A 57,671-nucleotide genomic window follows, 5' to 3' on the forward strand; every position below is an offset into this window, starting at 1 on the left:
GAGCCCGACGGTAACAAAGACATTCAAATCCCGGTCGACGTAGCCTTAGAAGATGGCACCCTTTACGATAAACAGGGTTACCTGACCTTTTCTGACACTCACGTCAGTGACTCAACAGGCAGTGTGACACTGCGTGCGCTAGTGCCTAACGACAATAAATTTTTACTCCCGGGTATGTTTGTACGCGCCACCATTTCTATGCCAAACGAAAAAGAATACTTAGTGGTTCCTCAGTCTGCTGTTGTACGCAGTCAATCTGGTGAACCCTCGGTGTTTATTGTTAATGATGACAACGTAACAGAAAAAAAATCGGTCGTTCTTGGCGCAGAAGTCGACACTGGCTGGGTCGTTGAACAGGGACTTAATTTCGGTGATAACGTGGTTATTACTAACTTAAACCAAATGAAAAATGACCTAAACGTTATTATCGATTCAAAGACCGATAATAACGGTGACGTTGCCTACAGCGTGCAACCAACCACTCACAATTAGGGGTTAACTGATGTCTCGTTTTTTTATTGATAGACCCATTTTTGCCTGGGTAATCGCTATCGTTATCATGCTTGCAGGCATAACGTCTATTATGACCTTGCCGGTTGCTCAATACCCAACCATTGCACCGCCATCAATCCAGATTAGCGCTTCTTATCCGGGGGCTTCGGCTAAAACCATTGAAGACAGTGTGACTCAAGTAATCGAGCAAAGCATGACTGGGCTTGATAACTTGCTTTATATGTCGTCAACCAGTGACTCCTCTGGCAGCGCATCCATTACCCTAACCTTCAGTGCTGATACCGATCCAGACATTGCTCAGGTTCAGGTTCAAAACAATTTGCAACAGGCCACCAGCCGACTTCCGGCTGCGGTTCAGAGCCAAGGTACAACGGTTAAGAAAAGCAGCTCAGGCTTTATGTCGGTGACGAACTTTTATTCACCTGACGGTACTATGGGTGCTGCCGATATTCACGATTACGTTAATTCGAATATCAAAGATATTATCAGCCGAGTTACAGGTGTCGGCGAAGCGACAGTATTTGGACCATCTTATGCAATGCGTATTTGGCTCGATCCAGTAAAGCTTAGCGGCTACTCACTGACGCCTTCCGATATTTCAGCAGCGCTTGAGGAACAAAATAGCCAAGTCACGGTTGGTCAATTAGGCGGTACGCCAGCAACCGATACGCAACTCATTAATGCGCCGATAACCGCCCAGAGCCTTTTAACCACCACAACAGAATTCGAAAATATTCTTATTAAAGTGGATGAAAGCGGCTCTCAAATTCGCCTCAAAGATATCGCACGAGTCGAATTAGGCAGTGAAGACTCCAGCCTTATTCCAGCCTACAACGGTTACGAAGCCTCTGGTATTGCCGTCACCCTTGCTTCTGGTGCGAACTCGCTGGATACACAAACGGCGGTCGATGAAAAACTCGCCGAGTTGTCTAAAAGCTTCCCCGAAGGCTTGGTCATGGCCAAAGCTACCGATACCAATAACTTTATTCGACTGTCTATTCATGAAGTAGTGAAGACATTATTCGAAGCCATTGTGTTGGTATTTTTTGTCATGCTGCTCTTTTTACAAAACTTTAGAGCAACGCTGATTCCAACCATTGCGGTTCCGGTTGTTTTGTTAGGTACCTTTGCGATTATGGCCGCGCTTGGTTTTACCATTAATACGCTGACCATGTTCGGCATGGTATTAGCCATCGGCTTACTAGTTGATGATGCTATTGTGGTGGTCGAAAACGTTGAACGTATCATGCGTGAAGAGCAGCTCTCTGCGTTAGAGGCGACAAAAAAATCGATGAGCCAAATAAGCAGCGCCTTAATCGGCATTGCCATGGTGCTTTCTGTTGTGTTTATCCCGATGGCCTTTATGTCTGGCTCAACTGGTGCTATTTATCGCCAATTTTCACTCACTATTGTCTCCGCCATGCTGCTCTCTGTATTGGTGGCCTTAGTCCTTACGCCGGTACTGTGTGCAACACTGTTAAAGCCTATCGATCACGATGCAAACTCGGGTATTTTTGGGCTGTTTAACCGCTTATTTAATCGCTCATTAACCGGCTATCGCTCATCCATTAAGCACGTACTAAAACGCCCACTACGCTTTGGTTTAATTTACATCGCGCTACTCGGCGGCTGTGCTTATATCTACTCTTCATTGCCTAGTTCCTTTTTACCTAATGAGGATCAGGGCGACTTTTTAGTTATGGCTACATTGCCAAATGGCTCCACGCTACGAGAAACCGCCGATGTCATGAAGGACGTTAGCGCCTATTTCCAAGAGTATGAAGCCGACAACGTCAGCGCTGCATTTACCGCTTCTGGGTTCAGCTTTTCTGGCAAAGGGCAAAATGCGGCCATGGGTTTTATCGGCCTAAAAGATTGGTCTGAACGAACCGGCGAAGGTCAGGACGTTGACTCCATTATTCAACGTACCATGATTCATTTTTCAAGCTATAAAAAAGCCTCCGTGTTCGCCTTTAACAGCCCTCCAATACGAGAGCTTGGAACCTCAACAGGCTTCGATTTTTATTTAGAAGACGTTGGCAACTTAAGCCACGATGAACTGATCGCACTGCGTAATCAGCTTATTGGCCAGATGTCCCAAAGCCCGGTATTGCAAAAGGTTCGACCTAACGGCCTAGAAGACAGCGCTCAGCTGTATTTGGATATCGATTACGAAAAAGCCAAAGTACTCGGCATAGAAATTAGCGATATCAATAACACCCTTTCAATTGCCTGGGGCTCATCCTATGTAAATGATTTCATTGATCGTGGCCGTTCTAAAAAGGTGTACTTACAAGCAGACGCCGAATACCGAATGACGCCAGAAGATATCGACCTATGGTATGTGCGCAACAATCAGGGCGAAATGGTGCCCTTCTCAGCATTTACCACCTCTTACTGGGCACAGGGTTCGCCGCAGTTGATCCGCTTTAATGGTAATTCTGCCGTTGAGATTGTTGGTGAAGCTGCCGACGGTTACAGCACCGGTGACGCCATGAATGAAATTACTCGTATCGCGGCCGAGCTTTCTAATGATATACAGGTCAGTTGGACAGGCATGTCTTATCAGGAGCTGCAATCGCAAGGCCAAGCGCCGATTCTTTACAGCGTTTCCCTGCTGATGGTGTTTTTATGCTTAGCAGCCTTATATGAAAGCTGGAGCATTCCAATATCGATTATCTTAGTGGTACCGCTCGGCGTATTAGGAGCACTTGCCGCCATTCTGCTCAGAGGCATGGAAAACGACATCTACTTCCAAGTCGGCCTGTTAACTACCATTGGTCTGTCTGCTAAAAATGCGATCTTGATTGTTGAGTTCGCCAAAGAGCTGTACGACAAGGGTATCGATCTTGTTGATGCCACCATACAGGCCTGTGAAATGCGACTTCGCCCCATTATCATGACCTCGTTCGCCTTTATTCTTGGTGTCACACCTATGGTTATTAGTACCGGCGCAGGCGCCAACGCACGTAACGCCTTAGGCACCTCGGTTATGGGCGGGATGATCGCAGCAACGATCTTAGTGGTTTATTTTGCGCCGCTGTTTTTTGTCATGATCGTCAAGCTAGCTCGCCGCGGCAACAATAAAGAAAGCGCTAACGCGAACTAGTTTTAGCCTAGCTTTATTAAAACTGCCCTCTACCCGACTGGCGCTCCAAAAATGGAGCGCCAATGTGTTCAGGGGTAACAACAGGGTTAAATCACCTTAAAGTAAATAGCTTAATAACTTAGTAACTTAATAATTTAGCGCCTATAACCGCTGACGCTATTTGAATTGCAATTGCTTAGTAGATAAGTTCGACTTCAACCTAAAGAATATAAATCCAAAAAAATAAACCTAAAAGCTAGTAAGTCATATAAAAAAAGCCAAGCTCGTTGCTTGGCTTTTTTAGCAGTTATAACTCAGCATGGAAAAATTAACTGCCTGCTGAGGCGACTAGCTTTCTATTAAACTCTTTCACTTTATCCGAAAAAATAGAAGGCTGATAAAGCACTGTGTCTGGCTCGCCTTCTGCCTGAATAGTAATTTTAAAAACAAAGTTGGTACTACCCTGCTCATAAAGCCAAGGCGTTTCATCTTCATTAATTGCAACACCGCTGGTATTAGCGCGCCATATACCATTATTCAAAGACGCTGCGTTATCTTCTACCATCACTTTGCTTACATCACCCGGTGCAACCTGCTCGACTAACACGCGCGTTAACGTCACCGGCTGTTTAGCAGCAAAAGCAAAGCCCCAAATTAATTCAGACTCTTTCGATGCCGTAACCGAAAAACCCGCAGCGCGAACCTTGTAGGTTTCGTTCTCGGCAGGAATCGGCCCATTCACTGTTACCGGTAAAGCAATCTCTTGCCCTTCGGCAAGGTTGAATGTTTTATTGGTCACAAGTTGGCCAGCATAAAAACTTGGCGTGGTACAACTCACAGCCATAACAACAAGCATCAACAATACAATTCGATGAATCATCATATTTTCCTTTTGGTGTCGAACCTATTTTAAAAATGGATAGCCTTCCTACACCAGATGCTACTTGTTATATGCGGTTTAAAGCAACCGCTTAGAGAGGTGTATTTATAAATGGTCGCATTTATAAATGCCCAAATAGCCAAGACCTCAAGCGGGTTTTAATTGGTTAAAAACCATAGCGCCCGCTGCAAAATTATACTGGCTGGTCAGCTAGGCTCTGCAAGCAACGGCTTCGATTTCAATCAACAGCTCTGGAGCGGCCAATGAGCTAACGCCGACGCCGGTTAATGCAGGCTTTGAGCTTTCTAAGTATTCTTTGAGTACTGGCCCTAGCTCGGCCATATATTCGCTGACCTCACCGCGCACGTATATGCGCACTTGCAAAAGATGATTCAAGCTTGACCCTGCTGCTTCTAATGCAAGCTTAAGGTTCTCAAATGCGGCTCGAGCTTGGCCTGCTATGCTGTTTGCGGAAATTTCATGCTCGACACTCCAATCGACCTGACCAGATACAAAAACCAACCCATGCTCGGTTGAAATCGTTGCCTGAGACATACCATTGGGTGTTGCATCATAAAGGGTTTTTGGGTTTACAGTGATTATTGTCATGTACGTTAAGCTCTAAAAAAATGGAGCAATTACTTTAGAGTTTACCCGCCAGCAGGACTACCAACTGTAGGTTGTAGCTGCTACAACCTACTGAGCCACTTCATCATTCACAATATCTATGATGGTGTTTCTGATGTGCGCAAACACAGGGTCTTCGGCCTGACTTGGGTGATAGGCTAATACAGATTGGAAGCCCGGCGGTGAGCTTTCTAATTGCAATTCAATAAGGCCGCTCTCCGGCAATAGCCTAGAGGGTAAAAATGCCAAATAATTGGTCTGCTTAACGATTTCTTTGGTCATCGAAAAGCTCGACGATGATACCGCGACCTCGCGCTCATAGCCTTTTCGGCGCAACCAATCATCCGCAGAACCTTTAAAGGCTGGCACGCTCGGGTTGGTTACCACAAAGGCATGTTGGGTTAAATCTACCAAGCTAACAGGCGATGTCTGAAACAGCTTTTCATTTGATGTAACACATCGATACTGCTCAACAAACAAATCGTCTGTTAGCAGGCCATCAGGAACATAACCTTGTGAGGTTAAGGCTAAATCTATTTCCCCGGCACTGAACTTACGCACCAGCTCGGACGATTCGATATTAATTAAGATCAACTTAATGCCCGGCGCACTGACCGATAACTTGGCAATCAACTTGGTTACAACCACCTGTTGTAGAAAATCGGTAGCGGATATGGTGATAACCTTTTCAACCAATTGAGGGTCGGCATCTACCGGCAAAGGTATTTGGACAATGCTATCAAGCGCCGCCTCTACAAATGGAAATATCTTTTTAGCGTAGGGAGTTGGCACAACGCCATGCCCAGACTTTACAAATAGCTGATCGCAAAATTCTAGCCGCATTTTTTTCAGCTTTACGCTGAGTGCTTGCTGCGATGTATTTAACTTTTCACTTGCGGCGGTAATATTTTTTAACTTGTAGATTTGTCTAAAGGCTTTTAAATGGTGAAGTTCAATATTGTCTAGCATAAATACTTCCGTAATTTTTTATTTATCTATTTAATACCGAACCTCAATAGCGTTTTTAGTTTTTCTAGATACAACCTAGCACTCAAGAATAAAATTTATTTTTTCTGAATTAGCTAGATTGCTTTGTTAAAGTGAGCGTATTGGTCAGCTTTGTAAAGCTGATCTATCAATTACCTTAAATATCGTCAACCATTTCATCATGCTCTTCAATGATTTTATTTACGGGGGCCGCTGCAGTAATTATATCTAAAAGTAAATCATCTCGTTCGGCCTTTATGCAGCACCTAGCGACACATTCAGCAAAAAGGCCAACAACTAATGCAGACAAATATATTGCAAACGAAGCTTTTTCATCAAAGTAGGCAGATATGCTTTCTGTTTTTTCTTCAGATGGTAAAGACTCTCTATATAAAAGTTGATATATATCCTCAGATAGCGAGTGAGTAGAGTTTGATGCTGGGGCAAATATATGATGATAAGCACTTTCTAAGCCAATAGACCTAAACTTTTCCTGAGTACTAGGCCAACGAGGTATCGAGCCAGAAAATATCGATGGCATAGACTCTCTTATTATATCGACTATTTTAATTTTTAATTTCGCTGCAAAGACCTCTTCTTTTAATTTATTTTCCTCAGCATACTCAAGCCATTTTTTTACATTGTTCTTTGAGTTCCTATGATAATCTTTGAGTAATGACTTGGCGTTATCATTATCTTTACCAGAAATCACATACATTAAATTGGCTGAAAATTCACATGAGGATCTAGACAATATCTCTGCTGTTGAATACGATTTAGTCCTTAAGCAATAAATAATATTCGTGTTTATTTCGTTGATATTATAAAGAATATAATCCATGTTCAGCTTCATAATAGTATATTTTATTTTCTCGTTTTCACCGGGTTTAAGCTTTTTAGAAATGCCATATATCTGCTTCTGACAAGCATCAATAGGATCAATGTGATTTAAGTGCTTTTTCCAATTCTCTATATAAACCTTTAAACTCATACGAACTCTAAAATCATAGTGGTATTCCTTACAAAAATCAGACACCTTACTCATGCGGAAATTGTCGCGTCATCTTAAAATTCAACAACGCCCAGCACATAGCTTTCGAAATGCCTTCTCTTGCTATTATAAAGACGTCAATATAACCAAATAGACTAAATCTAATTTCATCAACCGACTAGTAGTTTTTTTTGCGTAGATCAACCCTACCTTAAATCGAGCAGAGAAGGATTCCATAACAGCATCACCCCGACAATTTCCCTTACCTGTCATGCCCCTAATTATATCCGAAGCTCGACTTTAATTTTAAAACTTTAAACGTTTAAAACACTTACATAGATCGCTGTTGGGTGATCTGACCTTGTATAAACCTTCAAGCTATCCTTTATCCGAGCTAACTCTTTAATCTGCTCTTCATAGGAATTATCAAAATCGAAACGGCCATCAATGGACCAATGGCCAAAACCTTGATCAAAAATCACTTCAGCTTTATCGCCTGATTCAAATTCGATGATCATGGTTCGAAAATGTGGGAGTTCATGAGTGTTGTAGTGAAGATGAAAATCGACTTGCCCTTTTGATTCTAATTTAATCCATATTTGAGCTACCTTTTTAAAATCTTCCTCCCATCGCCAATTATTTCTAAGCCGTGTTGGAGACCATTTAGAGTCTTTATCTAAAAAGTGTGTAGATACGTTAATGTTAGTTCCTGAATTTATCGCCAACTCACCAACGAACTCAGCGAGCATTAACACAACTTCTGGACTTTTAAGATATCGGTCTGAATAAGAAATAGATTTAACAGTTTGATTATCTAGTAACGCTTTAAAAGCAGGAGACTTTTGGCATAAGCTGTCGACCAGCCTCGCCCCAAAACCTGTTAATCTTCCATTTAGCTCCTTATGAGGCTTTATCTTTACAGTTTTTTCTAATTCTATAACTGGCTCAAAAGAGATAACCTTTCCAACAATTTCATCTTCATAATTCGAAATAACGACAGGCTCTCTGGTCTCCAACCATTCAGAACCTAAAATCCTTGGTTCATCAGACTGCACTGCTGCCGATCTCCACCCCTTTTTTGTCTTGGCTTGGAATACTACATGGCCTTTATATTGCGAGGAGATATGTTTAACTCCAATTCGCTCCAATTGATATAAATACTCTCTTACCTCATCGCCAAATTCTGTTTCTGGTAACAAGAATGAAACGTCAACGTCACGCTCTAAAAATGCATAGAGCCAAGGTTTCACAATAGAAAGTGACAAATCCCAAGAATCTACGTTCTCCGATAGAATAAATTTAACTTCAGAGACTCCTTGGTTTAGCCACTCCGTCATTTGAGACCTAAGTGGTCGGGGGCAATATTCCGCACCATGAACAAGCCCAATGAGGTTTTCGTCTAATTTGATATATTGCGTAAAGTTTTCGCCTAGCCAATCAAGTGCAGCATGTCGATCGAGCTTGTCTACGTCATGTCTACTATCAACCTCTAACAAACACTTAGAACATGCGTCGTTACAGTTTGAGATACAGTGGAGTTCATTTACCATACCCTTTAATACTGCTTCAATGTGAGACGGTGCCGAAGTAGCAAAGCCTGCTCCACCACTAACAGCATCAAAAAGCTGCAGCACCAAAACCTCTTTACTTCCCTCAACGATCGCAGGCCGAATACTATAATTGATCTCGTTTTTTGATATACCGAGTTGTTTTGTGAGCGCCGCTCTCAAAGCTACAACGAGAGTCGTTGCAATAATCCGACCTGCTTCATCATCTGATATGTGCTCACCGGTAGCGGGGTTCATTAGCGCCAGCTCAAATACATCAGTTGCAGTGTGTGCACCCAAATGTATTCCAGGCATTAATTTAGCACTTCCCGAACATTCTAAGAGTTTATTGTCCTCGCCTTTATCAAACTTAGTTGGCCTCGGTGGAGTGTGAATACCATCTGGTGTAAGTGCTTTTGGAAACTCACCTATTGATGTCATTGATTCAGCTTTTCCACAAGCTAAACATATAGCGTAACCGTTACCATTGTGGCCAGAACTATGATAGAAAACTGAACCGTTGCTATCAACCTTCATAGTTCCCATTCCACGGTAAGGTAAAGTAATCGCAGACGTGCTTGCACTCACCCATGCTGGCTGAACAGGTACGAATGACTGATTCTGAAAGTTATTAGTAGGCTCTTCATAGAAATCAACTGCAAACCCTGCTGGCCGTAGCACCTTCTTTTGACAAACAATATCGCCTGAAGATAAATGAATACTAGATGGGATCTTCTTACCACAGTGCTCATTAGTACAGAAAAGGTCAACTTGATCCTTCTTGTTAGCACTATCTTCATAACCAGTTTGTCCGCAATGGGGGCAACGCCAAGCAAGGTCGAATTTTTGATTGTCTTTTAACCCGCTCATGACACCAGTTAACGAAATACCAGCGACTCTGTGAACTCGACCATCGAGGGCAACTTCACTTCCAGGTGCATACTCTCTTATCGCCATCGCTAGATTGCGAGAAGGCATCTCTCGACTTCGAGATACATTGTCTTCACGTGTATTGGTATTCTTCTTTTTCTCTTGTCGCCTGATAAAGTCTGCAACATTATCGATGTCTAGGTTTACAACATCCGTGGGGAAACCGTATCCAGGTAGAAACCCTCTTGTTGCAAGGTCTTTAAGTAGGTATTCACTGCACAAACGATGTTTTTCACTCTCTAGCTTAAAAGCATAAGGAGATTCAACTTCCGCAATCTTTAGTTGCTCTTCTAAATACTCGTAATCCTCTATCCATCGTGTTTGTATTTCGTTCAATTTTTTAATTGCACTCTCAATCAACGAGTTTGAAGATGCTCCCGTTAATGCAGTACCAGTAACAATTGTCTTGATTCCATTTCGATATTTTGGCTTTAAAAACTTTACCCAGTTCTTAAACTCATTCGCAAACGAGTCACGACTACCCTCAGGCAAGAAAAACCATATAAGCTGCAAGTTAATTCGTTCACTTTTGGTAGCCTCTATTTGCGTTGTAAGAAAAGTTCCCAAGAGATAAGAGTTTACGTGCCTTTGTACAAGCTTCGCGGAGCTAAACTCAACATGAGGCGCTGGGATACTTGTTACGAATGGCCAAGTGGGTTGGTTAAATACACCCAAATCATGAGGGTTCGATTTACAAATTGTATAACTTAGTGCTCTAGCTTCCTTAGATCGGCCAGCTCGACCGGCGCGCTGGAGAAAATTCGCTGGATGCGGAGGAACATTGTTCATCACTACCGCTGATATCCCACCAATATCAACTCCCATCTCCATGGTTGTGGAGCAATTCAATACATTCTTTCGACCTAGCTTGAACTGTTTCTCATAAAGTTTAAGAGTACTAGCTCCTTGCTGGGCTGAATGTTCTGCCGTTGTATAATAGAAGCCTCCTTCGACGGCTCTATCATTGATGTCAGTCCACAGGTTTCTTTCACGAAGACCCTGAACAACTGTATTTTCAATAGTTAACTTCCTCTTAATAGAAACTTCAGTTAGGGGATCTTCACCGTCTGCTTTGATATTCCATACATCGGGTAGAACTATCTTCTCGCACTCTAAATCTTGGTTTGATTTATTCCGCGCTAAGTAAGGTGTAAAACCTCTGAATGCCCTATTCAGTATCTTGTTAGTTATCGGGCACACATAACCTGATGTGAGTAATGAAAAACTGACATTATTAAGGTTTAAACTGTATTGACTTGTTTCTGAAGACGCTGTTAAAAGTTTATTCTTTGAATCAACGAGTACTTTCCATGCATTACGAAGCCAGCTATTTATTAAGTCCTCGCCGGATGGGTTTTCTGGATTTATCGCAGTAGCCCGAATCAATATTTCTACAATTCTTCTCTGAACTCCCTTGCCTTTCTTATACATAGGCCATTTCTTTACTCTTACTTCTTCATCATCTTTTGAATCTGGAGATATCAGTGTTTTCGAGCTAAAAAGCATTCCTATCCACTTTTTCCAGTCTCGATTTATATCGACGAAAGTGTTTTCTCTTATAAAAAAGTCCATGCAAAAGTATAAGTAGTCCTTCCAATCATTCAGGTCTAGCCCATATTCGAGCCAATGTTCTGGAACGCTCTCTAGTTGGTCGATTCCTGGATAAACTATTTGAATTAAGCCCTGGGTCTCTAAGTTGTTTTGCCGTTTTGGTCGTCTTGCGAACTCACGAGTCAATAACATTGCAGCAAGGTCATTTTTCCCTGTATTTTTACCAAATACTTCAGGCGCAAGTCGTTTGTTTTCATTGAGCATGGACTCAGATAAGTCTCTACTTTTTACCAAACTATCAATTAATTCATCCCATGTAATCACAGATGGCGAAATGACAGTGCTACCGCTTTTCTTAACTTCAATATATTCTTGCAAGTACTTAGCCTGCTTAGGTGAGGCACTCTCAATAGCAGGCATCAAGGGTTCTAAAACATTTAAAGGCATAGAGGAATAATCTTTCACTTTTTCAAATAATTCATCTGAAACAGCCTCATTCTCTTCAATCATGCTTTGCAAACGCTCAAAAACCAATCCTCGCAATTTAGAACGCTCTGCTTCTTGCTGCATTTTTATTGACATCTTTGCAGTGCCTTGTCGACTATCAGTAAAAGTTATTAGTCTTCGGCCTCTAGCAGGAAGCATATTCGGACCAGGATCATCCTTTTTCTCTTTTACAGCATCGGGGCAATACTCTAGTACAGTTGGAATCGCGTTAGTGGTATAGAAAGGTGCGCCTAATAAAGCACGTCTAAATGGCTTTCCGTGTGGCCCACGACCTTTGAAACCACACGATCTACACTGCTCAGCATCGCTTTCTAGCTGCGCTAGCAATATACTATCGGGTTCGGAACTGCCAACAATTCCCTTTCGGCTAACTTTGGTCGGCAAGTATTCAGTTTCTTCATTTGGCAAATATGAAAAAACTTCTAATCGTTCTCTCGTAGCTTTAGGGTGTTGATCAGACCTGCTTTCATCAAACTCTTTTTCACCTTCATCCAAGAGAGAGAACTCGTCATTAACTTTTCCTGTCCATTGCATCAACTTAGGAGGGCTCGACACTTGAGGCTTTGACAACCCAATAAGATGAGGCTCATTACACTCCTGACAGAATGAAACTTCCAGTACAGGGAATCCACAAGTACAGGTAGAACGGTTTTGACCATAAACCATGCCGAAGGGCCACTCACCGTATAAAGGAGTGCTCTTTTTATCTGGACAGTTAGTATCAATGCATGACCAGAGGCCTTGCATTGTACGTTGAAAAAAATGCGCACGAATTTTTAAAAATGCTTCACCATTGCTGGTTTTTCTTGTTGCTGTACAAACATCAAGCCATCTGCCTAGCTCAGCCTCAGTCAATTTGTATTTCTTTAGCGCATGCAGAATTTCATCAGTGGTTTGAGGTCGGCCATTTTCTTTGGTTAACAAGGTCCTCAGCTCTCTGGCCAAACATGAGCTTTCCAATGCGCTATATCGCTTGTTCGAAACCTCTTTATCTGCTTTAGCTTTTTTACTAACTGGATCTTCACCTTCAGGTTCAATACTCAGAATTTCATATAAAGGAAGATCTTGGGCTAAAGGGTTATCCAGCTTTGGAGTAACTCTACGCCCTCCAATAACAACAATCTGATCTGTCGACACCCCCGCCAAGTCAGACAGGTATTGCTTCAATTGCTCCTCTGCTTCTTCTCCAGCGATCGTTGCTGAAGTAGCAACGAACCTCACATTTTTGGCTTCCACTTCAAACGCTTGAAGTACCCGCTTAAGCTGAAGTGCCAGTTCAGCAGCTTGGGAACCCACATAGGTATGCGCTTCATCCAGCACAATCCAACGAAGCTTACCTTTAGACTGTTCGATTATTGGTGCATCCGATTGCCTGACAAGCATATACTCAAGCATTGTCCCATTTGTTACGAGAATTGATGCTGGGTTCTCACGCAATTGATTGCGTGACATAACTTCCTGGGGGTTCTTTGCTTGAACCTGCTTTTGTTGTGCATTCAGATCATCAGGCGTGTTTCTATTAAACAAACAGAATCGGATATCACCATTGAAGTGGCTAGACCAGGCATTTAATCGCTCTCTCTGGGAGTTAATTAAAGCATTAAGTGGGTACAAGAAGAGTGCACGTACGCCAGTAAGAGCTCCTTCAGTTTGGCTTTCCCGGTATAAATCCTCTAATACCGGCACCATAAAACACTCCGTTTTACCAGAACCTGTACCACTGGTGATCACCGCAGACTTAGGATTAGAGTCGAGCAATGTATTCCAACTGGATAACTGGTGCTCAAAAGGCTTCCATTCCTTCTTGAAGGCATAACGCCCATTATCATCCGAGTCGAGCGCATCTATTAGACCTGACGATAAAGTACTCCCTGCTAATTCACTCACTATGGTTTCTGACTGCTCCCAGCCAAACATTTGCTCCAAAACTGGACCATTTAAAAAAGGGTCAGCCCCATCAAACTGTTCTGCCAAATGCTTTCTTAATCCAGGATTACTAATGCCCAGAACACTTAAAGTCGATTCTTTAGCTCTCTGGTTAGCTTGTTCCTTCAAATCTATAAAAAACGGCTTCATTTCGTTTCTCCACTTACAAGCAAGCCAACAGTAGGAAGGTATGAAGCCTCAAACCATTGACGATCGAATTCAATTAATTGTTTAAACTGGAAGTAATCACTAGGGCTATCTTCTAAACCAAATAATTCTTTGAGAGTCATATGCCCTGTTACAATCAGCGCAGATAAAAACGGAGCATAAGTTACGGCCTTTTGGTAACCAGATGGTTTATTGAGACCTTTCAGAAATGTCAGTTTTGAAAACACCAACTGCTCGATCTCGATACCATACGAAGAGGGCCAGCGTTCCACGTCAGAGGAATGCCGAAGTAAGTCTTGGAAGCACTCTGAAATCATGTGAGTATACAATAATTGGGTGATTCTAGTCTTGGCTGCTGCGCCTTCCTCTGGAGTAATGAACCCTGCTGTCAATAGAGGGCTAAAAGCAGAAATTTTCTTTATCTTTGTTGTAACTAAAGAATCTACCACACTATCTGGCAATCCTTTTTCTAGGAAAAAAGATTTATAGTTTTGGCTGGCATCATTCCAAGCTTTCAGGGATATCAAATCCCAACTTACATTGAACTGCTCTTGTAAGGCCTGCATTAAATCCAAAGGCTCTTCCAAACGAAATACTATGGAAGCTAAAACATCATCGTGTTTCACTGCTGACTTCCATACTTCAAAAGTAGAAAGAGGCAAATACGAATATGAGTCATAGAGATCGGAAATAAACGTCCAGCTTGCGTGATTAAAATCACGAGACATTGCCAGTAAAACACTCGATATGACATGCTTGTTTACTTCCGGCTGAAAAACCGACACTGCTTTATTTAAAGTATTAACTGAATCGTTAGCGAATTGTCGAGTTCCAGGAATAAAACCTGCTCTAAACTTCACCTCCGAATTTTTCGAAGGAACAATCAAGCTCGGGGTATCAAAAGGCCTATCTAATTCATAGATTCCGGTCTCAACACCTTCACTGAGTCGACTACGTAATACTTTTGGCTTTGCAAGGGGATCAGCGAGATCGATAAGGACCGGCTTAGCTAACTTACCAGAACCAAACGATTGACTAACCTCAATCACTTTCTCGTTTCTTTCTAAGAGTGCTGAATAGTTTCCAACGCTGTATTGACGCGTCCTACAATCTCCTGATATTTCGATTGACACCTTGGCATCCAAGTCACCGGTAGCCGCCAGTATTTCTGTGATGTGATTCCTCAAATCGTAAAGTTTCACTTCCACGGGCAACTTACTTACTCGATACCTCCATGACGCAACGAAACTGGATTGGAACTTAGAACCACGAATAGATATCGCATAGTTTGCCTTTCCAAAAGTCGCAGGGTAAAACACAACTCGACTACCCAAAAGCTCATCGACTGTCAGCGCTTTTGGTAAATCCGACCCATCTGCAGCAAAAGCTAATGCCCCCTGAGATGGAAAAGGTACAAGCACCTCAATAGGCAACGATTCGAGGTTAGCCTGTAAAAACATCCTCATTTCAGACGGTGGTTTTCCTTCAGCTTCCAATTCAAACCTTCGGCCATTTTTAAGTCTAATAGTCCTAATGTTTATACCATCACACTTAATACTAGATAATAGGGACCTAGAACTAAGTACCTCAACAGCCCCAGATCTAGCAGAGCTTCCTTGAATCAGATTAATTTTTATGTCATCCGGAAGTATATTTAGTTTTTTGTAATAAAGAGTAACCCCTTGAGAATCTTTAAGTTTAACTGACTGTTTGCCATAACAACTTGCTGAAGTTATGTGTTCGGCAAGCTCTTTGCCGATCCAGGTTTGAGCGCTAAAATTAGAGCACTTCAACCTAGGCACCCCTAAGTATATTGGCTGACCTTCTTTCGATAGAAAATCCAGCGTTCTACCTTCAATTAAAACAGACTCTAAATCACTTGTATTAGCCTTCGTGGAAATGACATAAATATCAGAGTGTTCGTCCCTATTCAAAGTAACCCTAAGGTCGCCGTTAAACTCTAAATTCTCCATACCTGAAACTGGTTGCACATCAAAAACATTTGTATTAGATGCATCTACTGAAGCATCCTTAGGTAAAAGTACGCCCAATTTTTCTGAGCGATGACTAACGCTCCCTGTACCAATTACGATTCGTTGATCATTCTTATGCTTTATGACGATAGGAATGTTTCCTATCTGAAGATCGGAACCTGGAATTTCCTCGCGGTAAATCTGCTTACCCGCTTGAGCGAAGACTAAGAATAGAGATTCTTCAGGCCTGTTTCTCCGATACTCACCACCGGGCTTACGAAGATAAACACGGGTAGTCTGTTCATCAGGATTTGTTTGGATTTGGCCGACCGTCACCTCATCCAAAATCGAACTCCCTTCTTGAAGAAAGGCTTCGACACGTGCCCCTGTTAATTTTTCTGTAGGGGTTTTAAAATCAAACTCTTTCGCGAGTTTTATTTTCACAATAAAAGCGAGATCATCTGTAATATTACTAAGTCTTTGTTCAATAAAGATTCGAGATTTTTTTTCAACTCGTTCCTTTCTTTGTATTGATGCAGATTTAAACAAACTGCTAATTAAATCCGACCCAGTTTTAGTTTCCATTGGTATTGGGAATTGCTTTCTCCACTCAGGCCCTTGCTCATCTAAGACCTCTACAATATTCATGTTCTCATCGAACTCATGCTTATCAGTTAGATGCAGAATCAATTCGACCATTCGCGAAACCAGTTCAACTGTCGTTTCCTTTTGAAATGCTTCTGGAAGCACACTCAATTCATGTCGAATAAAATCGTAAGTGCCACTGCCTAACGATTTCATATCATCATAGGAACGCAGAATACGCTTTAAGATGTTAACGATTCGACTATCTTCTTGAGAAATTAGCGCGAACGGCAAACCACCTTCACTAAACAAAGAACCCAAGTAGCTTTTACGATCCCCTTGGTAGGTTGAAACTGGTCTTTTCCAGAACTCGGTTAATCCTTTGTAAACAACATCTCCCCGCTCGTTTGCATCTAACTCAAAACCAAGAGTTGTCCAAATGCCATCCCAACTCCAGCCTATTAGGTACTCTCTTCGGTACCATTCCGCAGAAAACAAACAAAAAGCCGCACACCAAACTTTGTTTTTCCTTGGATATTCGGGTTTACCTAGATCACGAATAAGCATCTTTAACTCTTGATACTCTTCTGAAGTAACATGATACTGAAAAAGCGGCTGTCGTGATGATGGCTTAGCAATTCCCTTTCTTTCCATCACGCCTTGTATAAAACTCATCAATTGCATTGAGTTTGTTGAACTAGCCATAAATTCTCACTTTTATTCTAAAAGTCACTTTCTAATGCATACCACTCCAATCTATCGAGCGAGAAAATACAAGTCAAATTGATTAGCAGGTAGTTTATATTTTTCCTGATTTCAACTATACAAGTTCACATAAGTGACTTAGGCGTAAGAATTACAACGAGTTTTCTATAAAACACAGGCACAAAAAAAGCAGCCTTATAAGCTGCTTTTAGAATTGATTGGTCGGGCATAGAGGATTTGAACCTCTGACCCTCGCCACCCCATGACGATGCGCTACCAGACTGCGCTAATGCCCGACTAGGTTTGCTATTGTAAGCTAAGATATTGAAATGTAAAAGAATTTATCCTGAGACTTTTAGCAGCTGTAGTACGGTTTCTAGCTCTTCGATCATTTCGCGAATCAGCGATTGATGCTGGTGCTGTAGGTGTTCGGCGTTTTCGGGTTCTGAAAGCTTTTGCCGAGCGCCGCCAATGGTAAAGCCATCTTCATAAAGTAGATGGCGAATTTGGCGAATCAGCACGACGTCGTCACGTTGATAGTAACGGCGATTACCGCGGCGTTTTACCGGACTGAGCTGTGGAAACTCTTGTTCCCAATAGCGCAATACGTGCGGCTTAACCGCGCAGAGTTCGCTGACTTCACCAATGGTGAAATAGCGTTTGCCCGGTATAACCGGAAGTTCGTTATTCTGGCTCGGTTCCAGCATAGTTCTCAACCGTTACCTTAAGTTTTTGGCCGGGTCTAAAGGTGACGACTCGGCGGGCAGAAATGGGTATTTCTTCCCCCGTTTTCGGGTTACGGCCTGGGCGCTGACGCTTATCTCTAAGGTCGAAATTGCCAAAGCCTGAAAGCTTTACCTGTTCGTTATGTACGAGACTTTCACGAATTTCTTCAAAGAAAATCTCGACCATTTCTTTTGCTTCGCGTTTGTTAAGGCCAAGTTCCTCGTACAAACGGTCTGCCATTTCTGCTTTAGTTAGGGCCACGCTGAGCTCCTTACCCCCTCAAGCTCGCATCGAAACGGGTTTGAAGAGTGTTAATGATCGAATCCATAAACTGGTTAACTTCATCATCAGTAAGAGTGCGCGAAGGATTCTGCCACGTCAAGCCGAAGGCGAGACTTTTTCGTTTAGAATCAATACCTTTGCCACGATAGATGTCAAACAGGTTCAACGATACCAGATCATCACCGGCCATTTCTTTGACCGAGTCGACAACACCACTGACCGATACATCTTCATCGACCACCACGGCTAAGTCTCGCGAGGTAGAAGGATGCTTAGACAGCGGGCTGAATTTTGGCAATTCGGCATGCTGGATGCGGTCTAGGCGTAATTCGAACAGGTAAACGCTCTGCTTGATTCCAAAGAGTTTAGCAAAGTTTGGATGCAGCGCACCCAAATAGCCAACCAACTTGCCATCGCGCTCAATACGCGCACATTGGCCTGGGTGTAAGGCGCTGTGTTTACCCGGCAAGAAGTCGAATTCGACACCGTGAATGCAGTTAAGCAGTTGCTCTAGATCGCCTTTTACGTCGTAAAAATCGACCGATTCGCCCTGCTCGTACCAGCCTTTGGCTAAACGAGAACCGGTTACCACACCAGAAATCATAGCAACCTGCTCTAGGCCTTTTTCTTCTTGGCGGAAGCGTAAGCCGCTTTCGAACAGACGCACGTGATCTTGCTGGCGGTTAAGGTTGTGCTGCAGTGCCTTTAATAGACCTGGCCACAACGAAACACGCATGACTGACATATCAGCAGAAATCGGGTTTGCCAATTGGGCAGACGATTCGTTCGGGAACATCTGCTGCTGAATGCTCGGCTCTACAAAGCTGTAGGTTACCGCTTCTTGGTAACCGAGCGAGACCAATCGGTCAGCCAATACCGCCAACGGCGTTTGTTGCTCTGGCGTACCTTGCGGTTTTAGTTCGGCTGTTGGTGCAGTAATCGGCAAGTTGTTGTAGCCGTAAATACGCGCTAACTCTTCGACAAGGTCGGCTTGAATGGCCATATCGAAACGCCAGCTTGGCGCTTTCACTTTCCAGTAACCAGCGCTGCTTTGCAAAACAGTGAAGCCTAGGCCAACAAGAATTTGTTCAATGCGAGCATCGTCGATCTCAACACCTAACATGCTGGTGACAACGCTGCTGTTGAGTTCAATTTCGGCGCAAACCGGTACCGTTTCGGCATGTTCGGTTAAAACGGCTGGGCCTGCTTTGGCACCACAAATTTCAATTAACAGGGCACTGGCGCGTTCTACTGCCATTTCTTGCAATTGGAAGTCAACACCGCGCTCATAACGGTGGCTGGCGTCGGTGTGCAAACCTTTGGCACGGGCTTTACCGGCAATTTCGATCGGCGCAAAGAAGGCACATTCTAAAAAGACACGCTTGGTGGATTCGCTGACACCAGAATCTTTACCGCCCATAATGCCCGCTAAGGCTAATGGGCCTGAGGCGTCGGCAATTAATAGTTCTGAAGAATCTAGCTCCAGTTCTTGGCCGTCGAGCAGGGTTAGCTTTTCGCCTTTCTGCGCTTTACGCACGGTGATTTTTTCGTTCAGGCTGTCTAGGTCGAAGCCGTGCAATGGCTGACCAAGCTCCAACATCACGTAGTTGGTGATATCAACAACCGGGTCGATAGAACGCACACCGGCACGGCGTAAACGCTCAACCATCCAAATCGGCGTTGGCACAGTCACATCAACATCGTTAAACACGCGGCCAATGTAACGTGGGCAACCAACACCATCGGTAATTTCGACAGGGAAAGTATCGTTATGGCTGACTTCTACCGCTGGCGCTGCAACTTCTGTCAGCGACTCGTTATTAAGCACGCTCACTTCACGGGCAATACCACGCACACTGAAGCAGTCGGCACGGTTAGGGGTTAAATCGATATCGATGGCGATGTCGTCTAGGTCTAGGTAATCGCGCAGTGACGTGCCCACAGGTGCGTCCGCTGCTAATTCCATAATGCCGTCGTGGCTTTCGGACAAGCCCAGTTCTTTTTCGCTGCACAACATGCCGAAGCTTTCGGCGTCGCGCAATTTGGCTTTTTTGATTTTGAAGTCGCCCGGCAATACCGCACCGACTTCTGCAAAGGCGACCTTTAGGCCAGCACGTGCGTTAGGCGCACCACAAACAACCTGCTGGCTATCGGTACCGTTAGTTACCTGACAAACACGCAGTTTGTCGGCATTTGGGTGTTGTTCGCAGGCGGTAATTTCGCCAATCACAACACCAGAGAAGGCTTCGGCAACCGGCTCGAAACCATCAACTTCTAAACCGGCCATGGTGACCTGATCCATTAGTTCTTGGGCAGAAATCGCTGGGTTAACCCAAGTACGCAGCCACTTTTCGCTGATTTTCATGAACTCTTTCCTATTACTGAATCAGTTGAATTGACGTAAGAATTTAAGGTCGTTGCCGAAGAACAACCGCAGGTCGTTAACGCCGTAGCGAATCATCGCCATGCGTTCAACACCCATACCGAAGGCAAAGCCTTGGTATTTTTCTGGGTCAATGCCCGAAGCGCTGAGTACTTTTGGGTGCACCATGCCGCAACCGCCAAGCTCTAGCCATTTAGATTCTTCGCCGTTTTTAACCCAGCGTACGTCAAATTCTGCCGAAGGTTCGGTGAACGGGAAGTAAGAAGGACGGAAACGAACTTCTAGATCTTCTGTTTCAAAATAGGCCTTCAAGAAACCAACGATGGTGCCTTTTAAGTCAGAAAAGCTGACTTGCTCGTCAACCAACATGCCTTCCATTTGGTGGAACATTGGACTGTGCGTCTGGTCGGAGTCGCAACGGTAAACACGGCCAGGGCAGATCATACGGAACGGCGGCTTGGCGCGCTCCATAGTACGTACCTGAACGGTTGAAGTGTGGGTGCGCAACAATGTATTAGCGTCGAAATAGAAAGTATCGTGCATCGCTCGTGCTGGGTGATGCGACGGAATATTCAACGCTTCGAAGTTATGGTAGTCGTCTTCGATCTCTGGGCCGGTTTCGATGCTGAAACCAATGTTGGTGAAAAACGATTCCATGCGGCGCAATGTCATGGTGATCGGATGCAAACCACCAGCCTCTTGGCGACGACCCGGAGCGGTGACATCGATCTGCTCTGCAGAAAGCTTCTCTGCCAGTGCGTTTTCTTCTAATGCGGTTTTACGTGCATTAATCGCTTCGGCGACGGCTTCTTTTACTTCGTTGATACGAGCACCGGCTGCTGGGCGTTCTTCTGCCGAAAGCTGACCTAAAGATTTAAGCTGAGCGGTAATTTCGCCCTTTTTGCCTAAAAATTGAACTCGAATTTCATCTAAGACTTGCGCATTGCTGGCATCTTTTACAGCTGCAAGTGCGTCTTCGTGCAGCTTGTTCAAGGTATCCATGAACCGTTTATACTCCCGTAAATCGGTAGACCAAAAAGGCCTTCACTATAAGGTAGGAAATGAAATAAGCAACTGATCTAACTAGGTTTTATCAGAAATTCACACCCAGTTTTCATTATTCTGGTCTATTTACTAGCAGTGCAGCTTTTAAATAGCCTGCCAGCCAAATAGATCGCTCTTAAATAGACAGCTAGTTAAATAGACAGTTACTTAAATAAACTGTCGGAAAAAGTACGTTCGCAAAAATGGCACTGCAAGCGCACCTTATGGGTGTTCGCTTCGGCATTGTGAGTCTGCGATACCGAAAAACGGCTCGCCACTGGCTCGGTATGCGAAATACAATTGCTGTTTGGGCAAGCAAACAGGCCAACAAACTGGTCTGGCAATTCTATTTTAAACTTCTTCACCACGGCGTAGTTGTCGATCACGTTGACGGTCGCCGTTGGGGCATAAAGCGCCATTTCACCAGCGTCATGCTGCGAGAACAACCAACCTTCAACCTTGATAATGTCTTTTTTGCCATTGCCTTTAGAAGGCAGGTTTAAGCCGACGGTAATTTGCGCTTGCGGGTCTCGCTTTTGGATCAGCGATAAAATATTTAAGCCTTGCCCGGTTGGAACGTGATCGATCACGGTGCCTTTAAGAATGGCTTCAACGGCCATGGTTTCACGCATTGTCGAGCTCCTTAATGTGTTCGTTCATCACCAATGCCAACAGCGCTTGGCGGGCATAAACACCGTTTTCGGCTTGCTGGAAATAATAGGCATGCTCGGAGGAGTCAACATCGGGGTGGATTTCATCAACGCGCGGCAATGGGTGCAGTACGCGCATATTGGGCTTAGCACCTTTGAGCATGGCTTTGGTGAGAATGTACTTGGAGGCAATGTGCATGTATTCGGTTGGGTCAAAGCGTTCTTTTTGCACACGCGTCATATAAAGAATATCAACCTGCTCAACGCCCTCTTCCAAACTGCTTAAGTATTGATAAGAGATACCTTTTTCAGCCAGATCCTGCTCTAAGTAGCTTGGCATTTTTAACGCTTCCGGCGCGATAAAATAAAAGGTTGGGTTAAATAACGACAAGGCTTGCGCCAATGAATGCACGGTGCGGCCATATTTAAGGTCGCCCACAAAGGCGACTTTTAAGTCGGTCAAGCGGCCTTGGCATTCGGCAATAGAAAACAGATCCAGCAATGTTTGGCTCGGGTGCTGGTTTGCGCCGTCACCGCCATTAATCACCGGCACCGTTGCGACTTCGGCTGCTAAGCGCGCTGCGCCCTCTTTTGGGTGCCGCATAATGATGGCATCGGCATAAGAGGAGATCATGTTAATGCTGTCGGTGAGTGTTTCACCCTTTTGGGTTGAAGTATTAGCACTGTCAGAAAAGCCGATCAAACTGCCTTGCAAACGCTGCACTGCGGTTTCGAATGATAAACGGGTTCGGGTTGAGGCTTCAAAAAAACAACTGGCAATGACTTTATTGCTTAAATAGGGAGAAACGGGTTGGGCTTTAATAATAGAGGCTAGCTGGATAATCAATTCCAACTCGGTTTGGTTGAGGTCACGAATGGAAACGATATCTTTTTGATAGAGCGGATTCGGCATTGGAGCACCTTCTTCGGAGTTGGCGCAGTATACCATCGGATTTTTACGAATAAATATCTTTCACTCAGGGATGCCGTGTTAAGCCAAGGTTTTAGCTGTAAACAGATTTTAGAACCGCCAAAAACAAAAAAGCCCGCATAATGCGAGCTTTTGTTTATTTTTAACAAGCAAGGACTTATTAAAAATAAAGAGCTTACTAAAAATAAAAAATTTGGTGGAGCTATGCGGGATCGAACCGCAGACCTCCTGCATGCCATGCAGGCGCTCTCCCAGCTGAGCTATAGCCCCTTAACAGGTGGCAGGCATATTAATCAGCCTGCTCTGTTGTGTCAATAACTTTGGCAATATTTCTTTATAAAATTCAAAGGCTTAGCTTAAGTGGTTTGAACTGATTTTTAGTCTGATCGAAACCACTCTCAGCCTGATCTAAATTAAGCCTCAGCGCCCAGCTGACGGAATTCTTTTTCCAGCGATTTCAGTTTCTTCTTACCGATACCGCCTAACACTGTGAGCGCATGACGCAAGCGACCGCGCGTCATATCTGGGCCTAAAATCGCCATCGCATCCATCACCGAAACCGAGGCTGTGCTGCCAGTAATGGCGATAAAGATCGGCGTATTCAGGTCGCGCAATTTAATACCTGTGCCATCAGCAACGGCTTTGATATCGGCAAAGATGTTGTCTTTAGACCAATGACGCTGCGCTTCTAAACGCCACAAGACAAATTGCAGCGCTTTTTTAAGCTCGTCTTCTTCTAACTTAACCGGCGCAAAGCTCTCTTCGTTAATCTCTGGATTACCTTGGAAGAAGAAGCCTAACAAGCCTGCAATATCACCCAAAGTTTCGGCACGCGTTTGCGCCAATGGCATCAATTGAGTGACAAATTCAGCATTAAATTTCCAGTCGAGCAAACGCTGTAACAGCTGTTCTGGCGTATGCATTTCACGTAGGTATTTACCGTTTAGCCAGTTCAGCTTTTCAAGGTCGAACACTGGGCCACCGAGTGAAATACGATTCACGTCAAATGCTTTGGCCATATCGGCAACCGAGAACACTTCTTCGCCTTCTGGCATGGTCCAACCCATCATGCCTAAAAAGTTAACCAAGGCTTCTGGCAATATGCCCAGCTCACGATAATAGGTAATGGAGGTTGGGTTTTTACGCTTGCTGAGTTTCGATTTATCGGCATTACGCAACAGCGGTAAATGCACATAAACCGGTGGCGTCCAGCCAAAGTATTGGTACAGGGCAATCTGTTTTGGTGTCGATGAAATCCACTCTTCACCACGTAAAATATGGCTAATTTCCATTAGGTGATCGTCCACCACACTGGCAAGGTGGTAAGTCGGCAAGCCGTCGGACTTCATCAGTACTTGCATGTCGATCTGTTTCCAGTCGATCTCTACATCGCCACGCAATACATCTTTAATGACGCAAGTGCCCTCGGTCGGCACTTTCATACGCACAACATGCTCTTCGCCTGCATCCAGCTTTTGCTGAATATCTGCTTCGCTCAATGATAAGCAATGACCGTCGTAGCCGATGTCTTCACCATTGGCGCGCTGCTGTTCACGCACTTCATCCAAGCGTTCGTTGCTACAAAAACAACGGAAGGCATGGCCGTCATCGATCAGTTGGTTGACGTATTTTTGATAGATATCTTTTCGGTCTGACTGGCGGTAAGGACCATGTGGACCACCGACATCTGGGCCTTCTGCCCAGTTTAAGCCCAGCCAGTTAAGGCTATCTAAAATGGCTTGCTCAGATTCTGCAGTTGAACGAGCCTGATCGGTATCTTCGATACGTAAAATAAACTCGCCGCCTTGGCTTTCGGCAAACACCTTGTTGAACAAGGCGATATAGGCTGTGCCGACGTGTGGATCACCTGTTGGTGAAGGAGCAATACGCGTACGAATTTTAGTCATTAAAAGAATTCTCTTGGTGGTGTCACGAAAAGGTGGCCGGATTATAGCGATGCCGAGCTTGAAAAACTATCTATCACGGGCTATCTATCAGGAGCTATCTATCACGGGCTATCAATCAGGAGCCATATACCAGAAACGATTTACATAAAGCAGCCACAATGGCGATTGATAAAACCGATTCGCCTGCTGGCGCGAACAGAAGGCGCAGCCTGCTAGGTATAAAAAGGAGCTAATTAGCGGAACTGGCCTATTTCGGCCATAAACTCAAAGCCTGCGCTGGCGAGTTTGGCTTCTAGTTTTTGCTGGTCGATATCAAAGCTTTTAGCTAGCTCATCGAGCTTGCCGTCAAAGTCGTTTCTCAGCTTAAGGTTAACAATGCTCAGCAGCATGGCTGGATCCATGGTTTCAAAATTATCTAGGTTCAACTAGCTGTCCTCTAAATCTGAAATCAATAAATTCGCGGCGGCAAAGGCGGCAGACTCACGCGTCTGTTTTGGTAACGCTTCATCTGCGGCTATGTCATTCAGCGCTGTTAACGCACACTGGATGGCTTTCGGCACATAGGCCTGATCGCCACTGCCAATTTGCGCATAGTGCATCCTAACTAACTCGCAACAGTCGTAGACCTTCATCGTCGCCCCCCTGCTTTCCGCTTTTTGTTTTAGCTTTTTTGCGCCGTACTGAGCTTATTCACTAAGCTTCTTCGTTATGGATTTCCACTAACGAAGAGTCTCGCGCTTCAGTCTGGTTCTTTTTATCGTCGCTACGGCTATTTTCCAGCTCGTCTAAATAGAGTTGGTCGATATCGCCGGTAATGTAGCAGCCATTAAATACTGAGCAATCAAACTCATGCACGTCCGACTTTTTGGTTTGCGTCGCTTCGATTAAATCGTCCAGCGCTTGATACACCAACCAGTCTGCACCGATCGATTTGCAAATCTCTTCATTGGTACGGCCATGAGCAATAAGCTCTTTTGCCGCTGGCATATCAATGCCGTAAACGTTAGGGAATTTCACTTCTGGTGCGGCTGAGGCAAAGTAAACTTTTTTGGCTCCGGCATCGCGTGCCATTTCGATAATTTCGTTACAGGTGGTGCCACGCACAATGGAGTCGTCGACCAATAAAACCGTTTTGCCTTTGAATTCTAAATCGATGGCATTGAGCTTTTGACGTACCGATTTTTTACGCTGTTTTTGGCCTGGCATAATAAAGGTTCGGCCAATGTAACGGTTCTTAATAAAGCCTTCGCGGTAGGTGACGTTTAATTTATTCGCCAACTGCAATGCCGATGTTCGGCTGGTATCAGGGATTGGAATGACTACGTCGATATCGTGATCCGGTCGCTCTGCCAAAATACGCTTAGCCAGAGCATCGCCCATACGCAAACGGGCTTTGTAAACAGAAATGCCATCGATGATGGAATCAGGACGGGCAAAATAAACAAATTCGAAAATACAGGGCGACTTTTTCACCTCTGTGGCGCATTGCTGCACATGAAGCTCGCCTTCGGCATCGATATAAATAGCTTCGCCTGGTGCGACATCGTCAACCAATTCAAAGCCGATGCTGTCTAATGCAACACTTTCGGAGGCAACCATGTATTCGGTTTTACCGTTTTCGGCAACGCGCTTACCGTACACCAACGGACGAATACCATTAGGGTCACGAAACGCCAGCATGCCCAAACCGCTGATCATGGCAACAACACCATAAGCACCTTTACAGCGGCGATGAACGCCCTGCACTGCGGCAAACATATCTTCTGGTAATGGTTTTAATTTGTTTTGAATTTGCAGCTCGTGTGCAAACACGTTGAGCAGCACTTCAGAGTCCGAAGTGGTGTTAATGTGGCGTAAATCAGCTTGGAATACCGCCTTGCTGAGTTCGTCAGAATTAGTCAGGTTACCGTTATGCGCCAGCACAATGCCGTACGGTGAGTTAACATAAAAAGGCTGACTTTGCGCGGTACTGCTGGAACCTGCCGTTGGGTAACGGACATGACCCACACCGGCATTACCGATCAGCGATTGCATGTGGCGACTCTGGAACACATCGTTCACCAAACCATTGCTTTTACGCAGATAAAATTTGCCATCCGCTTCGGTAACAATACCGGCAGCGTCTTGGCCGCGATGCTGCAACACGGTTAATGCATCGTACAAGAGCTGATTAACTGGAGACTGCCCGACAATACCCACTACACCACACATACTTTACTCTCCACTAACCGACAGATTATTCACCACCAACCGAAAGGATGGCATCGGATGCTCTATATAAATGTTCTCCGACCCAGCGAATGACTGGCTCGAAATATGGAATTAATACGGAATCTTGCCAAAATTGCTCAATAGCAAACAGCCGACCGACAGCCAGTACCGCAACCACCAGCACAATACCTCTGAGCAAACCAAACACGGTGCCTAACACACGATCGGTTCCTGAAAGTCCGGTAATACGAATAAACTCTGACAACAGATGGTTAACTAATGCACCGACAACCAAGGCGGCAATAAATAAAATAATAAAAGACAGGGTATAGCGATTGGTTTCGCTAGAAAGCAAACCAGAAAACAGAGACGCTAGGTTATCGCTATACAGGCGCGCAATGATCAGTGCGGCAAGCCAAGTGGCTAAAGACATCGCTTCTCGTGCGAAACCCCGTTTAATACTGATCAGTGACGATACAACAAGAATGGCAACAATAGCCCAATCGATAGAGGTCATTTTAAGCCCTGAAAAAGTAACGCGCGCATTTTAACAGGATTCAACCGTTTGTGAACGCTAGAATCGGCTGTTCTTTACTTAGCTGAAAAAGCACACCGCTAATCCTGCCGGTAGCGAACCACCAAACCCTGCTGTTTGAATTGAGTTTTAATTTGCTCTTTCAACTGTTCAGCCGCCGCTTTGCTATCGACTGGGCCAACAAATACCTGGGTAAAAAGACTCTCATCGGAAAGCAGCTTTTCACGGAAATAGGCATTTAAGCCAGCCTGCTGCAAAGTCTGTTGCAATGCCGAGGCTTTGCTTCGATCTCTAAAACTGGCGACTTGCACGCTCCACAACCCATCAACGGTAGTCGAGCTGTCATTAGCGGTATTCAATTGAGCCTGTGCCGAGCCGCTCTGCACGACCGACTGAGCGGTCGAAACCACCGCACTGACAGAGGCTTCAGGCTGAGCTACTGGTTCAGACTGCTGCTCAGCTTGGTTTTGCTCCTGAGTTGCTAGCAGCGAAGAGACCGGTAATTCAATAGCGGTATCTTTCGGCTGCGACGCCCCTTCCGGTACACGCCCTTCAGCATCAAAAATCATTGGCGCTAAAATCAGCACAGACAGCAACAGAATCGCTAAACCGACTAGACGCTGTGATAATTTTGCATCCATAGCATCAACCCTCCAACAACGTCAGCGCTTGGGCGACGGTATAAAAAGAGCCACCGATAAAGATCGGTTCATCCGGATATTGCTGATGAATAGCCGCCAACGCTTCAGCTAAAGAATGGTGCACTTGGCTTTTCTGCTCAAGGCTTTGCGCCAGCTGCTCGGCACTAAAGCCGCGCGGCACATCCAAACCGATACAGTGATAACTGCCAGCAATCGGCGCTAAGGCATTAGCAAAGCCTCGGCTGTCTTTGTCTTTCAGCATGCCCAATACAATATGATAACGCTGCGCAGCTAATGCCGTGGCAATATAGCCAGCGGCATGCGGATTATGACCAACATCCATAATCAACGCATGATCATGGTATAACGCCTGCTGCAAACGGCCTGCAACCTGCACTTGAGCAATAATGTCCTGTGCTTGTTCTGCATTCAAAGCAAACGGGCTTAAGGCAAAGGCTTGCAGCGCACTGGCAGCATTGGCTGCTGGAATATTCAGCGCTGAACGCGAACATATTCCATCCTGCCAATAGAGGCTGTCGGTCTTTATTCCATGCTGCTGATTAAATGGATACAGATGAGCGCCAACCTTGCGAGCGGTTTGCTGTACGCTGTCTGGCATATTTTCTGAACCCAGCACCAAAGGCTTATCGGCGCGACAAATACTCGCCTTCTCGATGCCAATTTGGTTGATATCCGATCCTAAAAACGCCTCGTGATCTAAGCCGATGGTGGTCACAACACTGATATCTGGCTCGATAATATTGACCGCATCCAATCGGCCACCCAAGCCAATCTCTAATACCCAAACAGATAACTCTAGCTGCTGGAATAAATAGAACGCCGCGAGCGTGGTGAATTCAAAATACGACAGTGACATTTGAGTCGCTTGACGAGCTTGCTCAACAGCGGCAAAGGCTTCAACCAACTGTTCATCTGTTGCAGGCACATTGTTGATGCGGATGCGCTCATTAAAACGCAATAGATGTGGTGAACTGTACTGGCCAACTGTTTGGCCCGCACCAAGAGCCAACGCATTAAGCGCAGCAACGGTGGTGCCTTTACCGTTAGTACCGGCAACAGTAAACACAAAGGCATTGGTTGGTTCGGGTAAAAGCTGAGCTAAGACCGTTTTTAGTCGGTCTAAGCCCATATCAATTTCTGTAGGGTGAATGGCTTCGATATAACCGAGCCATTCATTTAGGGTTGCGTTGTTAGGCGGGCACATTAACAAATTTTTTCAACACGCGAGAAAGCGTTGTTCTCAGTTCACTTCGGCTGACAATCATATCGATAGCACCCTTTTCTAACAAGAACTCACTGCGTTGAAAGCCTTCTGGAAGTTTTTCGCGAACGGTTTGCTCAATAACACGCGGACCGGCAAAGCCGATCAAGGCATTAGGTTCGGCAACATTAATGTCACCTAACAGCGCCAACGATGCCGAAACACCACCAAAGCATGGATCAATCATTACCGAAACGTAAGGCGTACCCTGCTGTTTGAGTCGCTCTAAGATAGCGCTGGTTTTCGCCATCTGCATAAGCGAGAACAAGGCTTCCTGCATACGAGCACCACCGGAAGTTGCAAAGCAGATAAACGGAATGTTTTTCTCTTGCGCAACACTGGCGGCCTGTACAAATTTTTCACCAACAACCGAGCCCATAGAACCGCCCATAAAGGCAAAGTCGAACGCGGCAACAACAACCGGCAAGCCTTCAACGGTGCCTTGCATGGCAACTAAGGCATCGTTTTCGCCGGTCTGTTTTTGCGCAGCAGTTAAGCGGTCTTTATAGCGTTTGCTGTCTTTAAAGCGCAGTTTATCTTCAGGTTTTACATCCGCGGCAATTTCGACTCGGCCGTCGGTGTCTAAAAACATATCCAAACGGCGACGAGCACCAATACGCATGTGGTGATCACATTTTGGACAAACATCGAGATTCTTTTCTAATTCTGGTCGGTACAGAACCGCTGAACACTTTGGACACTTTTTCCACAAGCCTTCAGGAACATTAGAACGACGCTCCGAATCAGAACGAATAATCGAAGGTACGATTTTCTCCAGCCAGCTGCTCATAGAGCCCCCATTAATGAGTTAATATAATTGATGTCGCTATTATTACTTATTTCATGCCATCGTTTATCAAGCATGATAAGAGACACTTATGAAGAATTTTCAATGAATAGCGCATCTGCCTGCCGAACAGCTTCGGCAAAAGCAAAAATTTTATCGATATCTTTGATGCCTGGCGCCTGCTCAATACCACCAGCAACGTCGACTGCATAAGGCCTCAGAGCCTGTATCGCAGTGCCAACATTGTCAGCATTAAGGCCTCCGGCTAAAAATAATTTATGCCGAATCGACTCTGGTGTCATAGACCAATCAAACTGCTGGCCGGTTCCACCAGGAACACCCTTTACATAAGCATCTAACATAATAGCATCCGCTTGGTGATGCTCGGCTATTTTTTCGGCTACTTCGGCGGCGGATTTGACTCGCAGCGCCTTGATATAACGACGGCCAAACTGCTGACAAAACTCTGCTGACTCATCACCATGAAACTGCAAAATATCCGCACCAGTCGCAGCAACCACGTCATTCACAAAGTTGACCTCTGGATTAACGAACAGCGCTACCTTATCGACAGCAAGACTGACATGCTGCGCTAGCTTCTCGGCTTGCGAAACCTCAATATAACGGCCGCTAGGCGGATAAAAAATCATACCGATGGCGTCGGCACCCGCTTGGCAGGCAGCTTCGACATCTTCTGATCGAGTCATGCCGCACATCTTTATTCGGGTTCTCATTGCTGTCACGAATTAGTTGCCTTCTTGCTTTGTTTACACGGGACGAAAACTGGGCGCTAAGTTTGCTATGAGTGGTTCAATAAAACTAGGGCCTGCGTCTAACTTTGGTAGATCATTACGTTCATAGTCGGCCCGCACAAAATATAGGCCATCACCATGAGCCGTGACACCACCTTTTTTTCGATCCTGATAAGCCAGTACCTGCTGCGCCCATTCGATAGGTTTTCGGCCTCGACCAATGGGCAGCAGGACACCAACTAGGTTACGCACCATATGATGCAAAAAGCCATCGGCTCTCACCTGTAAAATAACAAACTCACCAACGCGCTCAATCGATAGCTCTTTTAATGTTCGTACCGGTGAGTGGGCTTGGCATTCGGCAGCACGAAAGGAACTAAAGTCGTGCTGGCCAAGCAATAAGTTCGCAGCCTGTTGCATTTTTTCGGCATCCAGCGGGTAGCGTTCCCACGTCGTTAGCTCATTCAACAATGCCGACTTCACCCAGTTGTTATAAATCACAAAACGGTAACAGCGCTCTTTGGCAGAAAAGCGCGCATGAAATTCAGTATCGACCTGTTTCACCCAGCGCACACTAATATCATCCGGCAACCGACCATTAATGCCCATTTGCCAACCATATTCGCTGCGTTCACTTTGAGTATCGAAATGCACTATTTGGTTGGTGGCGTGCACGCCAGCATCGGTACGGCCAGCAACAATGCTGGCAACTGGTTCATTAGCAACCGATGAAATTGCCGATTCCAACGCTTGCTGGACAGTGGGCACACCGCTGCGTTGCACTTGCCAACCACGATAACGAGTGCCGCGATATTCAATCGCCATGGCTATACGAAAACGATCGGTTGGTCGTTCAAATTCAAATACTTCACACATACCAATAAGATTCTTTCTGTGAGGAAATAAAAAAGCCGCTCGGCGCGACTTTTAAAAATAACTTGCAAGCTGAGAGCTTGCTATTGCATTTGGTCGATCAACGCTTGCGCCTGTGCTTGCTGATCTTCATTACCCTCGCCTAATACTTCGTTGAGGATATCGCGAGCGCCTTCTAAGTCTTCCATTTCCATGTAAGCGCGAGCTAGATCCAGTTTGGTACTGGCTTCATCGCTGCCCGATAAGAAGTTAAAGTCTTCATCATCGAGGTCTGACTCGCTGCCAAAATCATCGCCCTGACCTTCTAGGTCTTCAATATAGGCATCCAGACCTTGAGCAAATTCTGGCTCGGTTTCAGGTTCAGACTCTAATTCTGGTTCAACCTCAGGTTCAGATTCAACTTCAGGCTCTGCTTCAACTTCTGGTTCTGGTTCAACCTCAGGCTCTGGTTCTGGTTCAACCTCAGGCTCTGGCTCTGGTTCAACCTCAGGTTCGGCTTCTGGCTCTGGTTCAACCTCAGCTTCGGCTTCAACTTCAGGCTCAGATTCGATTTCTGGTTCGATTTCGGGTTCAACTTCAGGCTCTGCTTCTGCAGTATTATCGGAACCGAAAAATAACTCTGCATCATCATCTTCTGAATCACTCGGCGCTTCCGGCTCAGGCTCTGATTCTGCTTGAACCTCTAGTTCTGGCTCTGCTTCTAATTCAGGTTCTGGAGTCGGCTCTGGTTGAACTTCTGGCTCTGCTTCTAATTCAGGCTCTGGAGTCGGTTCTGGTTGAACTTCTGGCTCTGCTTCAATTTCCAATTCAGCTTCTGGCTCAAGAGCTTCCAAGTCCAGTTCATCTTCATCGAATGGCAAGGTAGCGCTGTCGTCATCACCAATGGTCGGCGTAACTAGATCATCGTCATCAAGATCTTCATCTAGGTCTAAATTCAGTACCGGATCTTCATCGATATCGAGTTCGTTTAGATCCAAGCTAAAGTCTAAATCTTCAAGCTCACTGTCGTCGATATCAATATCGCTATCGTCGTCTGGCAAGGAATAGGAATTCAGTGAAAAGTCTAGATCATCCGGTTCTTCAAGCTCTTCTAACTCAGCATCAAAGTCGTCTAGCTCATCTAATTCATCCAGATCGTCTAAATCTTCTTCCAACTCAGGGTGATCAACCTGTGCTGGCGTTGTCAGTTTATTGCGTAACTCAGCAACAGCCTGATGCTGTGCAACCGACAATTTAAGCTCTGAGGCTAGATCATCAAAAGCATCTAGATCGCCAGTTTCGACATATAAATCTAACAGCTTAAGGCCAATTGCCGTACGGTTAGGAAACTGCTTACGAGCTTCCAACAGCTTGGTCTCAGCCTGATCGTATTTCTGATACGCCATGTACATATCGGCTTCAGAGATTGGGTCAAGCTGCTCTGGCTCAGGCTGTGCGACTGGCGTTTCAGCAACATCGTCATCTTCATCCTGATCATCGTCTAACGAACGGTAGTTATAGTCATGCTCGTCATCGGCGGCCAGATCAATACCGTCGAGTTCGTCGTCCAACATCTCATCGCGTTTGTTACCACGACGCGCCAAAGCCAAAAACGGCAGTAGCAACAACAATAAGACAGCCGCTGCCGCGATCGCCATATTGCGAGTACTCGCCATCACCCACTCGACCAGTTGATCAATATAGGGCTTGGCTTGCTGATATTTTTCTAGCAGGTACTGAACCGCTGGGTTCTGCATGCTAAAGAAGGCAGGCTTCTCAGTTGAAACAAGGTCGTCATCTAGGCCGCTATCGGTTTGGCCTAATGTCTGCTGCACTTCCGCCAGATCGTTATTTTGGATCTCTAGCAGTCGCTCCATGATAGCGATCTGCTCTTGCAAGTCAGAAACTTGAGTCTCTAACTGGCTGCGCTCATTTTGGTACTGATCGTTCAGTTCTTCGGCGGCGTTAAGCTGATTTTGTAATCGATCGACTTCGACGGCGATATCGCCTGAGGCCGACGTTGTCTGGCTGCCATCTTGCGCCGATAGCTCTAAATAACCATCTGGATTACGCTCTGCTTCAGAGTTAGGCAAGGCCGATGCAGTGGTGTCGGTAGCAGACAATTGCAGTTCACTATTACGGGCTTCACGGCGAAGGTCCGCGGCCAAGTTCTGCGCTCGTACTTCGGCAACAGCCTGCTGGAAGCTGCGCACAGCTATTTGCGCTTCGGTTGGCAGTACTAGGCGGCTACCGGCTCGTACCAAGTTGATGTTTTCATCGATAAAGGCATTCGGGTTTAAATCCTGAATCGCCAACATGATTTGCTGTACCGAATAGTCATCATGCTCTGGCATCTGCAATGCGATTTCCCAGAGAGTATCTCCGCGTACAACATTGTATGGGCTGGCAATGGCTGGCGCTTGAATCGGCTGTGGCGCTGGAGCAGGCGTAGATTCCGTAACCGATTCCGGCTCGGCAGTCGCAACCGGAGCAACATTTGGTGTTGGCTGCACGCTCGGTTCTGCAACCAATGGCTGAGTCACAGCTGGCTCAACAATCAATGAGTCTAACGATAAGCCGTCGTCGAATACCGGAGGATCTAAAAGGATGGTGTATTCTTTAAACAGCCGTCCGCCGGGCCAATTGACCTCGACTAAAAAATTCAAGAAAGGTTCGCGTACCACTTGGCGAGTAGAAACCGCAATAACGATGTCGCCATTGGTTTTTTGTTGAGTGACAAATTGGATATTAGAAAGGAAAAAATTACGCTCGATGCCGGCTCGGCGGAAATCATCAATTGAGGCCAACGTTGGCAGGATGTCTTGCTCTTCCAAACCCTGCAGCTGCGTTAACTGAATCTCTGCCTGTAACGGTTGATTTAGGTTGGAGTCGACAGTGATATTGCCCAATCCAAGACCGAATGCAGAACTGCTAAATACCAGAAAGGTGGCAAGTATCAGTAACGTTTGTTTTTTTACCATTTCTTTTTCCTTTCCTCCGAGCTGTATCCAAAAACAACCCAAGAGGGCCTTTCATAAAAAAACCGAAGTACACCAAACCAAAAACAAATTACTTAATGCGGCGCTCTAAGGTCTTACACTGGTGAAAATATAATAGAAAGAACATTTAAAACTATCGCTAAGTATTATTTATTAAAGGGCTTTTAGCAACACAGTGCCTGTTATAGTTCGCACTTTCAAAAAAATTCCAGTCTTATTAGCGGCAATTTATCGAACTGAAGGCTATTTTTTTCGGCAAGGCAACGAAAAACGCCCCAACTAATCAGATTAGTTGAGGCGTTTATGAGTGCCACTAAAAAGCTTACAGATCGTTTTTAAGTATCGCGAGCATGCGGCGCAACGGCTCTGCTGCACCCCACAATAGCTGGTCGCCAACGGTAAAGGCGCTGATGTACTCAGGCCCCATTGCCAGTTTACGCACACGACCAACAGGCACATTCATGGTGCCGGTTACGGCAGCAGGCGTTAGCTCACGCATCGATAGTTCACGATCGTTAGGTACATAACGCACCCAATCGTTTGCACCACTGATAATTTCACCCAAGGATTCCACTGACACGTCTTTTTTCAGCTTCAACGTAATGGCTTGTGAGTGACTGCGCATTGCGCCAATACGAACACATAAACCGTCGATCGGTACTGGCTGATTTGAGCTGCCTAATATTTTATTGGCCTCTACCTGAGCTTTCCATTCTTCTTTGCTTTGGCCTGAAGCCATTGGCTTGTCGATCCAAGGAATCAAACTACCCGCCAGTGGCACACCGAATTGATCGCACGGGTAGTCTTCTGAACGAATAAAGTCAGCGACTTTTTTATCCAACTCCAAAATAGCACTGGCCGGATCATTTAATAGCGCAGCCGAAGTATTATGAATAGCGCCCATTTGCGAAATAAGCTCACGCATATTGCGCGCACCAGCACCAGATGCAGCTTGGTAAGTCATCGGCGATGCCCACTCGACCAAATCTTCTGCAAACAGGCCGTGCAAACCTAGCAACATCAAACTAACCGTACAGTTACCACCAACAAAGGTTTTAACACCTGACTCCAATGCTTGGTCGATCATTTTGCGGTTAACAGGGTCAAGCACGATGACCGAATCTTCTGCCATTCGCAAAGAAGAAGCGGCATCGATCCAGTAACCGTTCCAACCAGAATCACGCAATGGCTGATAAACCTCTGCGGTATAGTCCCCGCCTTGGCAGGTTAACACCACATCGCAAGCAGCCAGTGCTTCAATACTGCTGGCATCTTCTAGCGTTGCTGCGCCTTGACCAACATCGGGAGCTGGCTGTCCTTTTTGACTGGTGGTAAAGAAGATCGGTTCAATGTTATTAAAATCGCCTTCTTCTTTTAGCCGCTGCATTAATACCGAGCCGACCATACCGCGCCAACCAACGATGCCTACTTTTAAACTCATGTTCGTTATTCCTCTTTAATTCTTTTTAGTGGCCAATCAACGTTAGCGATCAACCTAAATTAGCGATCGACTAGGCTAAAGCTGCTAGTACAGCGTCGCCCATCTGCTCGGTCGAGACTAAATTCATACCTTCGGACTGAATATCCGCAGTACGGAAACCCTGATCGAGAGTCACGCCAACGGCATCTTCAATCGCTTGCGCGGCATCGGCTTCATCAAACGAATAACGCAACATCATCGCGACCGATAAGATAGTCGCCAACGGGTTAGCAATACCTTGACCTGCAATATCTGGCGCACTGCCATGAATGGGCTCGTACATACCTTTGCCATTTTCATCCAACGAGGCCGAAGGCAACATACCGATAGAACCCGTCAACATAGCGGCACAATCGGATAAAATGTCGCCAAACATATTGCCAGTTACCATAACGTCAAACTGCTTCGGTGCTCGTACCAACTGCATGGCCGCGTTATCGACGTACATGTGTGTTAGCTCAACATCTGGGTAGTCTTTTGCTAATTCATCCATAACTTCGCGCCACAATACGGTAGCTTCAAGCACGTTAGCCTTATCGACCGAGCAAAGCTTGCCGCCGCGCTTTTGCGCCGCTTCAAATGCTTGACGACCAATACGACGCACTTCAGATTCAGAATATTTGTAGGTGTTAAAACCTTCGCGCTCGCCATTTTCTAATTCACGAATGCCACGTGGCTGACCAAAATAAATGCCGCCTGTCAGTTCACGCACAATCAAGAGATCCAAACCAGCAACCAACTCTGGCTTCAGTGAGCTGGCATCGGCCAATTGCGGATAAAGAATAGCCGGACGCAAATTACCAAACAGGTTGAGGTTCGAACGCAAACCCAGTAGACCTTTTTCGGGCCGAATGCTCATATCAACCGAATCCCATTTAGGGCCGCCAACAGCACCCAACAGCACAGCGTCGCAAGCTTTGGCTTTCTCTAATGTGATTTCTGGTAGTGGTGATCCGTGCGCATCAATTGCTGCACCGCCCACTAAACCCTTTTCAATATTGATGCCCAATGCGAACTTATCGTTCACGCGAGCCAAGACACGCTCTGCTTGTGCCACAATTTCCGGACCAATACCATCACCTGGCAATACCAATACTTGACGAGACGCTACGTTAGAAGACACTCAATAAACCCCTTATTTAATTTGGCCAAACACCCACGGGTGCTGCTGTGCGCGTTGCTGTTCATACTGTTTAATTTTATCGGCTTCTTGCAAGGTAAGGCCGATATCGTCCAAACCATTAAGTAAGCAATGTTTGCGGAAAGCATCGACTTCAAAGCTCACCTGCTTACCTTCTGCATCGGTAATGGTTTGGCTTTCTAGGTCAACGGTGAGTTGATAGCCTTCGTTAGCGTCAACGGTTTTAAACCAGCCATCCAAGACTTGCTCATCGACAACAATTGGCAAAACACCATTTTTAAAGCAGTTGTTATAGAAAATATCGGCAAAGCTGCTGGCTAAAATCACTCGAAAACCGAAGTCTTCTAACGCCCACGGCGCATGCTCACGGCTAGAACCACAGCCGAAATTTTCTCGGCTCATTAAGATACTTGCACCCTGATAGCGCGGCTGATTAAGCACAAAATCAGGATTAAGCGGCCGAGTGCTGTTATCCATATTCGGCCGACCTTCATCTAAATAGCGCAATTCGTCGAACAGGTTTGGGCCAAAGCCGCTGCGTTTAATCGACTTTAAAAACTGCTTTGGAATAATCATGTCAGTATCGATATTGGAGCGGTCTAGTGGCGCAACAATGCCAGTTACGGTCGTCAATGCTTTCATCATTAGGCTCCTTGTTCTGTAATATCAACAAAATGGCCAGCAATTGCCGCGGCGGCTGCCATCGCAGGGCTGACCAAATGAGTACGGCCACCAAAACCTTGGCGACCTTCAAAGTTACGGTTCGAGGTAGACGCACAGTGCTCACCCTCGCCTAACTTGTCGGCATTCATTGCCAAGCACATAGAACAACCCGGCTCTCGCCATTGGAAACCCGCTTCTTTAAAGATTTTATCCAAGCCTTCTTCTTCGGCTTGTTTTTTTACCAAGCCACTGCCGGGTACAACCAACGCTTCGATCAACGAGCCAGCCACCTTTTTGCCTTTGGCAACGGCCGCCGCAGCGCGCATGTCTTCAATACGAGAGTTAGTACAAGAGCCGATAAAGACACGGTCTAACTTGATATCGCGAATTTTTTGATTTGGCTGCAAGCCCATGTACTTCAACGCACGCTCAACACCCGACTTCTTCACTTCGTCATCGAAATCGGCTGGGTTAGGCGCTTCACCGTTAATGTCCGTGACCATTTCTGGCGAGGTTCCCCACGTTACTTGCGGGTAAATATCTTGTGCATCCAACAGAATATCTTTATCGAACACGGCACCTTCATCGCTGACTAAATCACGCCAAGCTTCTGCGGCTAACTCAAACTGCTCACCTTTCGGCGCAAATGGACGGCCTTTAAAGTAATTAATGGTGGTGTCATCAACCGCAACAAGACCAACACGTGCGCCCGCTTCGATCGACATATTACAAATAGTTAAGCGGCCTTCCATGCTAAGCGATTGAATCGCAGAGCCAGCAAATTCTAAGGCGCAGCCGTTACCACCGGCAGTACCGATTTGACCGATGATGTAAAGCACGATGTCTTTTGCTGTAACACCTGGGCGCAACTCACCTTCAACACGAATACGCATGTTTTTCATTTTTCGTTGAATCAAACACTGCGTAGCCAATACATGCTCAACTTCGGAAGTGCCGATACCAAACGCCAACGAGCCCATCGCGCCGTGCGTTGAAGTATGGGAGTCGCCACACACAATGGTCATGCCCGGCAAGGTCGCGCCCTGCTCTGGGCCCATGACATGAACAATACCTTGGTTGATCGAATTCATATCGAATTCACGCACCCCAAAGTCGTTACAGTTGTCGTCCAAGGTTTTTACTTGGATGCGGGAGGTTTCATCGGCGATGCCATCAATGCCAGACTCACGCTCTTTTGCCGTGGTTGGCACGTTGTGGTCTGGTGTGGCGATATTGGTATCTAAACGCCAAGGCTTACGGCTTGCAATACGCAGTCCTTCAAACGCTTGTGGTGAAGTTACTTCGTGCAAAATTTGTCGGTCAATGTAGATCAAGGCAGTACCGTCGTCTCGCTCGGAAACAACGTGCATGTCCCATAATTTGTCGTAAAGCGTTTTCGCCATGAGCCTAGGCCTCTTCCTGCTGGTTTTAATCGTATTTTTTTAATGGTGCCTATTCTAATTAGACTGTAAGATAATACAAATTTATTATTTTTATGATTTCCATTCCAAATAGGAATACCAATGGATTTACCCAGCCTAGAAACCTTTCTTGCCGTGGCCGAATTAGGCTCATTCAGCGCCGCCGGGCAGAAGCTCTACCTCACTCAGCCTGCGGTTTCCAAGCGCATTGCCAATTTAGAAAGCCAGCTCAACGCCTCCCTATTCGACCGCATTGGCCGTGAAGTAACACTTACCGAGGCTGGGCATCTATTAATGGGCAAAGCTCAACAGCTGCTTAACGACATGCGAGAACTGCAAAGCTCAGTCAGCCAACTAAGCGAAACGGGCGTACGCTCACTGAGCCTTGCCAGCAGTCACCACATTGGTTTGCATTACTTAGGGCCTCTGTTGCGTCAGTTTTCTCAGGACAATCCGCTAGCAAAGCTGGACTTGCGTTTTATGGAATCGGAACAGGCGATCAGCAGCCTACTCAACCGCGATATTGAACTAGTGCTAACGACCATCCCTTCGCCATTACCCAAAGACCTTGTCGCGCAAACCTTTTGGAAAGACGAGCTTATTTTTGTGGCTGCACATGATGACCCATTGGCGCAAAAAAAACGCATCCGACTGAATGAGCTCACCTACAGCAACGCCATCTTGCCGGAGCCTGGCACCACCACTTACCAAATTATCGAGCAGACATTCAACCGCCACCACATTCCGCTCAAGCGCGTTATCCATGTGAACTACTTAGAAACGATTCATGCATTGGTCAGCAACGGACTGGGCTGGAGTTTGTTACCTAAAAAGATGATTGCTGCTGAGCTGCAACAATTGGATGTCGACGGTGTTGAATTAAGCCGTAATCTCGGGCTGATAGAGCACAAACAGCGCACACTCAGTAATGGTGCCCGAGCCTTTAAAGAGGTGCTCGCCGAGAACGGCCTGTAAACCAATGCAACAGCGCGAGCAGAAATAAATAGACCAAGCCAGAACTGATACCCCACCAGTGAGAGCGATAGGCAACTGGCCCTTGCAGCAACTGAGTGACCGTCTGGCTTTGCCAAGAAAGACCGAAAATAAACTGATTTTCGAGCAATACTTTAACCAACAGGATAGCGACAAACACCGCCTTCACAAAACGCGAGTAATAAGGCGAATAGTAAGCAGAAAGCACCAGCCAACCATAGAGCACACCTGATAAACCAACGTAAGCCTGATAACTTGAATGCAACAAACACAGGCTGCTATACAACCAAACCACAACAAAGCCCAAACTTTGTAGGCGCGTTAAACGAGCAGGCAAAAGCAACAGCATTACCAAGACGCCCCATTGATTGATCAACCAATGCAGGCCATCACGCTGCGTGAACCAGGCTGTAAAAGGCCGCCACCATTGCCCTGCCGCGGTCAACTCAGCATGATAAAAGCCCCACTGCACGACAGCCGAAAAGCTGGCAATAAAGCTCAACGCCGAAAGCAGCAACAGCGCAATTTGAACTGGGCCACAGCGTGGTAAAAAATCTGTTTTTAAGCGGATAAAATCGAACTTAGCCATGCAATATTTCTTTGTTAGGGTACAATGCCGCGCTCAAATTCAAGCGAACGAGCGGCTTTTCTATGTGGTTTAAAAACATCCAAGTATACACCTTTAACGACGCCTTCACGCACAGCGAAGGGCACATAGAAACTCAGCTTAGTCAAAACGCCTTTCACCCGTTAACTGCTTTGCAAGAGTCGAGTTTTGGATTTGTGCCTTGCTTTAAAGACAGCGAACTCTATGTAGAAAGCATCGCTGGCAAACTCTTTATTAGCGCACAAATTCAAGAAAAAATACTGCCCGCCAGTGTCGTCAACGATCACCTAAATGAAAAGCTCGATCAAATAGAGCTCGACGAAGGCCGCAGACCGACTAAAAAAGAACGTGAAGAAATCAAAGAAGCGATTCGCGCCGAACTGCTGCCTAAAGCATTCCACAAAACCAAAACCGTCAGCGCATGGATAGACAGCAACAACGGCCTAATGGTCGTCAACGCCGCCAGTGAAAAAACCGCTGACGAATTCACCTCGGCATTACGTGAAGCGATTGGTTCGCTCAGTATTGTTCCACTCGGCTCAAACGCCTCAGGTGCAGACTTATTAACTCAGTGGTATGTTGAGCCAGAGTCTCGTCCAGAAGACTTCAGTTTAGAGGCCGACTTAGAATTAACATTACTGCAAGACCCAACAGTAAAAGCGCGTTATAAAAATCTCGATTTAAACGCACCCGAGATAAACCTTTCACTCGAAGCAGGCATGCGCATCTGCCAAATGGCATTAAACTTTGAAGAGCAATGCCAGTTTGTATTAAATGAAAAATTCCAAATTAAGCGCATCAAATACCAAGATACGCTAATCGAAAAAGCACAGGATTCTGAAGACCCACGCAGCGATGCTTTATTGATGTGCGATACCGTAACTCAGCTTATCGTAAAAATTAAAGCGCAGATAAAACACGAAGCGGTTTAAACCTCTTTAGTTTAACCTTCTTTAGCTTTAGCTTAATCTTCTTTAAGGTCTACAGGCCCGCCGTTCATCACTTCTTGTTCGGCGGCCTCAAACTCATCCATGACAACGTCATCCTGCTCTTCAGAACGCGGATCTAAGTTGAAGGCTTCTGGTGTGGTCATGCCAGCAACCACCTGAAAGTCCTCGTTGTCTTCGGTTGTAACCGGCAACACATGAGATTTACGCCGTAAAATCAATACGCCACAAAAGGCGATAAAGCTCACCGCCATAAACAGATACAACGAAGCATGACCAAACAACGACATAAAACCAGATGCGAGTGGCCCACCGATTGCCGAACTGACACCATAGGTAATCAACATGGCACTGCCGATATCGACAAAGTCGGCACTGTCTGCATTGTCGTTAGCGTGCGCTAAACAGATGGCGTACATGGTCATGCCGACACCACCCCAAAAGAAAGCCAACAGCGTCGAAGTGATTCCGGCATAATAACTCTGGAACGAAAAAACAAAGGTTAAGACTGAGACAACAGCGCCAGCCAACGCGATGAAGGTTAAAATTATGCGTCGGTCGAATTTATCCGAAAAGCGTCCCAGGGGAATCTGAAAAACCGCACCGCCGAGCACCACCGCCGACATAAAGTTGGCAATCTGAAAAGTACTTAGCCCGCTGTCTTTAGCGTAAATAGGTGCCAGCGACCAAAACGAGCCAGTAATTAATCCAGTAAATACCGAACCTAAAATACCGATGTGCGAATGCCGCCAAACTTTGGGGAAATCGACGTGTATTTTATGAACCGGAGCCGGTGCGAGAGTCAGCGTTAAAGATACCGGAATAATAGACAGCGCCAAAAATATCGCGGCAATAGAAAACAGCATAGTGCTAGTGGTGCCGCTGATGTTTAAAAGCTGTTGCGCCAGCGTGATCATGGCAAGATTCATCATGGCGTAAAACGACAAAATCGAACCGCGGCTGTTCGCGTCTGCTCGCTCGTTTAGCCAGCTCTCAATAATCATATAAATACCAGAGATCGCGCTACCTATTAAAAAGCGCAACAACATCCAACCAACAAAACTCTGGCTCCAGGCAAAAAACAGAATCAACACAACATACAAAGCCGAGAGCACGGCAAAGGTACGAATATGACCAACCCGCTTCAAAATAATCGGCGTAGCAAAGCAACCCGCCACAAAGCCGACAAAATAGCTCGAGCCTGTCAGGCCAATTTGGAAATCACTAAAACCTAATAGACTCGCCGAGACCGGCAATAGGGTGAGCAGTAAACCATGCCCTAATAGAACCAAGGCATCAGAAATCAGCAGTGCTGCAAGCGGGATAAGGTGGGCAACCATAACGATCCAAAAATAGAAGCTGTAGCCCTTAGCCTATACGAACTTAAGCCAAGTTGCTAAAGACAAATGTCACCAATATCGACCTTTATTAGCTAAAGGTTTCTATGTACAGTGCCTCAAGCTTATCTCGGGCCCATTGGGTTTTACGCAAAAACTTTAGCGACGACTTAATTGAAGGCTCATTAGCAAAGCAATTTACCGAAACTCGATCGTATAGACCCTGCCAACCAAAGTGCGCTTGCAAACGCACCAGTATTTTTTCTAACGTTAAACCATGCAGTGGGTTATTGGCTTGCTCTTGGCTCATGTTTTAGGCTCGTGAAAATAAGTAGATAGATAATGCAGGTTGAATACCAAAACGATAAACGGCGAGCCTAATAGTTTAGACTCGCCGCTGTGTGGATATTTTAACAGTCACCTATTGGTGACCTATCAAAATTTATTTAGCTGATGAATTATCAGCAATCACTCTTAAAGATTCATAAATCTTAAATAGGATGATCATGATTTCGCAGTAGATTCTTGTACCAATTGATCCACCAACAATAATGCCTAGGCCTGCCCAAAAGCTGCCAAAAAACACCATAAATAGACCACCAACGATGACGAATAACAATGCTAACCAATAAATAACATTAATAATTTTTGGGGTGATCATTGTGTCAAGATAAAGAACTTCCTTCATACCTACTTCCTTTAAAAATAAGATATATAGATTAACGCTGATAGCGTCACAGATACCGCAGATGCGGTTTTCAGCCTTTCAATAGGTCCGAACTGACTGAATACTGCTAATATGCAATCTAATGATCTTGATTGTCAATTTTAATACCTATAAAAAGTGGCTAGAAACTGGCAACAGTAAAGCCAATCTTCTAGCTCTAGATCTCGCCATTGTCGCGAACCTGTCATAAATCGGAAATAAGATTGAGCGTTCGCTTAACTCCATAGACTCTATGACAGGAACTCCTCATGAATAAACTGGTTACTTTTTTAGCCGGTTCGTTGCTTACTGCAACGACCGCTATTGCCGCAGATACACTCACTGTTTATAGCGCAGGTCCAGCACCTCTGTCTGGCGCACTTGCCACAGCCTTTGAAGAAAAAACAGGCACGAAAGTCGAATTATTCCAATCCAGTGCTGGAAAAATCATGGCTCGTTACCAAGCTGAAAAATCTAATCCGCATGTTGATGTAATTATTTCTGCGTCTTGGGGCGATGCCTTAGCATTATCAGAAGATTCCGATTTACTGCCGTATCAATCACCTAATGCAGCCAACGTTCCTGCTGCGCTAAAAACGCCTACCTTTGTAGCTCAGGGTGCCGCTGCACTGGCTATTGCTTACAACCCAAACTCAGGCTTACCAAAACCTGCTCATTGGGCTGATCTAGCTAAAGTAGAATACAAAGGTGAAGTTACCATGCCAGACCCAACAAAATCTGGCTCAGCATTGACTCTAGTACAGGGCTTAGTTGCTCAAAACAGCGACTCTGCTTGGCAATTGTTTGATGATCTAGCCGCAAATGAATTACTCGTTCCAGGAGCAAACAGCGCAGCTTTAAACCCAGTATTACAGGGCGCTAAAGGTGTCGTTTTTGGCGCGGTCGATTACATCGTACTTGGCGCCAAAAACAAAGGCGAAGCTATTGAGGTGGTATACCCGAGTGAAGGGACGGTACTTGCTCCGCGGCCAATTATGATTCTAAAGAGCAGCAAGCAACAAGACAGTGCTAAGGCATTTGTTGACTTTGTACTTTCCGAAGAAGGTCAAAAAATGGTTGCTGAGCAGTTCATTTTACCGGCTCGTACTGACATTCAAGCTAAACGCCCAGGCTGGGATGAGCTAACGCTAATCGAGTTTGATATGGCAGCCGCAGCGAATGATTCTGCGAGCACGAAAGAAAAGTTCAGCCAGATCACGAAATAATTCTCTCATGGCATTTTCTCTACTCGGTGGCACAGGCGCCACCGTGGCCTCAACCCGTTGGTTGAGGCCACTGTTATTTTGGCTTACTACTGCGCTGCTGTTATTGCTGGTCGGCTTACCCGTATTAGCAATTGTCGCTTATGCATTGTTTCCACATATTAACGAATGGTCTTTTGCACAACCCTTTAGTGCCATTATCCCAAGCTTGTCTGATCTTGACCTATTAAGTGCCATTGGCAATTCGCTTGTATTATCGTTCAGTGTCACGCTGCTGTCTGTTGTTATCGCCCTCCCCTTAGCCATTCAGCGCCAGCATTTGGCAGAGTCCAATGGCCGTTTATGGGATGCTTTAATGCTGGTGCCATTTTTAATTCCACCCTACATCGGCGCAATGTCTTGGATGCAATTATTGCAGCGGCGCGGATTTATCGAACAACTCTTCGGCTTTAACCTAAATGATTTATTGTATTCGTTTCCTGGCTTAGTCATCGTTATGTCGTTACATCTGTTTCCGATGATCTATGTTGCAGCCAGCCAATCATTACGCATTATCGGGCAGCGTTATGGCGACGTCGCTCGTGTATTTGGCGGTCAACCTTGGCCTATTTTTTTTCGTATTCAACTGCCGTTAGTCAGTGTCAGTCTTCTTGCTAGCGGACTGATGGTCTTTGTATTGACGTTCGAAGAATTTGGCACACCAGAAATCTTAGGCAGTCGTTTTGGCTTTGAGGTTATCGTAACCTCGATTCATAAAAAGTTTACCGACTGGCCTATTGATCTACCCGGTGCATCGGTACTTTCATTGATTCTCATCGGCATTGCTTTTGCTGCGTTTAAAACACACGGCTGGTTAACAAAACGCTTCACCACGGATATCGACACTCCACTTTTAACCGCGACCAAAATTGAAGTACCTCGTTACCGTTCAATAATTGCCAACGGTTGGTTTTGTCTTGTTGCTATCCCTGCTGTGATATTACCTGTGGTCACTATTGCTATTAGCGCCAGTCAAAAAACTCTTACCGGTGGCTTAGCTTGGTCCAACCTTGGCTTACAACACTTCATCGCTATCACTGCGGTGAACAGCGAACCTTGGCAGGCGCTAACAACTTCCTTATTACTGGCATTTGGTGCTGCACTCGGCAGTGTTGGCATTGCCTTACTGGTTGCGTTCACCTTGGTACGCATGCAGCCAAAAGGGCTCGCCTTACTCGATTTTTTATCGCTACTGCCAAACGCCTTGCCCGGAATGGCAGTCGCCGTTGGTTTGATCCTAACGTGGAATCAAAGCTTCTGGCCAATGACACCATACAACAGCAGTGCCATATTATTATTGGCCTACATGACTCTAACGTTGCCTTACCCTATTCGCACATTAACCGCGGCACTCAAGCAGCTACCACTCTCACTTGATGAAGCAGGTTATGTCTTTGGCGCAAGCGAACTGCGAGTATTGCTGCGAGTATTGTGGCCGTTGATCGCACCGGTGGCACTCGCATCCGGTTTTATTGTCTTCGCTATTTCTAGTCGCGAATTGGTGAGCTCTTTAATGTTAGCGCCGCCCGGAGTAAACACCGTCGCAACCTATGTTTTTCATCAATTTGATCAAGGCTCAGTGAATGCTGGCATGGCCATGAGCCTTGTGACCATTTTAGTTTCTGGCAGCATCATACGTCTCGGCCAGTCGCTTACTCGGAGTAATATGCTATGAAGCCGTTAACGCTAAATCAGATTGGTAAATCCTTCGCCGGTAAAACCGTCTTGGACAGTATTGATCTGGATGTTGAAGCGGGATGTTTCCTAACCTTACTTGGTCCATCCGGTTGTGGTAAAACCACACTGCTTCGCATTATTGCCGGCTTAGAACAACCCGACAGCGGCACGCTCTATAACGAACACCGCTTACTCGATGACCCCAAAAAAAATCGACACTTAGCACCACAACAGCGTCACTTTGGTTTTGTCTTTCAAGACTATGGCTTATGGCCACATATGAATGTCGCTGCAAATGTCGCCTTCCCTCTGCAAATGGCGAAAGTCAGTAAGCAGGAGATCAAAAATCGAGTGAAGCAAGCGTTAACCGATGTGCACATGCAAGATCACGCCGACAAACGACCTACTCAACTTTCTGGAGGCCAGAAACAGCGTATCTCTATTGCACGCGCTCTTGTCGCTCGACCAAAATTAATTTTATTTGATGAGCCGCTTTCAAACCTCGACGCCAACCTGCGAGAAGAACTTGGTCATGACATTCGCCGACTAGCACGCGAGCAAGGCCTAACCTGTATCAATGTGACGCACGACCGACGTGAAGCGCAGCTACTTTCGGATAAAATCGTGCTATTAAAAGACGGCCGCTGTCATCAACAGGGTACGCCAGAAGAGTTATTCCATACGCCTATTGATGCTTGGGCTGCAAAATTTCTCGATGCAGGAAACTTATTAGCAGAAAAAACACTATGGCCTGAGCGAGCCGAAAACAGCTCAGACCTGATTTTAATACCGCGCAGTGCTATCGCTATTACAACTCAGCAGAACGAGATAAGTGCGCAGGTCATCAGTTGTCGTTATTTAGACGACCGCCACGAAATTGTGGTAGAAAAATCTGGTGAACGATTAAAGTTTTATCAATCAAAATCCGCTCAGATCGGTCAAACGGTTCATTTAAAAATCGACGAAAATACTATTAGCCGTTATTGTCGAAAAGCCATCTCAAATAACAAGCTAGACAATATTCCAGTAGAGAATATTGCATAGCTAACACTTTCATAAACTCGCGCTGAACATTTTTCAACCGCGATCAAGCACTTGCGTAAGCGACTACACTCAAGTGCTTTTTTTAACTAACCGCTTAACAGAACCCATGTGCCATATCTTTTCTGCTCTGGTGCCTAAATACCAAAAGCTCAACGCCAGTATCGCAAAAAATATCGCTTTATGAGTGCCTTGCCAAAAATATTCAAAGAATTTTGTATAAAGATTGATAAAGATAAAGGTCAGGCCAAATCCTCTGGTCATGCCATCATCATATTTTACACCATGGAAAATCGCTACTATTGCTGACAACGCAAACAGAATTGACCAAAACAACAACTCAGATTTTTGAGCCATAATCCAGAAATAGTCATCACCGTAATTACCAAACAGAGACAATATCCAAAGCGATATAAACAAATAAAGCATGCCGACCGCTTTTGTTGTTGGTAAGAATTCGGCTCTAGCCTGCCACTTATGAAACAGATATGAACCTAGAACAATTAAAACCAAACCGAAGACAACAAAACGTAACGGATAGTTCATACCGAGGTAATAAGCGCCCCAGCCCGAAACATAACCTGTTTCGGCACCAAACCAAGCGCCTAGCGAAAGCAGTGAAAACAACCAGACTAATTTAGAAGGGAACCAAAGCCCCAGCAATCCATAAACAATCGCTGCCAGTAATAACAGTAATGAAAAATGTCCAGAGCCGTTATCGATAGCCATGCCGAGAAAGGCAACCGCCATTGCTGTGGTTAGCACAGCCAAAAAGAAGACCGCTTCGTTACTGAATATTTTTTCTGGGCTGCGTTGTTTTTTTATCACACCTAAAAAATACAAAACCACGGCTAAAACCGCGAGACTCATCGATTTCATAAAATCAGAAAGATTAAACAAACTTACCAGCAGCCCCATCAGCCACTGGTCTGCTAAGGCTGATGATATTGCGATAACAATACAGGAAATCGCTAGCCAGAATGAGTACTTAGCCACTCGCTTCCAATCGAAAGCTGTCACTTTATAGGATGCTTTAAGCTTGTCGAATTCCGCTTCCGAGATAACATCAGTCTCGCGCCAGCGGCTAATCGCCTGCTCAAGCACTCGACCTTCCTTCTTTGATACCTGCATTAAGTTGCACTCCTGAATCATGCTTAAAGCAAAGGCTAATAAAGTCCGCCTGAGGTAATTGAACACTCGCCACGATCAAGCATTGTACCTTGCATGCAGTATGGACACAGGCACGGCGTCACAGAAACAGCCAATCAATAATTTGAGAACAGCTAGAAATTATTTTTCATTCTCAATCCAATAGTTGGTTAGTACTTCTTTTTCAATACCTGAGTAAACTTTAATGACCTGATATTCACCTATTGTTTTATCTGTGATGTTTTGAAAACTTTTAATACGAATCTTTGCAATGGCGTTACGATTTAAATCAATCAGATCTATTGGTGTTTCTATAGGAAATACCCTATTCCCTACCTTTGTGAACTCATAACAATTACCAGCGACAGGTTCTTCAGATACGCTTAGTTGTAAAACCCAGTTGAACTTAATAGCAGAACCCATGCTTTACCCTCTGTGAACAGATAAAAGGTTATATTTATACTGACGGCCTATCTTTTTAAGCAAGATATTCATAATCTGAATAGGCTTTAATAACGTTTTATAGAAGCCATAGTAGCTATAAATAAAACCGAAATTGAAGCCTAGCCCATAAATATGAAAGACCTTAGATTACTTCTTAGTCACGGTACCTAAGTAATATTTTTCAAAATAGTGTTGAGAGAAAAAAAATCTATGTTCATCAACCCAATAAAAATCTCTCACCGTATGGAGCTGATAATTATCTGAGTGACCGTTAAGCTTAACCCAATGACCACTTACCTTTTTTTGGATGAACCATTCTGCTTCTTGACCATTGTAAAAGGCACTCATTCGATATTGATAACCTGGTGAATAATTTCGCCCACTAGGAACCTCACCTAGAAACTCTCCGGTAACAGTAGAGATAACATAATCACTTTCCATCCAGTCTTTTTTATATATGAGATTATCTTCAGGGTAATAAGCAACAAATGTATCGGGTTCTTCTTGATAAACATGAGTGTAAATCGGATCACCTTGAGTACTCAAAATTTCAAAGCGCTCATCATTAAATATAAATCGACCGTTTAACGCCTTTATCGCTTCATCAACGTCTGTGATACGAACTAACTCAGGCTGTTCGTAAGGTTTAAGATTTGTCACCATTTCATTAAATTTTTGCTCCGTTATCTCTTTTGTTTCTACGATAAATTCTGTCGCTTGCAATCTAGTAGCAGGCAGTATTTGGAAAACAATAGTGATTAAAAAAAAGAACAGTACTTTATTCATAATTTCACCCTACAAATTTTAATATAAGTTTAAAAATCAAGTTTTATTATATTTTTTTGACATTACGATCACTTACCCAAGCACGTAACTTTTTATTTTCAAAATCCGAATAAATTGGATTAGAACATTCATAAGAGTCGTACATAGCCTGTTGTGGGATTTCTACATAAAGCCAAGTTCTTTCTTCTCGATCATCACCTTTGTATTCCGCAATCACATCTATAATCGCTCCACTTTTAATTTTGGCGACAATATTAGTGTTTTTATCTTCTTCACAGGTGAAATAAGCTGTATGAGAACGTAAATCAGAAGAAAAACGTGCATTATATTGATCAAAGGTTACTTCAACCTGATAACTTTCTGATAAAAATTCGGTCGGCGAAAACTGAACATTAGACAAGTCGCCTTGATAATAATCTCTAGCATCATATAGAACATAATCACTGATTAAATAGTGACTGTCATTCTCAAACCCAATAGTTGTATAAGAATCAAAAGGGCTTTCGCCGCAACAATGGGAAGTCACTCTGATCTGCTTAGTATTCAAGTCACTTTTATAATCATTATAAGAGGTCAAATAGCCAAATTGAGAAAACTTTTCATGATATAAGCCATTAACATTTACATATAGGCTGACACAATTACTTTCACCACAGAGTATCGTTACTGCAACATCGAGATCACCGTCCAAATCAAAGTCTATAAGCTTTAATTCCATATCATAATGAGACATATTCTGTTTTTTATTCTGAGCGATTAACTCTTCTAATGTTCCTATAAATCTATCATTAGAAAAACATGGCAGTGCCATAGTCGCCAACAAAACATAAACAATTATCCGAACTATATTCATATGAGTTCCCTTTAATCTATCTATATTCTTCCATTAGCCTTTAACATCTGAACCTAGGCCCATGATTTCTTTAGCTTCAGGGCTTAAAAATGGCAATAATTCTTCAAATGTTACAGAGAAGAACCGTTCGCAGCCATCGCCATAGGCATCTTCATAAATCTGTAAGCCGCCGTCTTTATTCAAGCGAACCTCAAAGACATCTCTGGTTCTGTAATAATGATCTGGCGCGCAATCGTGATAGCCTTTTAATAGATACGCTTTCAACTTTGGGTCTAGCTTTTTGCTATCTTCGTTACTGCCGATCCATTGCCACAGATCGACCTCTTCTCCGGTTTTTGCACTCCAGGTTTTGGTTTCATTCCACATGCCATTTCTTCCTGTACCAGCAGCCCAGAAGTAATGTCCAATTGAAATAACATGTTCATCCCAATACTCTATTCCAACATCATGGGAATCCGTTACCGGCAAACCGAAGCGGCCTAAAAACTCTCTTCGTTGATCGAAATAATCCTGAATGACTTCTTCGCTCTTATCGAGCTTTAACATTTGGTTGATTTTATCTATTGCAGGGTCAGGCCCCGTCAACTGAACTGTCGCCCTGCCAGCAAAGCTTAATTCACGGTATTGGCGCTCTGGTGAAAAGGTCATGAGTTCCGATATTTCAACCTTCGGGTAGGTTTCTAACCTTTGGTTAAATGAGTCGCGAGAGCAAGCCTCAGTGTCTTCGCGCCCATCTATATAGTTCAGTTTTATGGGAAGGGTTTTACTAGTGGTCGGGTGGCGCCATGTGCCTAAAAGCGTTTCGTTATTAGGCGTACCCAATTCCCAAAAGCCGGTATCTTCATATTCGCTCCAATAAGGCTCTTCATCACTGGTTGTGAGCTGAATAGGTGTCAGGTAATCGAGGTAGTAATAACTCGACCATGAATAACCAGAAACCTCGTTAAAACATGCAACAATATCTTTAGAACCTAACGTACCTTGCCATACGCCTTCAATAGTAATAGGTCGAGCTAGTGCGAGGGAAGATATAGCCAGAAACATGAAAGAAGCAACAGTCCTAACCATGATAACTCCTAAGAATTTATTTATTGGGATCAATCAATACCGTCACTTTAGCATTACTGAAAGTGGCTGTCTTTTCGAGTTTATATTGTCTCATTGAATACAAATAAAACCTGTGTAGTTTTACGGTGTGTTATATGGAGGGGCGGCGGCGATGACTGAGAAAATAAAAGTCGAAGCTGGCCACGGCGCTACCTGAACGGTAACGCGCGAGGTTTAGCTTTTACAGGTAAGATTCGTCAATTGTTTTGAGTTGCTCAAAGCATGCCGTTAAAGGCGCTTTGTACTTTTCTTCAATACTGGTTCGCTGGCGGTCTTGTTCGCGGCGTTGCTGTTTGCTGAGGTCTTTACGGGCTTGGTGGGTATCGAATTCGGCGACTTGATCAAATACGTCGCGCAATAGTGTGTAGGGTTGCCACTGTTGTTCGCTAAGTTGCAAACCTTCTAACAGCATTTTGCAGCGAATCACGGCTTCAGAAACCGATAGCTCTTCATTAAGCGCTGTGTGAGAGATCACCCGCAAGCTTTCTAAAATGTACTGTTGCTTTTCGGTTTTAATTTTTTCTTGCTGCTGTTTTATCTTTTGTTTTTGCTGTTCTTGTTGACGAACCTGTTTAAGCAAATAAAAAGCATACGTAGCCAACAAGGCAATAATAATGAGAGCTAAAACAACAAAGGCTATGATCATGTGGGTTCTCTTTTATGTTTTTTGTGGCGTTATTTTATTCTGAAGCGTCGAGCTGATCGGCTGGAATCATGCCGAGGCTGTTCATTTCTTCATCCCAAGTAATCAGCAGCTGTTTAGTTTTCAGTGCCTGCATTACCTGTTCTATCGCCTGCTGTTTTTCGTCGGCATCGCCGAGCCATTCTTGCGCTTGACGGCTAAGCCAGTCTTCACAAATGGCTTGTAGTGTTTCGGCTTGCAGTTGCTGATACGGAATAATCATTAGCTGTTCCACAAGCCCTGTTCAGTTAACCAAGCAATGAAGTCGGCTTCATCCATAACGGGAATATCCAGCTCTTCTGCTTTTTTAAGTTTGCTGCCAGCACCTGGGCCTGCAACCACCTGATTGGTTTTAGCAGAAACGCTGCCAGCAACTTTAGCGCCTAGGCTGAGTAAATAATCTTTCGCTTCGTCACGACTCATTTGTGAAATTTTGCCTGTTACTACCCAAGTCTGTCCGGTAAGTGGCAACGCTTCATTGTTTATTACTGTGTCTGGCCATTCGACACCTAAGGCGATTAGGCGCTGAATTTCCATGACGTTTTGCTCTTCGGCAAAGTAGTTCACCACATGTTCGGCAACGATGGGGCCAACGTCTTCCACTTCGAGCAAGTGCTCTATGCTAGCGCTGATAATTCGCTCTAGTGTGGTGAAGTGTTGCGCTAAATTACGCGCTGTGGTTTCACCCACTTCACGAATGCCTAAGGCATACAAAAAGCGCGGCAATGTTGTCTGCTTACTTTTATTAATGGCGGCAACTAAATTAGATGCCGACTTTTCTGCCATGCGATCGAGCTGTGCTAACTCGTCGACTTGCAGCTCGTAAATATCGCTGGCCGAATGCAATTTATTGGCGGTTAATAGAGCATCGACAATTTTTTCACCAAAGCCGTCGATATCCATCGCTTTGCGCGAGACAAAATGCTTTAACGCTTCGCGCCGCTGAGCAGGGCAAACCATACCGCCAGTACAGCGCAATGCGGCCTCGCCTTTAACGCGTTCAACATTGGATTCACACACGGGGCACTGGCTTGGAATTTTAATTTCACTTGCCGCTGCGGTGCGCTTTTCTATTACGACTTTGGCAACCTGCGGGATCACATCGCCAGCGCGACGAATAATCACAGTGTCGCCAATGCGGACATCTAAGCGTTCGATCTCATCAAGGTTATGCAGCGTTGCATTGCTCACAGTCACACCGCCAACAAACACCGGTTCTAAGCGAGCGACTGGCGTTAAGGTGCCGGTGCGGCCGACTTGGAAATCGACATCGAGCAGAGTTGTCATTTCTTCTTGTGCTGGGAATTTACGCGCAATGGCCCAACGCGGCGCACGCGATACAAAACCCAAACGCGTTTGCAAATTAAAGGCGTTAACCTTATAGACAATACCGTCAATCTCGTAGGCCAAATCGTTACGACGCTCGGCCAATTGGTTGTAATAATCGACAATACCCTGCACGCCCTGCACTACGGCTTGCTCGTCGTTAATTTTTAAACCCCACTGACCGAACTGCGCCATCAGCTCGCTTTGCGTCGCTGGCAATTCGCCACCTTCATAAAAGCCAACCGAATAACAACACATTTCTAGAGACCGTTTGGCGGTAAGCCGAGGGTCTAACTGACGTAAACTGCCCGAGGCAGCATTACGCGGGTTAACAAAGGTTTTTTCGCCCTGCTCGATGGCCTTGGCGTTCATCTGCTCAAAGCCCTGTTTGGGAATATAAATTTCGCCGCGCACTTCTAACAACTGCGGCCAACCTGAGCCTTTAAGCTGCAATGGAATGCTGCGAATGGTACGCACGTTAGCGGTAATATCTTCGCCTGTTGTGCCGTCGCCTCGCGTTGCGCCCTGCACTAATTGGCCGTTTTCATACATCAGGCTCACAGCAATGCCGTCGAGTTTAGGTTCACAGGCAAATTCGATGGTCTCGCTGGAGTTCATACGATCTTGCAGGCGTTTTACAAAAGCACTTAAGTCTTCATCACTAAAGGCGTTATCCAACGACAGCATTGGAATTCGGTGCGTTACTGTTTCGAAGCCTGATTGCGGCGTACCAGCAACGCGCTGAGTTGGTGAAGTCGGTGTAATCCACTGTGGGTTTTCTGCTTCTAGCTTACGCAGCTCAGCCATGAGCCGATCGTATTGTGCATCCGGCACGCTGGATTCATTCAGTACATAGTATTGATAATCTAGAGCGTTAATTTCTGCGATTAAATCGATGTAGTGTTGCTGTTCAGAGGCCATCTTGGTGACTACCTATTACTGATAAAACGCGGCGGCAACCGCACAAAAAAGGATTGCCGAGAACAACTCAGCAGCAGATTGGTTTGTGGTTGCCAAAGGCTAGTCTGGCAACAGTTTAGAGCGAGCAAAGGCACGGAGTTTTTCGCGATAGTATTCACAGCGTTGTGCGGTGACCGTGCTGTGCTCTTCGTCCAGTAAATCAGCGTCGAGTTTTTTCGCTAGATATGTGCCCATTTGATACATGTGCTCAAACGCTTCCATGCTATTGGCGCGTGACGGCAACTGCAAAAACAGGGTAATACCCGGCGTGTTGAGCTGGCTCATCGCATCGGGGTTAAAGGTACCCGGATGCACGCAGTTAGCCAGTGAGAATTCGGTTTGGCCTTTTGGATTACGGTAATGGAATATGCCCATTGGGCCGTGGCGTAAACCAGAGGCGAGTAACAGCTCTAAAATTTCGGAGCCAGAAAGCTCTTGGCCTTGCTTGGCCATGACATGCATGATCACCAGATCTTCAACCGGCTCCAGCTCTTCGGCTGATTCCAAGCCTGCTTCGGCCTGCTCTGCCGAGATCGCTGTAGCAGGCTGCGATTCTGGTTCTTCTGATGCTGGCTCAGTTAAGTCTTTGTCTTCAAATTCTGATTCAGCAAGCCCTGATTCATCAAATTCTGGTTCTATCTGTTCCGGTTCTGACTGCTCTTGTTCTTCAGGCAAAAGCTCAGCTTCAATGCTTTCTAATTCTGCATTAGTGGGTTGATTGCTGCTTAGCGAAACCGGTTGTTCGTCGATGTCATCAATGGAAAGCTGAGCACCAAAATCGAGTTCGGCCTGTTCGGTATCTGCTGTTGCTTCTGTTGAGGCTTGCTCTGCTTCGTCGTCCAGCTCGATGCGCTCCATCAGCATGGGCACACGTTCTTGCAGGTTAAGACGAGTTAAACTTTTGTTAGTCGCGGTATGAGCTTCGGTATTTGTGTCTGTATTTTCAGGAGCTGGTGTTGCGGCTTTTTTTTGTTTGCGCACGCGCGCACCGCCGTTTGGTAACTCACGGGCTATTTGTGCTTTACGCGCCAGCTCTTCTGGGTCTTGGTAATCATCGTCGGCTTTTTTGTTGGCCGCCTTCATGCGCCTAAGACCATCCCAAATAATAAGGCTGATGGCGATTAGGCCTAAAAATATAATGATCTCTCTCACCGCTGTACTCTCTTTGTTATCTGTACTTTGCTATTGGTACTTTGCTATTGGTACTTTGATATCGCTACCTTGCTATCCGTACTTTGCAGCCCGTACTGAAAACAGCCTCAATGCTTTTAAATTGTGCAAACCGATAAATTGTGCAACCCGAGTGTTTACGTCCGCTTGGTTTGTTGTCTTATGCAGCCTTTTATTTAAGCGCCCGTTGTTAGCCTAAAAAATCGAAACCGGTTTAAACTGGTGCCGTACAACTTATTACATAGCAGCCAGTTCTGCGGCCTCTTCAACATTCACCGATACCAGTCGAGAAACACCCGGCTCGTTCATGGTGACACCCATCAATTGGTGCGCCATTTCCATCGCGCCTTTGTTGTGGGTGATATAAATAAACTGCACGTGCTCAGACATTGCCTCAACCAGTTTGGCGTAACGGCCAACGTTGGCATCATCCAACGGTGCGTCCACTTCATCCAACATACAAAACGGTGCTGGATTCAAACGGAAAATCGAGAACACCAAGGCAATTGCCGTTAAGGCTTTTTCACCACCAGAAAGCAGGTGAATGGTGCTGTTCTTTTTACCCGGTGGACGCGCCATAATGGCAACGCCGGTATCCAACAGATCTTCGCTGGTCATTTCCAAATAAGCATGGCCACCGCCAAATACTTTCGGGAACAGCTCTTTTAAGCCAGCGTTAATTTTGTCGAACGTTTCTTTAAATCGTGTTCGCGTTTCTTTATCGATTTTGCGAATAGCGTTTTCCAATACTTCTAAGGCGCGTTGTAAATCTTGGTCTTGCTCATCCAAGTAACGCTTACGCTCACTCTGCGTTTGGTACTCTTCAATTGCCGCCAAGTTGATTGGCCCTAAACGCTGAACCTGTGCCGCTAGGCGTTCTAATGCGGCTTCCCAGTCGGCTTCGTTAGCCTCTTCCGGCAAGGTTTCGAGCACGGTTGCAAGATCGTACTGCTGCTCTT

48 protein-coding genes and 2 tRNA genes (2 of these 50 cut by a window edge) are annotated in these 57,671 nt (G+C 45.2%); 7 read left to right on the forward strand and 43 right to left on the reverse strand.

Annotation, left to right across the window (positions count from 1 at the left end):
• A protein-coding gene (locus FME95_RS03715; RefSeq protein WP_147713078.1) for an efflux RND transporter periplasmic adaptor subunit crosses the window boundary here: on the forward strand, positions 1–492 show its 3' portion. Its footprint begins 684 nt before the window's first position; only the last 492 of its 1,176 coding nucleotides appear in the window; its start codon lies beyond the left edge, outside the window; its stop codon occupies positions 490–492.
• 10 nt (positions 493–502) lie between these two features.
• Entirely contained in the window at positions 503–3,622 is a 3,120-nt protein-coding gene (locus FME95_RS03720; RefSeq protein ID WP_147713079.1) for an efflux RND transporter permease subunit, read from the forward strand.
• Between the two features lie 307 nt (positions 3,623–3,929).
• Here the strand turns inward: FME95_RS03720 and FME95_RS03725 are convergent, their stop codons facing one another.
• From FME95_RS03725 to leuC, 29 genes are all read right to left on the reverse strand, one after another.
• A complete protein-coding gene (locus tag FME95_RS03725; RefSeq protein WP_147713080.1) occupies positions 3,930–4,481 on the reverse strand; it encodes a hypothetical protein in 552 nt (183 codons plus the stop codon).
• A 210-nt stretch (positions 4,482–4,691) separates the two neighbouring features.
• Positions 4,692–5,090, reverse strand: coding sequence for a RidA family protein (locus FME95_RS03730; RefSeq protein WP_147713081.1), 399 nt, complete (start codon positions 5,088–5,090; stop codon positions 4,692–4,694).
• Positions 5,091–5,177: 87 nt separating this feature from the next.
• Positions 5,178–6,077 (reverse strand): LysR family transcriptional regulator, encoded by a 900-nt coding sequence (locus FME95_RS03735; RefSeq protein WP_147713082.1) that lies wholly within the window; start codon positions 6,075–6,077, stop codon positions 5,178–5,180.
• 175 nt (positions 6,078–6,252) lie between these two features.
• Entirely contained in the window at positions 6,253–7,086 is an 834-nt protein-coding gene (locus FME95_RS03740) for a DUF5677 domain-containing protein (RefSeq protein ID WP_147713083.1), read from the reverse strand.
• 314 nt (positions 7,087–7,400) lie between these two features.
• Entirely contained in the window at positions 7,401–13,697 is a 6,297-nt protein-coding gene (locus FME95_RS03745) for a DEAD/DEAH box helicase (protein WP_147713084.1), read from the reverse strand.
• On the reverse strand, positions 13,694–16,978 hold the full coding sequence (locus tag FME95_RS03750) for an STY4851/ECs_5259 family protein (protein ID WP_147713085.1): 3,285 nt from the start codon (positions 16,976–16,978) through the stop codon (positions 13,694–13,696). The genes FME95_RS03745 and FME95_RS03750 overlap by 4 nt, the downstream gene beginning before the upstream one ends.
• Before the next feature lie 219 nt (positions 16,979–17,197).
• A tRNA-Pro gene (locus FME95_RS03755) sits at positions 17,198–17,274 on the reverse strand.
• A gap of 45 nt (positions 17,275–17,319) precedes the next feature.
• Entirely contained in the window at positions 17,320–17,685 is a 366-nt protein-coding gene (locus FME95_RS03760) for a MerR family transcriptional regulator (RefSeq protein ID WP_147713086.1), read from the reverse strand.
• Positions 17,663–17,965 carry an integration host factor subunit alpha gene (gene ihfA, locus FME95_RS03765; protein WP_132701431.1) on the reverse strand — a complete coding sequence of 101 codons (303 nt, stop codon included), beginning with the start codon at positions 17,963–17,965 and terminating at the stop codon, positions 17,663–17,665. Before ihfA ends, FME95_RS03760 begins: the two co-directional genes overlap by 23 nt.
• A 10-nt stretch (positions 17,966–17,975) precedes the next feature.
• Positions 17,976–20,351, reverse strand: a complete 2,376-nt coding sequence (gene pheT, locus FME95_RS03770; RefSeq protein ID WP_147713087.1) for a phenylalanine--tRNA ligase subunit beta — start codon at positions 20,349–20,351, stop codon at positions 17,976–17,978.
• Positions 20,352–20,372: 21 nt separating this feature from the next.
• Complete coding sequence (pheS, locus tag FME95_RS03775) at positions 20,373–21,371, reverse strand: phenylalanine--tRNA ligase subunit alpha (RefSeq protein WP_147713088.1); 999 nt, start codon at positions 21,369–21,371, stop codon at positions 20,373–20,375.
• A 206-nt stretch (positions 21,372–21,577) separates the two neighbouring features.
• Positions 21,578–22,045, reverse strand: a complete 468-nt coding sequence (gene pyrI / locus FME95_RS03780; RefSeq protein WP_147713089.1) for an aspartate carbamoyltransferase regulatory subunit — start codon at positions 22,043–22,045, stop codon at positions 21,578–21,580.
• On the reverse strand, positions 22,038–22,976 hold the full coding sequence (gene pyrB, locus FME95_RS03785) for an aspartate carbamoyltransferase (RefSeq protein WP_147713090.1): 939 nt from the start codon (positions 22,974–22,976) through the stop codon (positions 22,038–22,040). The genes pyrI and pyrB overlap by 8 nt, the downstream gene beginning before the upstream one ends.
• 212 nt (positions 22,977–23,188) lie before the next feature.
• Positions 23,189–23,264, reverse strand: a tRNA-Ala gene (locus tag FME95_RS03790).
• 143 nt (positions 23,265–23,407) lie between these two features.
• On the reverse strand, positions 23,408–24,901 hold the full coding sequence (gene gltX / locus FME95_RS03795; RefSeq protein ID WP_147713091.1) for a glutamate--tRNA ligase: 1,494 nt from the start codon (positions 24,899–24,901) through the stop codon (positions 23,408–23,410).
• A gap of 233 nt (positions 24,902–25,134) precedes the next feature.
• Positions 25,135–25,326 (reverse strand): DUF4250 domain-containing protein, encoded by a 192-nt coding sequence (locus tag FME95_RS03800; RefSeq protein WP_147713092.1) that lies wholly within the window; start codon positions 25,324–25,326, stop codon positions 25,135–25,137.
• On the reverse strand, positions 25,327–25,533 hold the full coding sequence (locus FME95_RS03805; protein WP_147713093.1) for a YaeP family protein: 207 nt from the start codon (positions 25,531–25,533) through the stop codon (positions 25,327–25,329). It abuts the gene before it with no gap.
• 61 nt (positions 25,534–25,594) lie between these two features.
• On the reverse strand, positions 25,595–27,112 hold the full coding sequence (gene purF / locus FME95_RS03810) for an amidophosphoribosyltransferase (RefSeq protein ID WP_147713094.1): 1,518 nt from the start codon (positions 27,110–27,112) through the stop codon (positions 25,595–25,597).
• Positions 27,113–27,137: 25 nt separating this feature from the next.
• Positions 27,138–27,629 (reverse strand): CvpA family protein, encoded by a 492-nt coding sequence (locus FME95_RS03815; RefSeq protein ID WP_147713095.1) that lies wholly within the window; start codon positions 27,627–27,629, stop codon positions 27,138–27,140.
• A gap of 98 nt (positions 27,630–27,727) precedes the next feature.
• Positions 27,728–28,288 carry an SPOR domain-containing protein gene (locus FME95_RS03820; protein WP_147713096.1) on the reverse strand — a complete coding sequence of 187 codons (561 nt, stop codon included), beginning with the start codon at positions 28,286–28,288 and terminating at the stop codon, positions 27,728–27,730.
• Positions 28,289–28,292: 4 nt separating this feature from the next.
• Positions 28,293–29,513, reverse strand: coding sequence for a bifunctional folylpolyglutamate synthase/dihydrofolate synthase (locus tag FME95_RS03825; protein ID WP_147713097.1), 1,221 nt, complete (start codon positions 29,511–29,513; stop codon positions 28,293–28,295).
• Positions 29,500–30,360 (reverse strand): acetyl-CoA carboxylase, carboxyltransferase subunit beta, encoded by an 861-nt coding sequence (gene accD, locus FME95_RS03830; RefSeq protein ID WP_147713098.1) that lies wholly within the window; start codon positions 30,358–30,360, stop codon positions 29,500–29,502. Before accD ends, FME95_RS03825 begins: the two co-directional genes overlap by 14 nt.
• Positions 30,361–30,446: 86 nt before the next feature.
• Entirely contained in the window at positions 30,447–31,091 is a 645-nt protein-coding gene (locus FME95_RS03835; RefSeq protein WP_147714350.1) for a phosphoribosylanthranilate isomerase, read from the reverse strand.
• A gap of 33 nt (positions 31,092–31,124) precedes the next feature.
• Positions 31,125–31,985 carry a tRNA pseudouridine(38-40) synthase TruA gene (truA, locus tag FME95_RS03840; RefSeq protein WP_147713099.1) on the reverse strand — a complete coding sequence of 287 codons (861 nt, stop codon included), beginning with the start codon at positions 31,983–31,985 and terminating at the stop codon, positions 31,125–31,127.
• An 80-nt stretch (positions 31,986–32,065) separates the two neighbouring features.
• Positions 32,066–34,942 (reverse strand): motility hub landmark protein FimV, encoded by a 2,877-nt coding sequence (locus FME95_RS03845; RefSeq protein WP_147713100.1) that lies wholly within the window; start codon positions 34,940–34,942, stop codon positions 32,066–32,068.
• 340 nt (positions 34,943–35,282) lie between these two features.
• Entirely contained in the window at positions 35,283–36,401 is a 1,119-nt protein-coding gene (asd, locus tag FME95_RS03850; protein WP_147713101.1) for an aspartate-semialdehyde dehydrogenase, read from the reverse strand.
• Positions 36,402–36,471: 70 nt separating this feature from the next.
• Positions 36,472–37,563, reverse strand: a complete 1,092-nt coding sequence (gene leuB / locus FME95_RS03855) for a 3-isopropylmalate dehydrogenase (protein ID WP_147713102.1) — start codon at positions 37,561–37,563, stop codon at positions 36,472–36,474.
• A gap of 12 nt (positions 37,564–37,575) precedes the next feature.
• Entirely contained in the window at positions 37,576–38,223 is a 648-nt protein-coding gene (gene leuD, locus FME95_RS03860; protein WP_147713103.1) for a 3-isopropylmalate dehydratase small subunit, read from the reverse strand.
• Between the two features lie 2 nt (positions 38,224–38,225).
• Positions 38,226–39,647 carry a 3-isopropylmalate dehydratase large subunit gene (leuC, locus tag FME95_RS03865; RefSeq protein WP_147713104.1) on the reverse strand — a complete coding sequence of 474 codons (1,422 nt, stop codon included), beginning with the start codon at positions 39,645–39,647 and terminating at the stop codon, positions 38,226–38,228.
• Between the two features lie 120 nt (positions 39,648–39,767).
• Between leuC and FME95_RS03870 the strand changes: the two genes are divergently transcribed.
• On the forward strand, positions 39,768–40,640 hold the full coding sequence (locus tag FME95_RS03870; RefSeq protein WP_147713105.1) for a LysR family transcriptional regulator: 873 nt from the start codon (positions 39,768–39,770) through the stop codon (positions 40,638–40,640).
• Here the strand turns inward: FME95_RS03870 and FME95_RS03875 are convergent.
• On the reverse strand, positions 40,609–41,247 hold the full coding sequence (locus tag FME95_RS03875; RefSeq protein WP_147713106.1) for a rhomboid family intramembrane serine protease: 639 nt from the start codon (positions 41,245–41,247) through the stop codon (positions 40,609–40,611). The genes FME95_RS03870 and FME95_RS03875 overlap by 32 nt on opposite strands.
• A 62-nt stretch (positions 41,248–41,309) precedes the next feature.
• Here FME95_RS03875 and FME95_RS03880 point away from each other — a divergent pair, with 62 nt between their 5' ends.
• Positions 41,310–42,197: a recombination-associated protein RdgC gene (locus tag FME95_RS03880; protein ID WP_147713107.1), complete on the forward strand. Its 888-nt coding sequence runs from the start codon at positions 41,310–41,312 to the stop codon at positions 42,195–42,197.
• Between the two features lie 32 nt (positions 42,198–42,229).
• Here the strand turns inward: FME95_RS03880 and FME95_RS03885 are convergent, their stop codons facing one another.
• From FME95_RS03885 to FME95_RS03895, 3 genes are all read right to left on the reverse strand, one after another.
• Positions 42,230–43,552 (reverse strand): MFS transporter, encoded by a 1,323-nt coding sequence (locus FME95_RS03885; RefSeq protein ID WP_147713108.1) that lies wholly within the window; start codon positions 43,550–43,552, stop codon positions 42,230–42,232.
• Positions 43,553–43,640: 88 nt separating this feature from the next.
• Positions 43,641–43,859, reverse strand: a complete 219-nt coding sequence (locus FME95_RS03890) for a VF530 family protein (protein ID WP_147713109.1) — start codon at positions 43,857–43,859, stop codon at positions 43,641–43,643.
• Between the two features lie 132 nt (positions 43,860–43,991).
• Complete coding sequence (locus FME95_RS03895; protein WP_147713110.1) at positions 43,992–44,237, reverse strand: DUF4282 domain-containing protein; 246 nt, start codon at positions 44,235–44,237, stop codon at positions 43,992–43,994.
• 287 nt (positions 44,238–44,524) lie between these two features.
• Here FME95_RS03895 and FME95_RS03900 point away from each other — a divergent pair, with 287 nt between their 5' ends.
• From FME95_RS03900 to FME95_RS03910, 3 genes are read left to right on the forward strand one after another with little or no spacing between them, the layout of a single operon-like run.
• On the forward strand, positions 44,525–45,481 hold the full coding sequence (locus FME95_RS03900; RefSeq protein WP_147713111.1) for an ABC transporter substrate-binding protein: 957 nt from the start codon (positions 44,525–44,527) through the stop codon (positions 45,479–45,481).
• 7 nt (positions 45,482–45,488) lie between these two features.
• A complete protein-coding gene (locus tag FME95_RS03905; RefSeq protein WP_187265432.1) occupies positions 45,489–47,192 on the forward strand; it encodes an ABC transporter permease in 1,704 nt (567 codons plus the stop codon).
• Entirely contained in the window at positions 47,189–48,238 is a 1,050-nt protein-coding gene (locus FME95_RS03910; RefSeq protein WP_147713113.1) for an ABC transporter ATP-binding protein, read from the forward strand. The genes FME95_RS03905 and FME95_RS03910 overlap by 4 nt, the downstream gene beginning before the upstream one ends.
• A gap of 69 nt (positions 48,239–48,307) precedes the next feature.
• On the opposite strand, the gene FME95_RS03915 is transcribed toward FME95_RS03910, so the two are convergent.
• The 10 genes from FME95_RS03915 to smc form a co-directional block, all read right to left on the reverse strand.
• Positions 48,308–49,366, reverse strand: coding sequence for a DUF2157 domain-containing protein (locus FME95_RS03915; RefSeq protein ID WP_147713114.1), 1,059 nt, complete (start codon positions 49,364–49,366; stop codon positions 48,308–48,310).
• A gap of 159 nt (positions 49,367–49,525) precedes the next feature.
• Positions 49,526–49,807 carry a DUF2584 family protein gene (locus tag FME95_RS03920; protein ID WP_147713115.1) on the reverse strand — a complete coding sequence of 94 codons (282 nt, stop codon included), beginning with the start codon at positions 49,805–49,807 and terminating at the stop codon, positions 49,526–49,528.
• Positions 49,808–49,975: 168 nt separating this feature from the next.
• The gene (locus FME95_RS03925; protein WP_147713116.1) at positions 49,976–50,614 is read right to left on the reverse strand and encodes a hypothetical protein; all 639 of its coding nucleotides are present in this window, start codon (positions 50,612–50,614) and stop codon (positions 49,976–49,978) included.
• Positions 50,615–50,660: 46 nt separating this feature from the next.
• Positions 50,661–51,467, reverse strand: a complete 807-nt coding sequence (locus FME95_RS03930; RefSeq protein ID WP_147713117.1) for a hypothetical protein — start codon at positions 51,465–51,467, stop codon at positions 50,661–50,663.
• A gap of 33 nt (positions 51,468–51,500) precedes the next feature.
• On the reverse strand, positions 51,501–52,535 hold the full coding sequence (locus FME95_RS03935) for a hypothetical protein (protein ID WP_147713118.1): 1,035 nt from the start codon (positions 52,533–52,535) through the stop codon (positions 51,501–51,503).
• 220 nt (positions 52,536–52,755) lie between these two features.
• Positions 52,756–53,220: a DUF2489 domain-containing protein gene (locus FME95_RS03940; protein ID WP_147713119.1), complete on the reverse strand. Its 465-nt coding sequence runs from the start codon at positions 53,218–53,220 to the stop codon at positions 52,756–52,758.
• A 34-nt stretch (positions 53,221–53,254) separates the two neighbouring features.
• A complete protein-coding gene (locus FME95_RS03945; RefSeq protein ID WP_147713120.1) occupies positions 53,255–53,479 on the reverse strand; it encodes a YheU family protein in 225 nt (74 codons plus the stop codon).
• Positions 53,479–55,503 carry an NAD-dependent DNA ligase LigA gene (ligA, locus tag FME95_RS03950; protein WP_147713121.1) on the reverse strand — a complete coding sequence of 675 codons (2,025 nt, stop codon included), beginning with the start codon at positions 55,501–55,503 and terminating at the stop codon, positions 53,479–53,481. The genes FME95_RS03945 and ligA overlap by 1 nt, the downstream gene beginning before the upstream one ends.
• 99 nt (positions 55,504–55,602) lie before the next feature.
• A complete protein-coding gene (gene zipA / locus FME95_RS03955; protein ID WP_147713122.1) occupies positions 55,603–56,694 on the reverse strand; it encodes a cell division protein ZipA in 1,092 nt (363 codons plus the stop codon).
• Positions 56,695–56,949: 255 nt separating this feature from the next.
• A protein-coding gene (gene smc / locus FME95_RS03960) for a chromosome segregation protein SMC (protein WP_147713123.1) crosses the window boundary here: on the reverse strand, positions 56,950–57,671 show its end. The gene runs 2,776 nt beyond the window's last position; only the last 722 of its 3,498 coding nucleotides appear in the window; the start codon falls outside the window, past its right edge — the gene reads right to left on this strand; its stop codon occupies positions 56,950–56,952.

The sequence above is a fragment of the Reinekea thalattae genome, from assembly GCF_008041945.1.
GTDB classification, from domain to species: domain Bacteria; phylum Pseudomonadota; class Gammaproteobacteria; order Pseudomonadales; family Natronospirillaceae; genus Reinekea; species Reinekea thalattae.

Excerpts from the sequence above, each read along its gene's own strand:
- FME95_RS03720 (WP_147713079.1), top strand. The coding sequence starts at position 503 with ATGTCTCGTTTTTTTATTGATAGACCCATTTTTGCCTGGGTAATCGCT.
- FME95_RS03725 (WP_147713080.1), bottom strand. The coding sequence starts at position 4,481 with ATGATTCATCGAATTGTATTGTTGATGCTTGTTGTTATGGCTGTGAGT.
- FME95_RS03730 (WP_147713081.1), bottom strand. The coding sequence starts at position 5,090 with ATGACAATAATCACTGTAAACCCAAAAACCCTTTATGATGCAACACCC.
- FME95_RS03735 (WP_147713082.1), bottom strand. The coding sequence starts at position 6,077 with ATGCTAGACAATATTGAACTTCACCATTTAAAAGCCTTTAGACAAATC.
- FME95_RS03740 (WP_147713083.1), bottom strand. The coding sequence starts at position 7,086 with ATGAGTTTAAAGGTTTATATAGAGAATTGGAAAAAGCACTTAAATCAC.
- FME95_RS03745 (WP_147713084.1), bottom strand. The coding sequence starts at position 13,697 with ATGAAGCCGTTTTTTATAGATTTGAAGGAACAAGCTAACCAGAGAGCT.
- FME95_RS03750 (WP_147713085.1), bottom strand. The coding sequence starts at position 16,978 with ATGGCTAGTTCAACAAACTCAATGCAATTGATGAGTTTTATACAAGGC.
- FME95_RS03760 (WP_147713086.1), bottom strand. The coding sequence starts at position 17,685 with ATGCTGGAACCGAGCCAGAATAACGAACTTCCGGTTATACCGGGCAAA.
- pheT (WP_147713087.1), bottom strand. The coding sequence starts at position 20,351 with ATGAAAATCAGCGAAAAGTGGCTGCGTACTTGGGTTAACCCAGCGATT.
- pheS (WP_147713088.1), bottom strand. The coding sequence starts at position 21,371 with ATGGATACCTTGAACAAGCTGCACGAAGACGCACTTGCAGCTGTAAAA.
- pyrI (WP_147713089.1), bottom strand. The coding sequence starts at position 22,045 with ATGCGTGAAACCATGGCCGTTGAAGCCATTCTTAAAGGCACCGTGATC.
- pyrB (WP_147713090.1), bottom strand. The coding sequence starts at position 22,976 with ATGCCGAATCCGCTCTATCAAAAAGATATCGTTTCCATTCGTGACCTC.
- gltX (WP_147713091.1), bottom strand. The coding sequence starts at position 24,901 with ATGACTAAAATTCGTACGCGTATTGCTCCTTCACCAACAGGTGATCCA.
- FME95_RS03805 (WP_147713093.1), bottom strand. The coding sequence starts at position 25,533 with ATGAAGGTCTACGACTGTTGCGAGTTAGTTAGGATGCACTATGCGCAA.
- purF (WP_147713094.1), bottom strand. The coding sequence starts at position 27,112 with ATGTGTGGTGTAGTGGGTATTGTCGGGCAGTCTCCAGTTAATCAGCTC.
- FME95_RS03815 (WP_147713095.1), bottom strand. The coding sequence starts at position 27,629 with ATGACCTCTATCGATTGGGCTATTGTTGCCATTCTTGTTGTATCGTCA.
- FME95_RS03820 (WP_147713096.1), bottom strand. The coding sequence starts at position 28,288 with ATGGATGCAAAATTATCACAGCGTCTAGTCGGTTTAGCGATTCTGTTG.
- FME95_RS03825 (WP_147713097.1), bottom strand. The coding sequence starts at position 29,513 with ATGTGCCCGCCTAACAACGCAACCCTAAATGAATGGCTCGGTTATATC.
- accD (WP_147713098.1), bottom strand. The coding sequence starts at position 30,360 with ATGAGCAGCTGGCTGGAGAAAATCGTACCTTCGATTATTCGTTCTGAT.
- FME95_RS03835 (WP_147714350.1), bottom strand. The coding sequence starts at position 31,091 with ATGAGAACCCGAATAAAGATGTGCGGCATGACTCGATCAGAAGATGTC.
- truA (WP_147713099.1), bottom strand. The coding sequence starts at position 31,985 with ATGTGTGAAGTATTTGAATTTGAACGACCAACCGATCGTTTTCGTATA.
- FME95_RS03845 (WP_147713100.1), bottom strand. The coding sequence starts at position 34,942 with ATGGTAAAAAAACAAACGTTACTGATACTTGCCACCTTTCTGGTATTT.
- asd (WP_147713101.1), bottom strand. The coding sequence starts at position 36,401 with ATGAGTTTAAAAGTAGGCATCGTTGGTTGGCGCGGTATGGTCGGCTCG.
- leuD (WP_147713103.1), bottom strand. The coding sequence starts at position 38,223 with ATGAAAGCATTGACGACCGTAACTGGCATTGTTGCGCCACTAGACCGC.
- leuC (WP_147713104.1), bottom strand. The coding sequence starts at position 39,647 with ATGGCGAAAACGCTTTACGACAAATTATGGGACATGCACGTTGTTTCC.
- FME95_RS03870 (WP_147713105.1), top strand. The coding sequence starts at position 39,768 with ATGGATTTACCCAGCCTAGAAACCTTTCTTGCCGTGGCCGAATTAGGC.
- FME95_RS03875 (WP_147713106.1), bottom strand. The coding sequence starts at position 41,247 with ATGGCTAAGTTCGATTTTATCCGCTTAAAAACAGATTTTTTACCACGC.
- FME95_RS03880 (WP_147713107.1), top strand. The coding sequence starts at position 41,310 with ATGTGGTTTAAAAACATCCAAGTATACACCTTTAACGACGCCTTCACG.
- FME95_RS03885 (WP_147713108.1), bottom strand. The coding sequence starts at position 43,552 with ATGGTTGCCCACCTTATCCCGCTTGCAGCACTGCTGATTTCTGATGCC.
- FME95_RS03890 (WP_147713109.1), bottom strand. The coding sequence starts at position 43,859 with ATGAGCCAAGAGCAAGCCAATAACCCACTGCATGGTTTAACGTTAGAA.
- FME95_RS03895 (WP_147713110.1), bottom strand. The coding sequence starts at position 44,237 with ATGAAGGAAGTTCTTTATCTTGACACAATGATCACCCCAAAAATTATT.
- FME95_RS03900 (WP_147713111.1), top strand. The coding sequence starts at position 44,525 with ATGAATAAACTGGTTACTTTTTTAGCCGGTTCGTTGCTTACTGCAACG.
- FME95_RS03905 (WP_187265432.1), top strand. The coding sequence starts at position 45,489 with ATGGCATTTTCTCTACTCGGTGGCACAGGCGCCACCGTGGCCTCAACC.
- FME95_RS03910 (WP_147713113.1), top strand. The coding sequence starts at position 47,189 with ATGAAGCCGTTAACGCTAAATCAGATTGGTAAATCCTTCGCCGGTAAA.
- FME95_RS03915 (WP_147713114.1), bottom strand. The coding sequence starts at position 49,366 with ATGCAGGTATCAAAGAAGGAAGGTCGAGTGCTTGAGCAGGCGATTAGC.
- FME95_RS03920 (WP_147713115.1), bottom strand. The coding sequence starts at position 49,807 with ATGGGTTCTGCTATTAAGTTCAACTGGGTTTTACAACTAAGCGTATCT.
- FME95_RS03925 (WP_147713116.1), bottom strand. The coding sequence starts at position 50,614 with ATGAATAAAGTACTGTTCTTTTTTTTAATCACTATTGTTTTCCAAATA.
- FME95_RS03930 (WP_147713117.1), bottom strand. The coding sequence starts at position 51,467 with ATGAATATAGTTCGGATAATTGTTTATGTTTTGTTGGCGACTATGGCA.
- FME95_RS03935 (WP_147713118.1), bottom strand. The coding sequence starts at position 52,535 with ATGGTTAGGACTGTTGCTTCTTTCATGTTTCTGGCTATATCTTCCCTC.
- FME95_RS03940 (WP_147713119.1), bottom strand. The coding sequence starts at position 53,220 with ATGATCATAGCCTTTGTTGTTTTAGCTCTCATTATTATTGCCTTGTTG.
- FME95_RS03945 (WP_147713120.1), bottom strand. The coding sequence starts at position 53,479 with ATGATTATTCCGTATCAGCAACTGCAAGCCGAAACACTACAAGCCATT.
- ligA (WP_147713121.1), bottom strand. The coding sequence starts at position 55,503 with ATGGCCTCTGAACAGCAACACTACATCGATTTAATCGCAGAAATTAAC.